This is a genomic window from Streptomyces sp. NPDC004610 (assembly GCF_040609715.1).
Classification (GTDB): Bacteria; Actinomycetota; Actinomycetes; order Streptomycetales; family Streptomycetaceae; genus Streptomyces.
In genome coordinates this window covers 170513-228183 of record NZ_JBEXLA010000005.1, presented here as the reverse complement: position 1 = coordinate 228183, position 57671 = coordinate 170513, and the positions used below count along the sequence as shown (strand labels likewise).

General features: G+C 74.0%; 39 protein-coding genes and 1 pseudogene (2 of these 40 running past the window's edge). 20 read left to right on the top strand and 20 right to left on the bottom strand.

From position 1 onward, the window contains the following. The 17 genes and pseudogenes from ABZX40_RS07790 to ABZX40_RS07710 all read left to right on the top strand — a co-directional run. A protein-coding gene (locus ABZX40_RS07790) for a low temperature requirement protein A (protein WP_355731087.1) crosses the window boundary here: on the top strand, positions 1–209 show its 3' portion. The gene continues 1024 nt to the left of window position 1, outside the view; 209 of the gene's 1233 nt are visible here — the last part of the coding sequence; its start codon lies beyond the left edge, outside the window; its stop codon occupies positions 207–209. A 181-nt stretch (positions 210–390) separates the two neighbouring features. After that, positions 391–2286 carry an amidohydrolase gene (locus ABZX40_RS07785; RefSeq protein WP_355731495.1) on the top strand — a complete coding sequence of 632 codons (1896 nt, stop codon included), beginning with the start codon at positions 391–393 and terminating at the stop codon, positions 2284–2286. Between the two features lie 97 nt (positions 2287–2383). Beyond that, positions 2384–3046, top strand: coding sequence for a hydrolase (locus ABZX40_RS07780; protein WP_355731085.1), 663 nt, complete (start codon positions 2384–2386; stop codon positions 3044–3046). Positions 3047–3091: 45 nt separating this feature from the next. Then, positions 3092–3574: pseudogene (locus tag ABZX40_RS07775) on the top strand (DoxX family protein); the annotation flags it as partial. Positions 3575–3710: 136 nt separating this feature from the next. Then, positions 3711–4451 (top strand): YoaK family protein, encoded by a 741-nt coding sequence (locus ABZX40_RS07770; protein ID WP_355731083.1) that lies wholly within the window; start codon positions 3711–3713, stop codon positions 4449–4451. 317 nt (positions 4452–4768) lie between these two features. Beyond that, positions 4769–5425: a ThuA domain-containing protein gene (locus ABZX40_RS07765; protein WP_355731081.1), complete on the top strand. Its 657-nt coding sequence runs from the start codon at positions 4769–4771 to the stop codon at positions 5423–5425. Beyond that, positions 5410–6486 carry a Gfo/Idh/MocA family oxidoreductase gene (locus ABZX40_RS07760; RefSeq protein ID WP_355731079.1) on the top strand — a complete coding sequence of 359 codons (1077 nt, stop codon included), beginning with the start codon at positions 5410–5412 and terminating at the stop codon, positions 6484–6486. The genes ABZX40_RS07765 and ABZX40_RS07760 overlap by 16 nt, the downstream gene beginning before the upstream one ends. 62 nt (positions 6487–6548) lie before the next feature. Further along, positions 6549–9575 carry a glycoside hydrolase family 38 C-terminal domain-containing protein gene (locus ABZX40_RS07755; protein ID WP_355731077.1) on the top strand — a complete coding sequence of 1009 codons (3027 nt, stop codon included), beginning with the start codon at positions 6549–6551 and terminating at the stop codon, positions 9573–9575. An 87-nt stretch (positions 9576–9662) separates the two neighbouring features. Continuing rightward, entirely contained in the window at positions 9663–10673 is a 1011-nt protein-coding gene (locus ABZX40_RS07750) for a hydroxyacid dehydrogenase (protein WP_355731075.1), read from the top strand. 307 nt (positions 10674–10980) lie between these two features. Beyond that, the gene (locus ABZX40_RS07745; protein ID WP_355731074.1) at positions 10981–11967 is read left to right on the top strand and encodes an ABC transporter permease subunit; all 987 of its coding nucleotides are present in this window, start codon (positions 10981–10983) and stop codon (positions 11965–11967) included. Then, complete coding sequence (locus ABZX40_RS07740; protein ID WP_355731072.1) at positions 11964–12929, top strand: carbohydrate ABC transporter permease; 966 nt, start codon at positions 11964–11966, stop codon at positions 12927–12929. The genes ABZX40_RS07745 and ABZX40_RS07740 overlap by 4 nt, the downstream gene beginning before the upstream one ends. A 20-nt stretch (positions 12930–12949) precedes the next feature. Further along, positions 12950–14656: an ABC transporter substrate-binding protein gene (locus tag ABZX40_RS07735; RefSeq protein WP_355731070.1), complete on the top strand. Its 1707-nt coding sequence runs from the start codon at positions 12950–12952 to the stop codon at positions 14654–14656. Positions 14657–14788: 132 nt separating this feature from the next. Then, positions 14789–17113 carry a DUF2264 domain-containing protein gene (locus ABZX40_RS07730; RefSeq protein WP_355731068.1) on the top strand — a complete coding sequence of 775 codons (2325 nt, stop codon included), beginning with the start codon at positions 14789–14791 and terminating at the stop codon, positions 17111–17113. Next, positions 17106–20219, top strand: coding sequence for a glycoside hydrolase family 38 C-terminal domain-containing protein (locus ABZX40_RS07725; protein WP_355731066.1), 3114 nt, complete (start codon positions 17106–17108; stop codon positions 20217–20219). The genes ABZX40_RS07730 and ABZX40_RS07725 overlap by 8 nt, the downstream gene beginning before the upstream one ends. Before the next feature lie 244 nt (positions 20220–20463). Then, positions 20464–21612 carry an ROK family transcriptional regulator gene (locus ABZX40_RS07720; protein ID WP_355731493.1) on the top strand — a complete coding sequence of 383 codons (1149 nt, stop codon included), beginning with the start codon at positions 20464–20466 and terminating at the stop codon, positions 21610–21612. 193 nt (positions 21613–21805) lie between these two features. Next, a complete protein-coding gene (locus ABZX40_RS07715) occupies positions 21806–23647 on the top strand; it encodes a glycosyl hydrolase family 28-related protein (protein ID WP_355731064.1) in 1842 nt (613 codons plus the stop codon). A gap of 231 nt (positions 23648–23878) precedes the next feature. Further along, positions 23879–25453: a PP2C family protein-serine/threonine phosphatase gene (locus ABZX40_RS07710; RefSeq protein WP_355731062.1), complete on the top strand. Its 1575-nt coding sequence runs from the start codon at positions 23879–23881 to the stop codon at positions 25451–25453. Positions 25454–25537: 84 nt separating this feature from the next. Here the strand turns inward: ABZX40_RS07710 and ABZX40_RS07705 are convergent, their stop codons facing one another. Together ABZX40_RS07705 and ABZX40_RS07700 are read right to left on the bottom strand one after the other, a co-directional pair. Next, entirely contained in the window at positions 25538–26950 is a 1413-nt protein-coding gene (locus ABZX40_RS07705; protein WP_355731060.1) for a M48 family metalloprotease, read from the bottom strand. Between the two features lie 3 nt (positions 26951–26953). Continuing rightward, positions 26954–27412, bottom strand: a complete 459-nt coding sequence (locus tag ABZX40_RS07700) for a hypothetical protein (protein ID WP_355731059.1) — start codon at positions 27410–27412, stop codon at positions 26954–26956. A 196-nt stretch (positions 27413–27608) separates the two neighbouring features. Here ABZX40_RS07700 and ABZX40_RS07695 point away from each other — a divergent pair, with 196 nt between their 5' ends. Further along, positions 27609–28793 (top strand): acyl-CoA dehydrogenase family protein, encoded by a 1185-nt coding sequence (locus tag ABZX40_RS07695; protein ID WP_355731057.1) that lies wholly within the window; start codon positions 27609–27611, stop codon positions 28791–28793. Between the two features lie 108 nt (positions 28794–28901). On the opposite strand, the gene ABZX40_RS07690 is transcribed toward ABZX40_RS07695, so the two are convergent. Together ABZX40_RS07690 and ABZX40_RS07685 are read right to left on the bottom strand one after the other, a co-directional pair. Next, on the bottom strand, positions 28902–29984 hold the full coding sequence (locus ABZX40_RS07690) for an AI-2E family transporter (protein WP_355731056.1): 1083 nt from the start codon (positions 29982–29984) through the stop codon (positions 28902–28904). Positions 29985–30229: 245 nt separating this feature from the next. After that, positions 30230–31075, bottom strand: coding sequence for an alpha/beta hydrolase (locus ABZX40_RS07685; RefSeq protein ID WP_355731054.1), 846 nt, complete (start codon positions 31073–31075; stop codon positions 30230–30232). Positions 31076–31398: 323 nt separating this feature from the next. On the opposite strand from ABZX40_RS07685, the gene ABZX40_RS07680 reads away from it, so the two are divergent. Beyond that, positions 31399–31806 (top strand): hypothetical protein, encoded by a 408-nt coding sequence (locus tag ABZX40_RS07680; RefSeq protein ID WP_355731053.1) that lies wholly within the window; start codon positions 31399–31401, stop codon positions 31804–31806. A gap of 6 nt (positions 31807–31812) precedes the next feature. On the opposite strand, the gene ABZX40_RS07675 is transcribed toward ABZX40_RS07680, so the two are convergent. From ABZX40_RS07675 to ABZX40_RS07600, 16 genes are all read right to left on the bottom strand, one after another. Continuing rightward, entirely contained in the window at positions 31813–33363 is a 1551-nt protein-coding gene (locus ABZX40_RS07675) for a hypothetical protein (protein WP_355731051.1), read from the bottom strand. A 6-nt stretch (positions 33364–33369) separates the two neighbouring features. Beyond that, on the bottom strand, positions 33370–36129 hold the full coding sequence (locus tag ABZX40_RS07670) for a GTPase-associated protein 1-related protein (RefSeq protein ID WP_355731049.1): 2760 nt from the start codon (positions 36127–36129) through the stop codon (positions 33370–33372). Then, on the bottom strand, positions 36126–37319 hold the full coding sequence (locus ABZX40_RS07665) for a hypothetical protein (RefSeq protein ID WP_355731048.1): 1194 nt from the start codon (positions 37317–37319) through the stop codon (positions 36126–36128). The genes ABZX40_RS07670 and ABZX40_RS07665 overlap by 4 nt, the downstream gene beginning before the upstream one ends. Further along, complete coding sequence (locus ABZX40_RS07660) at positions 37319–39274, bottom strand: Hsp70 family protein (RefSeq protein ID WP_355731046.1); 1956 nt, start codon at positions 39272–39274, stop codon at positions 37319–37321. The genes ABZX40_RS07665 and ABZX40_RS07660 overlap by 1 nt, the downstream gene beginning before the upstream one ends. Continuing rightward, positions 39271–41526 carry an AAA family ATPase gene (locus tag ABZX40_RS07655; RefSeq protein ID WP_355731045.1) on the bottom strand — a complete coding sequence of 752 codons (2256 nt, stop codon included), beginning with the start codon at positions 41524–41526 and terminating at the stop codon, positions 39271–39273. The genes ABZX40_RS07660 and ABZX40_RS07655 overlap by 4 nt, the downstream gene beginning before the upstream one ends. Then, complete coding sequence (locus ABZX40_RS07650) at positions 41526–43067, bottom strand: hypothetical protein (protein WP_355731043.1); 1542 nt, start codon at positions 43065–43067, stop codon at positions 41526–41528. Before ABZX40_RS07650 ends, ABZX40_RS07655 begins: the two co-directional genes overlap by 1 nt. Further along, on the bottom strand, positions 43064–43690 hold the full coding sequence (locus tag ABZX40_RS07645) for a 4Fe-4S single cluster domain-containing protein (protein WP_355731041.1): 627 nt from the start codon (positions 43688–43690) through the stop codon (positions 43064–43066). Before ABZX40_RS07645 ends, ABZX40_RS07650 begins: the two co-directional genes overlap by 4 nt. 341 nt (positions 43691–44031) lie before the next feature. Then, positions 44032–45204, bottom strand: coding sequence for a hypothetical protein (locus ABZX40_RS07640; protein WP_355731491.1), 1173 nt, complete (start codon positions 45202–45204; stop codon positions 44032–44034). A 2-nt stretch (positions 45205–45206) separates the two neighbouring features. Next, a complete protein-coding gene (locus ABZX40_RS07635; protein WP_355731039.1) occupies positions 45207–46019 on the bottom strand; it encodes a protein phosphatase 2C domain-containing protein in 813 nt (270 codons plus the stop codon). Beyond that, on the bottom strand, positions 46016–46786 hold the full coding sequence (locus ABZX40_RS07630; RefSeq protein WP_355731037.1) for a hypothetical protein: 771 nt from the start codon (positions 46784–46786) through the stop codon (positions 46016–46018). The genes ABZX40_RS07635 and ABZX40_RS07630 overlap by 4 nt, the downstream gene beginning before the upstream one ends. Beyond that, complete coding sequence (locus ABZX40_RS07625; protein WP_355731035.1) at positions 46779–47099, bottom strand: hypothetical protein; 321 nt, start codon at positions 47097–47099, stop codon at positions 46779–46781. The genes ABZX40_RS07630 and ABZX40_RS07625 overlap by 8 nt, the downstream gene beginning before the upstream one ends. Before the next feature lie 192 nt (positions 47100–47291). After that, a complete protein-coding gene (locus tag ABZX40_RS07620) occupies positions 47292–48431 on the bottom strand; it encodes a hypothetical protein (RefSeq protein ID WP_355731033.1) in 1140 nt (379 codons plus the stop codon). A gap of 159 nt (positions 48432–48590) precedes the next feature. Next, positions 48591–49277, bottom strand: coding sequence for an RES family NAD+ phosphorylase (locus tag ABZX40_RS07615; protein ID WP_355731031.1), 687 nt, complete (start codon positions 49275–49277; stop codon positions 48591–48593). Further along, entirely contained in the window at positions 49277–49978 is a 702-nt protein-coding gene (locus tag ABZX40_RS07610) for a hypothetical protein (protein ID WP_355731029.1), read from the bottom strand. Before ABZX40_RS07610 ends, ABZX40_RS07615 begins: the two co-directional genes overlap by 1 nt. Then, positions 49975–53505, bottom strand: coding sequence for a CHAT domain-containing protein (locus tag ABZX40_RS07605; RefSeq protein ID WP_355731027.1), 3531 nt, complete (start codon positions 53503–53505; stop codon positions 49975–49977). The genes ABZX40_RS07610 and ABZX40_RS07605 overlap by 4 nt, the downstream gene beginning before the upstream one ends. A gap of 110 nt (positions 53506–53615) precedes the next feature. Next, a complete protein-coding gene (locus ABZX40_RS07600; RefSeq protein ID WP_355731025.1) occupies positions 53616–54158 on the bottom strand; it encodes a hypothetical protein in 543 nt (180 codons plus the stop codon). A 329-nt stretch (positions 54159–54487) separates the two neighbouring features. On the opposite strand from ABZX40_RS07600, the gene ABZX40_RS07595 reads away from it, so the two are divergent. Beyond that, positions 54488–57671 carry the 5' portion of a CHAT domain-containing protein gene (locus tag ABZX40_RS07595; RefSeq protein WP_355731023.1) on the top strand. It continues 152 nt past the right edge of the window, so only the first 3184 of its 3336 coding nucleotides appear in the window; it begins with the start codon at positions 54488–54490; its stop codon lies off the right edge, out of view.

Sequence of the window (57671 nt, the reverse complement as noted above, 5' to 3'; positions counted from 1 at the left end):
GTTCGCGGGTGGAGTGGGGGTATCCGGTGGTGGCCGCGCTGCTGCCGGTCGCCGCGCTGCTGCCCGCGCCCGCGCTGACGGCCGGGGTGCTGTCGACGGCGCTGGTCGTCGCGGTCGTGGTGTCGGACCGGAGGGCAGGAGCGGGAGCGGGGATGAGGGAGGAGAAGGGGGCCGGGTGGCTCTTCGCGGGGCGCTCGCCGCGGGGCTGAGCCGGGCCGCGCCCGCCGGTGTCTCCGTGCACGGTCAGGACAGAGGCAGTGCACATGCGGCGAAAGCGGCGGCGCTGTTCCGGCCTAACGTCGGGGCAGCCCGGCAGCGCGCCCCCGCTGGCAGCGGCCCACCGCGTCCGGCACTCCCCCGTACTGAAGGAGGTTGACCCAGGTGTCACCCATGCCCGTCGGCGGGCTCGTGCCCCGAGCCGCCGACACCGACGCCGCCGATCTCGTCGTCCGCAACGCGACCGTCCACACCGGCGATCCGCGCCGCCCGCACGCCGAGGCGCTCGCCGTGCGGGACGGGGTGATCACCGTCGTCGGCGACGACAGCGACATGGCCCGGCACATCGGTGCGCGCACCACGGTGGTCGACGCCCTCGGCCGCCGGATGGTCCCCGGTCTCAACGACGCCCATCTGCATGTGATCCGGGGCGGCCTCAACTATGTGCTGGAGCTGCGCTGGGACGGGGTGCGGTCGCTGCGGCAGGGTCTCGCCATGCTCCGCGAGCAGGCCGGGCGGACACCGAAGGGACAGTGGGTGCGCGTGGTCGGCGGCTGGTCGGCCGAGCAGTTCGCCGAGCGGCGGCTGCCGACGGTCGCCGAGCTGAACGAGGCCGCCCCGGACACCCCCGTGTTCGTCCTGCACCTCTACCAGGCGGCCGTCCTCAACCGGGCCGCGCTCAAGGCGGCCGGTATCGGCAGGGGCACCCCGGAACCCAAGGGCGGCCAGATCGTGCGCGGCCGGGACGGGGCGCCCACCGGCATGCTGCTGGCCGCGCCCAGCGCGCTCATCCTGTACTCGACGCTGGCCAAGGCGCCGGTGCTGGAGGGCGCGGACCGCACCACGTCGACCCGGCACTTTCTGCGCGAACTCAACCGGTTCGGGCTGACCTCGGCGATCGACGCGGCGGGCGGCTTCCAGAACTTCCCCGAGAACTACTCCACGGTCGTCGAACTGGCCGCCGCCGGACAGCTCTCCCTGCGGATCGCCTACCACCTCTTCCCACAGACCGCGGGCCAGGAACTGGACGATCTGCGGCGCTGGACCGAGACCGCCCGCCCCGAGGACGGCGACGCCTGGCTGCGCCTCAACGGCGCCGGGGAGAACCTCACCTGGGCCGCCGCCGACTTCGAGAACTTCGCCCAGCCCCGGCCCGAACTCGCCCCCTATGAGAGCGAGTTCGAGAAGGCGGTCCGGCTGCTGATGGAGCACGGCTGGGGCTTCCGGCTGCACGCCACCTACGACGAGACCATCCGCCGCGACCTCGCCGTGTTCGAGAAGCTGGCCGCCGAGGGACTGTTCCCCGCCGGGAACCGCTGGCTGTTCGACCACGCGGAGACGGTGTCGGCGGACAGCCTGGACCGGGTCGTCGCGCTGGGCGGCGCGATGTCCGTGCAGAACCGGCTGTCCTTCCAGGGCGAGGCGTTCCTGCGCCGCTACGGCCCCGGCGCCGCCGCGGACGCCCCGCCGCTGCGCGAGATGCTCCAGCGCGGACTGACCGTCGCCGGGGGCACCGACGCCACCCGGGTCTCCACCTACAACCCATGGGTGGCCCTGCACTGGCTGATCAGTGGCCGCACCCTGGGCGGAGCGGCCCTGCGCCCGCCGTCCAACCGGGTCGACCGGCGCACCGCGCTGGACATGTTCACCCGCGCGGGCGCCGTCCTGACCGGCGAGGAGCAGGTCAAGGGCGTACTACGGCCCGGCTGTTACGCCGATCTCGCGGTGCTGTCGGAGGACTACTTCGCCGTCCCCGAGCCGGAGATCGCGCACATCGAGTCCCTGCTGACGGTCACCGGCGGCCGGATCGTCTACGCCGCCGCCGAGTACGAGGGCCTGGACGAGGCCCTGCCCGCCATCGCCCCGGACTGGAGCCCGGTCGCCCACTACGGCGGCTACCAGTCCGGCCGGGCGAACCCGGTCCCGGGCGTTCAGCAGGCGCAACGGATCGGCGAGGCCGCCGCCGAGTCCGAGCGGCACCGGCTGTGGCGTGCGGACCGCGGTCTCGCCGCGCGGCACACGGCGGACGAACTGGCGGGGGCGTTCTTCGACCCCTGCTTCTCCCTCTGATCCCCCAGATGACTCCCGTCCCCCCGCGGGACGGGCCCACCGAGGCGCGGACACCGGTCCGTGCCCTGCTGTGAAACCGAAGGAAAGGCACCCCCTCATGGTCGACATCGCCCAGGTCACCGCCACTCCCGGTCCCGACCTGCTGACCCCGGACAACTGCGCGGTGCTGCTGGTGGACCACCAGCCCCAGATGTTCTTCGCCACCGGCAGCGGTGACCGCACCTCGATCATCAACGCGACCGTGGGTCTCGCCAAGGCCGCCAAGGTCTTCGGTGTGCCGACGGTGCTGAGCACGGTGGCCGCCGAGTCGTTCTCCGGCCCGCTCCTGCCGCAGATCGCGGCCGTGGACCCCGACAACGACGTCATCGACCGGACGACGATGAACGCCTGGGAGGACGAGGCGTTCGTGGCGGCGGTCAAGGCGACCGGCCGGCCCAAGCTGGTGATAGCGGGCCTGTGGACCGAGGTGTGCGTGGTGGGCCCGGTGCTCTCGGCGATCTCCCAGGGCTACGAGGTCTATGTGGTCGCCGACGCCTCGGGCGGGGTCAGCCCGGAGGCCCATGAGCACGCGCTCCAGCGGATGGTGGCCGCCGGTGCCGTCCCGGTCACCTGGGTGCAGGTGCTGCTGGAGCTCCAGCGGGACTGGGCGCGCACCGAGACCTACAGGGCCGTGACGGAACTGGTGAAGGAGCACGGCGGCGCCTACGGCATCGGGGTCGTCTACGCCCAGGCCGTCATCGGCGCGCACGCGGCCGGCTGAGCCACCGGTCGGGCACAGGCGAGTCAGGAACAGACGGGAAGAACCATGGACGCTGGACTGCTGCTGCTGCGGCTGGTGGTGGGAGTGCTCATCGCCGGTCACGGGGTGCAGAAGGTGAGTCATCTGCTGGGCGGCGACGGGCTGGAGGGCGGGACGGAGGAGTTCCGCCGGGACGGGTTCCGGGGCGGGCGGCTGACCGCGGTCGCCGCGGGCGGCAGCCAGATCGGGGCCGGGCTGTTCCTGGCCACGGGACTGCTCACCCCGCTGGCGGCGATGGCCGCGATGGGGGTGATGACGGTCGCGGGCACGGTCAAGTGGCACAAGGGCCTGTGGGTCCAGCACGACGGGTACGAGTATCCGCTCGTCCTGGTCGCCGTGTCGGCCTCGCTGGCGCTGACCGGTCCGGGCCGCTGGTCCCTGGACCAGGTGCTGGGCGTGACGCCCTGGCCGGTGTGGATCGCGGTCGCGGCGATCGTGCTGGGGCCGCTGAGCGGCCTGTTCACCCGGGCCGCGCTGCACCGCCGCCCGGCTACGGCCGGAACGGACGCCGGAACGGGCTCCGGGACGGACTCCGGAACGGACTCCGGAACGGACTCCGGAACCGGCTCCGGGGCGAACTCCGGGACGGGCTCCGGGGCGAACTCCGGGACGGAAGGGGTTCGTCGTGCGCGCACTGCTGACTGACCTCTACCGGACCGTGGTCCCGCCCCGGGCCGACCCGCACGGCCCGCTGCCGCCGCTGATGCTGACCCTGACCCTGATCACCGGGCTGGTGGACGCGGTGAGCTACCTGGGCCTGGGCAAGGTGTTCGTGGCCAACATGACCGGCAACGTGGTCTTCCTCGGCTTCGCGCTGACCGGCGCGGACGGGCTGTCCGCCCTGGCCTCGGTCGTGTCCCTGGCGGCGTTCCTCACCGGGGCGCTGGCCGGGGGCCGCCTGGCGTCCCGGTTCGCCGCGAACCGGGGCCGGATGCTGGCGGCGATGACGGCGGTCCAGGCGGTGCTGGTCGCGGTCACCGTGGTCGCCGCCGCGACCACGGGCGGGGAGGTCACCACGACCGTCCGGTACGTCCTGATCGTGTTCCTCGGGGTGGCGATGGGCGCGCAGAACGCGGTCGCCCGGCGCCTCGGCGTCCCGGACCTCACCACGACCGTCCTGACGCTGACCCTGACCGGCCTGGCCGCCGACTCCCCCACGGCAGGCGGCAAGGCGCCCCGCCCCGGGCGGCGGATCCTCTCGGTGCTGGTCATGTTCCTCGGCGCACTGGCGGGGGCGGTTCTCATCGAGTCCGGCCGGTTCACGCTGCTGCTGGGGATCGTCCTGGCGCTGATCGTCGCCACCTCGGTGGCCGCGTACCGGCTGTCGGCGTCCGGCGCGGACTGGACGCGTCCGCCGGCGTCCTGAGCGACCTCGTCCACCACTGGGCGGCCGGACCCTGGGTCCGGCCGCCCTCGGCTGTTCCCGGGCCCAAGCCCGGCCCCGGCCCCGGCCTCAACCCCTGCCCCCTGCCACAACTCCCGCCACAACCCTCACCATCAGACTTAGTCCAACGTATTGACAAACAACTGCCGTGATTCATACCGTCCGAAGGAACCAACCACCCGGCACCGCCCGAACAGGAGCCGCTTCCGCTTCGGGTCCTTCGCCGGGTGTCTTCCGCCCCACTCACCACTTCGACCGCCGCACGGCCGCACGCGGCGCCGAGGGGAGCGTGCTTCCACTTGACCACCCACACCCGGCGGGCGCTGATCGTCCGCGGCGGTTGGGACGGGCATCAGCCCGTGACCATCAGCGACCTGTTCGTCCCGTTCCTCAAGGAGCGGGGCTTCGCCGTCGAGACCAGCGAGGACCTCGCGGTGTACGCGGACGCGGAGCGCCTCGCGGCGAATGACATCGTTGTCCAATGCTGGACCATGGGCACCCTGACCCGGGAGCAGGGCGCCGGGCTCGCCGCCGCCGTGCGGGCGGGGACGGGCTTCGCCGGCTGGCACGGCGGCATCGTCGACAGCTTCCACGACCATGGCTACCACCTGCTGACCGGCGGCGCGTTCGTCCTGCATCCGCCCGGCTTCCACGACCACACCGTGCGGTTGGTGCCCGAGCGGGCCGACCATCCGGTGATCGCGGGCCTCACGGACTTCGAGGTGCACACCGAGCAGTACTGGGTCCTCACCGATCCGCACAACGACGTGCTCGCCACCACCACCTTCCCGCCGGACGAACTGCGCGACCGGGCCTCGGTGGTGCCCGCCGTGTGGACGCGGACCTATGGCGCGGGCCGGGTGTTCGTCTCGACCATCGGGCACAAGCCGGACGACTTCGATGTGCCGCAGGTGCGCGCGCTGACCGAGAGGGGACTGCTGTGGGCGAGCCGTTGAGGGTCGGCATCGTGGGCGCGGGCAAGATCAGCGGCGCCTATCTGGCCACCCTGGACAAGCTGACCTCCGTACGGCTGACCGCCGTCACCGATCTGGACCGGGATCGTGCGCGGTCGCTGGCCGCCCAGGCGGGCGGCGGGGTGGCGGTGGCGGCGGACGTCGGTGAGCTGGTCGCGCGGGACGACGTGGACGCCGTCCTCAATCTGACCGTCCCGGCCGCGCACGCGGAGGTGGCGCTCGCGGCGCTGGCCGCGGGGAAGCATGTGTACGGGGAGAAGCCGCTCGCGGCGGACCGCAAGGAGGCCGACGCGGTGCTCGCGGCGGCGCGGGAGGCGGGCCTGCGGGTGGGCTGCGCGCCGGACACCGTCCTCGGCACCGCGACCCAGACCGCCCGCAGGGCGGTCGACGACGGACTGATCGGCACGCCCGTGTCGGCGACGGCGTTCATGACGAGCGCCGGGCACGAGAAGTGGCATCCGGACCCGGAGTTCTACTACCGGCCGGGCGGTGGCCCGCTCCTCGACATGGGTCCCTACTATCTGTCCGCGCTGGTGCATCTGCTCGGTCCGGTGGTGAAGGTGACCGGTGCCGCCTCCCGGCCGCGCGCCGAGCGGACCATCGGCAGCGGGCCCCGCGCCGGGCACACCTTCCCGGTCGAGGTGGACACCCACATCACCGGTGTCCTGGAGCACGCGGACGGCGCACTGTCCACGCTGATCATGAGCTTCGACGTGCGGGCGGCGCGGCTGCCCCGGATCGAGGTGCACGGCACCGCCGCCTCGCTGTCGGTGCCGGACCCCAACGGCTTCGACGGCCCGGTCGAGATCCACCGGGGTGACGGCTGGCAGCCGCTGCCGGTGGCCGCCGGTTACCGCGGGGCCGGGCGCGGCACCGGACTCGCCGACCTCGCCGGGGCGCTGGAGGCCGGGCGCCCGCACCGGGCCTCCGCCGAACTCGCCGCGCATGTCCTGGATGTGATGCTGACGCTGCTGGACGCAGCCGGCGAGGGCCGCGCGCTCCCGGTGACCAGCACCTGTGAGCGCCCCGACCTGGTGCCCTGACCCGCGTCACCCATCGTCCCCTCTCCCCCGTCCCCACCGCCGCATACAGGAGACCGCCTCTTATGCACGACGATCGGAAGCTGGTCGAAGCCCGTCTCGAACGCGTTCTGCGCGAACGCATCCGGCCGGAGGTCCACCCCCTGTCGGTGCCGCTGTCCGTCGGGATCTGGTCCACCACCGGCGAGCCCGTGCCCGTCGCCGAGGGGCTGGCGGTGCCCACCCGCCCGATCGCCCCCGGCACCGCGTGGGGAGCGCCCTGGGGCACGAGCTGGTTCGAGGTGACCGGCACGGTGCCCGAGGAGTGGGCGGGACTGACCGTGGAGGCCGTGCTCGACCTGGGCTTCACCCCGCGCACCCCCGGCTTCCAGTGCGAGGGGCTCGTCTACCGGCCGGACGGCACCCCGGTCAAGGGACTGCACCCGCGCAACAACCATGTCCGGGTCGGTGCGCCGGTGGCGGGCGGGGAGCGGGTGCGCTGGCGGATCGAGGCGGCCTCCAACCCGGACATCGACGGCGTCGGCCGCCCGCCGTTCCAGCCGACGCCGCTCGGCGACAAGGAGACGGCGGGCGATCAGCCGCAGTACGTGCTGGGCGAGATGCGGCTCGCGGTGTTCGACGAGACGGTGTGGAACCTCGCGCTGGATCTGGAGGTGCTCGGCGAGCTGATGGCCGAGCTGCCGCTCGACGGGGCCCGCCGCTGGGAGATCCTGCGGGCGGTCGGCCGCGCGCTGGACGCCGTGGACCTCCAGGACGTCGGCGGGAGCGCGCAGGCGGCACGGGACGAACTCGCCGGGGTGCTCGCCACTCCGGCGGGCGCGACCGCGCACCGGATCAGCGCGGTGGGCCACGCCCATATCGACTCGGCCTGGCTGTGGCCGCTGCGCGAGACGGTCCGCAAGGTGGCCCGTACGGCGTCCAATATGACGGCGCTGCTGGAGGAGGAGCCGGACTTCGTCTTCGCGATGTCGCAGGCGCAGCAGTTCGCCTGGCTCAAGGAGCACCGGCCGGAGGTGTACGCCAAGGTCAAGAAGGCGGTCGCCGACGGGCGGTTCGTGCCGACGGGCGGGATGTGGGTGGAGTCGGACACCAATATGCCGGGGTCGGAGGCGATGGCCCGGCAGTTCGTGCACGGCAAGCGGTTCTTCCTGGAGGAGTTCGGGATCGAGGGCGACGAGGTGTGGCTGCCCGACACCTTCGGGTTCGCCGCCGGTCTGCCGCAGATCATCGCGGCGGCGGGTTCGACCCGGCTGCTCACCCAGAAGATCTCCTGGAGCCGCACCAACTCCTTCCCGCACCACACCTTCCGCTGGGAGGGCATCGACGGCACCCGGATCTTCACCCACTTCCCGCCGGTCGACTCCTACAACTGCGAGATGACCGGCGCCCAACTCGCCCACGCCGTCCGCAACTTCAAGGAGAAGGGGGTGGCGACCCGGTCGCTGGCCCCGACCGGGTACGGCGACGGCGGGGGCGGCACCACCCGGGAGATGGTCGCCAGGGCGGCCCGGATGCGCGCGCTGGACGGCGCCCCGGTGGTGGTGTGGGAGAGCCCGCGGGAGTTCTTCGCCCAGGCCGAGGCCGAGTACCCGGAGCCGCCGGTGTGGGTGGGCGAGCTGTATCTGGAGCTGCACCGGGCCACCCTCACCAGCCAGGCGGGGACCAAGCGCGGCAACCGCCGGAGCGAGTCCCTGCTGACCGAGGCCGAACTGTGGGCGGCCACCGCCGCCGTCCGGGCCGGGGCGCCGTATCCGTACGAGGAGCTGGACCGGATCTGGAAGACGGTGCTGCTGCATCAGTTCCACGACATCCTGCCCGGGTCGTCCATCGCCTGGGTGCACCGGGAGGCGCGCGAGACCTACGCGCGGGTGGCGCGGGAGCTGGAGGGGATCATCGGGGCGGCGCAGCGGGCGCTGGCCGGGGACGGGGAGGTGGAGCTGTGCTTCAACTCCGCCCCGCATGCCCGTGGCGGGGTCCCGGCGCTGGGCGCGGGGGTGCGCGCGGCGGGTGGCTCGGTGGTGCCGGTGCCGCGCGCCGGGGGCGGTTTCGTGCTGGAGAACGCGTGGCTGCGGGTCGAGATCGACGGGCGGGGCCTGGTGGTCTCGGCGTACGACCGGGAGGCCGGGCGGGAGGCGGTGGCGCCGGGGCGGGCGGCGAATCTGCTCCAGCTGCACCCCGACTTCCCCAACCAGTGGGACGCCTGGGACGTGGACGCGTTCTACCGCAATGTCGGCCGGGATCTGACCGGGGTGAGCGCGCTGGTGGCCGGGGACGGCGGGGTGCGGATCGAGCGGGCCTTCGGCGACTCGACGGTCACCCAGGTGCTCCGGGTGCCGGTGGACGCGGGGCGGCTCGACATCGACACCGAGGTGGACTGGCACGAGCGGGAGAAGTTCCTGAAGCTGGCGTTCCCGCTGGATGTGAAGGCCGACCGGTACGCCGCCGAGACCCAGTTCGGGCACACCTACCGGCCCACCCATCAGAACACCAGCTGGGAGTGGGCCAAGTTCGAGGCGTGCAACCACCGTTTCGTCCATGTCGACGAGCCGGGCTTCGGGGTCGCCGTCGTCAACGACGCCACCTACGGCCATGATGTGACCCGCTCGGTGCGCACCGGGGGCGACGGGGGCACGACGACGACCGTGCGGGCCTCGCTGCTGCGGGCGCCGCGCTATCCCGACCCGGAGACCGATCAGGGGGTGCACCGGTTCCGGCACGCGCTGGTGCCGGGTGCCTCGATCGGTGACGCGGTGCGCGAGGGCCACCGGGCCCAGCTGCCCGAGCGGCGGGTGACGGGCGCGGTGGAGCGGGTCGCCCCGCTGGTCGCCGTGGACACGGACGCGGTGGTGGTCAGCGCGGTGAAGCTCGCCGACGACCGCAGCGGGGACCTGGTGGTCCGGCTGTACGAGTCCCGGGGCGGCCGGGCCCGCGCCACGGTCCGGATCGACGGGGCCTGCGCGGGCGGGGCCGTCCGCACCGATCTGCTGGAACGGCCGCTCCCGGACGCCGGGCCACCGGCCCACCGGGACGGGGCGCTGGTGCTGGATCTGCGTCCGTTCCAGCTGGTGACCCTGCGCGTGCCCCGCGCCTGACCCGCCCCGCCCGGCACCCGCCCCTACAGTCCGAAGGTCTGTCACTCCCGCTCGCACCAGCTGTTCCGCACCGGCAAAGGACCGCTCATGACCGCACCACCCGCACTCCCCGAACGCCCCAGGGCGGTCTGTGTCATGGACCCGGCCGTCGTCGATCTCGTGCTGCCTGCGGAGGTGTTCGCGCGGCTGGCCTCGCTCACCGATGCCGTCCTGGTCGAGCCCTGGTCGGGGGCCGGGTACCCGAAGGAGCTGGCGGAGGCGGAGATCCTGCTCACCGGCTGGGGCTGTCCGCCGCTGGACGCCGGGGTCCTGGCGCGGGCGCCCCGGCTGCGGGCGGTGCTGCATGCCGCGGGCACGGTGAAGGCGCTGGTCGGGGACGCGGTGTGGGAGCGCGGGATCACCGTCTCGTCGGCTGCGGACGCCAACGCGGGCCCTGTCGTGTCGTTCACCCTGGCGCTCATCGCCCTCGCCGCCCGCCGCACCCTGTCGTCCGCCGCCGGGCACGGCACCGTCTGGCCCACCGTCACCGACCGGCCCGGCGCCGACGGGCTGCCGGTGGGCATCATCGGCGCGTCCCGGATCGGCCGGGGTGTCATCGAGGGGCTGCGCCGGGCCGACGCCGACTACCGGGTGCTGGTCAGCGACCCCCATGTCACCGACGAGGAGGCGCGGCGGCTCGGTGCCGAGCGGGTCGGACTCGCCGAGCTGTGCCGCCGCTCGGCGGTGGTCAGCGTGCACGCCCCGCTGCTGCCCGAGACGACGGGGCTGCTCGACGCCGGGCTGCTGGCGTCGATCCCGGACGGCGGGGCGCTGATCAACACCGCGCGCGGCGCCCTGGTGGACACCGAGGCGCTGACCGCGGAGTGTGCCGCGGGCCGGCTGGAGGCGTACCTCGATGTGACCGACCCCGAGCCGCTGCCACCCGGCCATCCCCTGTACTCCCTGCCCCATGTGCTGGTCACCCCGCACATCGCCGGTGCGCAGGGCAGCGAGGTCCGCCGCCTGGGCGCCTACGCGGTCGAGGAGGCCGCGCGCTGGCTGGCGGGCGAGCCCCTGCTCGGCGAGGTCACCCGCGACGGGCTGCGGCACCTGGCCTGACGGCCGCCGAGCGGGCCCGGACTTCCCGTCCCAGGGCCCTCGCCGCCTCCGACTTCCCGTCCCAGGGCCCTCGCCGCCTCCGACTTCCCGACCCAGGGCCCTCGCCGCCTCCGACTTCCCGACCCAGGGCCCTCGCCGCCTCCGGCTGCCCGGTCCCCACCCCCCGCGCCACCCTCAGACTTCCCTCCGCACAATCCGCCCCCGTACGCCCATGACGGAAGTTCATCGAACGATTCGACTAACGGCGATTCGATAAACCACCCGCCCAGGGATCGGCCGACGGTGCCCGTCTCTCGAAAGGCACTCCATGACAACGCTCCCACCACCGGCCACGGAAGTGGCCGAGAAGGGCCGACGGCCGGACAGGGGCCGTCTCCGCCGACCGGGCCGACTGCGACCGCACGGCCGCCGGGACCTCGCCCTGTTCTGGTTCGTCCTGCCGGGCCTGGCCGTCCTGCTGCTGTTCCACTATGTGCCGCTGCTCGGCCATGTGATCGCGTTCCAGGACTACCAGCCCTACATCGGCATCCTGCACAGCCCCTGGAGCGGCTTGGAGAACTTCTCCGTCCTCTTGGGCGGTGACGAGCAGTTCCTGCGGGCGCTCAACAACACGCTCCAGCTGACCCTGATCCAGGTCGTGTTCGTGTTCCCCGCGCCGATCCTGCTGGCACTGGCGCTGAACAGCCTGGTCAGCGAGCGGATCAAGAAGTGGATCCAGAATGTCCTGTATCTGCCGCACTTCCTCTCCTGGGTGGTCATCGTCGCCCTGTTCCAGCAGATGCTGGGCAACGCCGGGATGCTCAATCTCTTCCTCCAGGCCCAGGACATGGGCACCTGGAACATCATCGGCAACCCCGAGCTGTTCAAGACCCTGCTGACCTCCCAGGTGATCTGGAAGGACACCGGGTGGGGCACGATCCTGTTCCTCGCCGCCCTGTCCCGGGTGGACCAGAACCTCTACGAGGCGGCTGCGGCGGACGGGGCCAGCCGGTGGCGGCAGACCTGGCATGTCACCCTGCCCGCGCTGCGCGGTCTGGTCGTCCTGCTGCTGATCCTGCGGCTGGGGGACGCGCTGTCGGTGGGCTTCGAGCAGATCGTGCTCCAGCAGCAGGGCGTGGGCCTGGAGAACAGCGAGGTCCTGGACACCTATGTCTACAACAACGGTGTCGTCGGCGGGCAGTGGGGCGTCAGCGCCGCGGTCGGCCTGGTCAAGGGGGCCGTGGGGGTCGTCCTCGTGCTGGGCGCCAACAAGATCGCCCACTTCTTCGGCGAGGAAGGTGTGTACCGGAAGTGACCACATTGAATCCCGCGCGCCCGGTCCGCCGGAACGCGAAGGCGCCGGACCCGAAGCCCCCGAAGCGCACCTACAGCGCGATACCCGGCGAGACCCCGGGCGCGCTCCCCTGGCGGGCCACTAAGTCCGTGATCCTGCTGATCTGCGTGATCCTGGTCCTCCTGCCGTTCCTCGCCATCATCTCGACCTCGGTGGCCGGCAGCACGCAGGTGACCGAGGCCGGCGGCTATGTCCTGTGGCCCCGGGACATCACCTTCGGCGCCTACTCGGCGCTGCTCTCCGGCGGGCTGGTCTCGCAGGCCATGCTCGTCAGTGTCGGGGTCACCGTCGTCGGCACCGCGCTCAGCCTCGTCTGCTCGATCTTCCTCGCCTACGGGCTGAGCCGGCCGGGGTCCTTCGGACACCAGCCGGTGCTGATGCTGCTGCTGATGTCGATGCTGTTCGTGCCGGGGGTCATCCCCAGCTATCTGATGGTCAAGCAGCTCGGGCTGATCAACAGCTACGGGGCGCTGATCCTGCCCGGACTGATCAACGCGTTCAATGTGATCGTGCTGCGGTCGTTCTTCATGGGGCTGCCGCAGGAGCTGATCGACGCGGCCCGGATCGACGGGGCGTCCGAGATGAAGATCCTGCTGAGGATCGTGCTGCCGCTGTCGAAGGCGTCGGTCGCCGTCATCGGCCTGTTCTACGCGGTGACGTACTGGAACGCCTTCTTCAACGCGATGCTCTACATCAACGACACCGCCAAATGGCCCATGCAGATGGTGCTGCGCACCTATGTCGTCAACAACGCCCAGCTCAGCGGCGGTCAGGTGGATGTGGCGGCCGGGGCGCCGATCCCGCCGGTGCAGTCCCTCCAGGCGGCGATCCTGGTGCTGTCGATCCTGCCCATCGTGGTGATCTACCCGTTCCTCCAGCGGCATATGAACAAGGGCGTGATGGTCGGGGCGGTGAAGGGATGAACGACGAAGGAAGGAACCCAGTGAACAAGGGACGCACCCGCCGCGGGCCGGTGACCGCGGTGACGGACGGCATCACCCGCCGCGGGCCGGTGACCGCAGTACCGAACGGCATCACCCGCCGCGGTCTGCTCGCCTCCGCCGCCGGTGTCGCGGCCGGACTGACGCTCTCCGCCTGCGGCGACCATGTCCCGGTGTCGACCGCCGCGGCCAACGCCCAGGTGCCGCTGCCCACGTACCTCCCGTACCGGGGCGTCGAGACCGCCATGCCCGCGACCGCCGACGGAGTGGCCCCCGGCCATCTGCACTACCCCGAGGACCCCGTCCGGGCCTTCCCCGACGGGCCGCCCGCGAAGGGCGATCCGATCGACATCATGACGCTGATCTTCAACCCGGTGCCGCCGCCGGTGGACCGCAACACCATGTGGCAGGCCCTCAACCGGTACGTGGGCTGCGATCTCAACTTCCGGATCACGCCGGTCGGCGACTACCCGAGCAAGTTCGCCGTGACCATCGCGGGCGGCGATCTGCCCGACGCGATGCTGATGCTGCCGCCGAACTCCAACGCGGCGGCCTCCCCGGACATGATGAACACCCTGTTCGAGGACCTCACCCCGCATCTGTCCGGCGACGCCGTCCGCGACTACCCGTATCTCGCGAACATTCCCAGCGCCTCCTGGGCGATGACGGTGTTCAACGGCGGGATCTACTCGGTGCCGATGCCCCGGCCGCTGTCCGGCGGCCCCAACTTCGTGCGGCTCGATCTGCTCAAGGAGCGCGGCCTCGACCCGAACCCGAAGAACTGGGCCGAGTTCGTCAAGCTGTGCCAGGACGCCACCGACCCCAAGGCGGGCCGGTACGCGCTCGGGGAGAGCGTCACCGCCTGGGACTTCGCGATGCAGTCGCTGGGCGCGCCCAACAAGTGGCGCGAGGAGGGCGGCCGGTTCACCTGGTACCACGAGACCGAGGAGGCCAAGCAGGCCCTGGACGCCGTCCGGTCGCTCACCAAGGCCGGGCTCATGCACCCGGACACCTACACCGTCCTCGGCAAGGCCAAGGAGTGGTTCGGCACCGGGCACACCGTCATGAACCCCGACGGCCCGGTCGCCTGGAACGACTACTACACGGTCTACGGCCCGAACGCGAAGGGCATGGACATCGGCCACATGATCGCGCCGGGCTGGGACGGCGGCGCGGGCGTGCAGTGGCAGGGCCAGTCCAGCTACGCCACGCTGCTGCTGAAGAAGGCGCCCAAGGCACGGATCCAGCAGATCCTGCGCGCCCTGAACGCGCTCGCCTCCCCCTTCGGCACGGACGGCTATCTGCTGCGCAAGTACGGCGTCCAGGGCCCCGATCACACCCTGCGCGGCACCGATCCGGTGCTCACCCCGCAGGGCACCGCCGAGGTCACCCTGCCGACAATCTTCGCCACGGACGCCCCCTTCACCCTCTACTATCCCAATAAAACGGACATCGTGGCCGATCAGTACGCCTTCCAGAAGCAGGCGATCCAGCAACGGCTGCCCAACCCGGCCGAATCCCTGTACTCGCCGACCAACGCCAGGAAGTCGGGCCTGCTCCAGACCGGTCTGGACGACACCCGCAAGGGCATCATGCAGGGTCGTCTCCCGCTCAGCGAGTGGGACGACGCGATGAGGACCTGGCGCAGGGAAGCGGGCGACCAGATCCGCGCCGAGTACGAACAGGCGTGGGAGGCCCGGACCGCGTGACCAGGGACCCAGCGGAGACCGGGAAGACGCGGGAGGAACGCACCCGCATGACCCAGGACCCAGGACCCGGCGGAGATCGAGGGAGACCCGCATGACCCGTACCCCCGCCCAGGACGAGGGAGAGCCGCGCCCATGACCCGTACCCCCGCCGAGGACCGTGCCCACGGGGAGCGGGCCCCCGCCCAGGACCGTGCCCATTGGGAGCGGACCCCCGCCCACGACCGTGCCCACTGGGAGCGGACCGCCGACCGGATGCTGCTCGCCGTCCGGCCCTACGCGAGCGACTCGCACTCCCTCATCCGGCTCCCCGGAACCCCCAGTTCCAGCGGCCCTCTCAGCGACGGTCTGGAGGGCTTCGCCCGGACGTTCCTGCTGGCCGCGTTCCGGCTGGCGGGGGCGGGCGGCGCCGATCCGCACGGCCTCGCCGAGCGGTACGCGGCCGGGCTCGACGCCGGTACCGACCCGGCGCACCCCGACCGCTGGCCGTCGTTCGCCGAGTGCAACCAGGCCAAGGTGGAGGCCGCGTCCCTCGCGCTCGCCCTGCACGAGACCCGCCGCTGGATCTGGGACCGCCTCGACGACCGGGTCAGGGAACGGTTCCTGGACTGGCTGGCACCGATGGTCGGCGACCCCATGCCCGGCAACAACTGGATCTGGTTCCAGGGCGTCACCGAGGCGTTCGCCCGCACGGTCGGCGGCCGGTGGCGCCAGCAGGACCTGGACCGCACGATCGGCCTGACCGACGGCTGGTACGCGGGCGACGGCTGGTACTCCGACGGGCTGACCGGCGGGGAGCGCCGCAACTTCGACCACTACAACGGCTGGGCCATGCATCTGTACCCGCTGTGGTTCTGCCGCGTCCTCGGGGACCGGGCACCCGCCGGACTGCTCGACCGCTACCGCGCCCGCCTCACCCGCTTCCTCGCCGACCAGCGGCTGCTGATCGGCGCGAACGGCTCCCCCCTCGTCCAGGGCCGCTCGCTCACCTACCGGCACGCGGCCCTCGCCTCCCTGTGGACCGGCGCCCTGTTCGACGCCACCCCGCTCGCCCCCGGCGAGACCCGGGCCCTCGCGAGCCGCATGCTGGACCACTTCACCCGGCACGGGGCCACCGACGAGCACGGGCTGCTCACCCTCGGCTGGCACCGGCCCTTCCGGGGCGTCCTCCAGGTCTACTCGGGACCGGCCTCGCCCTACTGGGCCAGCAAGGGCTTCATCGGGCTCGCCCTGCCGCCGGACCACCCGGTGTGGACCGAGCCCGCGCTCCCCCTGCCCGTCGAGCGCGCCGACTTCACCAGGAGCCTGGCGGCGCCCGGCTGGCTGGTCTCCGGCACCCGCGCCGACGGGATCGTCCGGGTCGTCCAGCACGGCGGCGACCACGCCGACCCGGCCCGGCCGCACAGCGACGACCCCTGCTACGCCCGGTTCGCGTACTCGACGCACACCGCGCCCGAGACCCCGGGCGACCCCACCGCGGGCAAGGCGTCCTGCGCGGACACCGACCCGCTGGACAACGCGGTGGTGCTGCTCGACGCCGCCGGCCGTGCCTCGCACCGGCGCCCGGCGACCCGGGTCTCGTGCGGCGACACCACCGCCGTCTCCCGCAGCCGCGCCCACTGGCCGGCCGACGCGACCTGGGACCCCTTCGGCGGCCCCGACACCGGCTCCACCCTGGGCCCCTGGATCACCGTCGGCTCCGCCCTGCGCGGCACGATCGAGGTACGGGCGGTACGGGTGGACCCGGCGCCGGGCGCCCCGGAGGGCGACGGACGGGTGCTGCGGATCGGGGGGTGGGCGGTGGCGACCGGGGCCACCACGGGGACCGCCACGGGGACCGGGGATACCACCAGTACCGGGGCCACCATCGGCGTCGGGGCCACGACAGGTACTGGGGCCACCACCAGTACTGCGGCCACCTCCGGCACCGGGGCCACGACAGGCACCGAGGCCACCACCAGTACCGGGGCCACCACCGGCACCGAGGCCACGACAGGCACCGAGGCCACCACCGGCACCGAGGCCACGACAGGCACCGAGGCCACCACCGGCACCGGGGCCACCACCAGCACCGGGGACACGACAGGCACCAGGGCCACCTCCGCAGCCCCCTCCCCCACCGCCCGGGTAGAGGGCACCGCCGGGCTGGTGTCCTCCGTCGTCGGGGCGCACCGGCTGCCGCTCGCGGCCGTCGTCCCCGGTACCGACAGCAACGCGATGGGCGCCGAGTCGGCGACGCCGGTCGTCCTGACCGAGGGGCCCGTCGCCCACGGCACCCTGTACCTCGCCCTGATCCATCTCGGTGCCGCCGATCCCGCCGCCCTGCCCGAGGTGGCCGCCCGCGCCGAGGGCACCGCGCTGTGCGCGGACGTGACCTGGCCGGACGGAGCGCGGGACATCGTCCGGCTGCCCGCGCCCGACCCGTCGTACGACCCCTGGAAGGACGTCTCCCGTGCATGACGACCGCCGGATCATCGAGGCCCGGATCCGCAAGCTGCTGGACCGGGTGATCCGTCCCGCCCTCTACAGCGACCCGCGGCCCTTCGCCCTGAGCGCCTGGTTCGTGGACGGGGAGCCGGTGCCGGTGGCCGACGCGCTCGGCGCCGACTACGCCCCCTTCGCCCTGGGTTCGACCTGGGGCCGCCCCTGGGCGACCACCTGGCTGCGGGCCCGCGCGGACCTGCCCGGGGCGTGGGCGGGCCGCCGGGTGGAGGCCCTCTTCGACCTCGGTTTCGACCTCACCAAGGGACCCGGCGGCCAGGCCGAGGGCCTGGTCCACGACGCCGACGGCTCCCCCCTCCAGGGCCTGCACCCCTACAGCCGTACGGTGCTGCTGACCGAGGGCGCGGCCGGGGGTGAGCGGGTCGACCTGCTGATCGAGCTGGCCGCCAACCCGCCCATCGTCGGAAGCGCGGGCCTGCATCTGCACCACGGCTCCCCGGACACCTCCGGCGAGGCCCATATCTACCGTCTCGAACAGGCCGAGATCGCGGTGCGCGAGGACGATGTCTGGCATCTCGTCCATGACATCGAGGTGCTCGACGAGCTGATGCACGAGCTGCCGCTCGGCTCCTCCCGCCGCCACGAGATCCTCTACGCCCTGCGCCGCGCCGCCGACGCCGTCGACCCCACCGATGTCCCCGGCACCGCCGCGGCGGCCCGCGCCCGGCTCGCCGAGGTGCTGTCCCGGCCCGCCCACGCCTCCGCGCACACCCTCGCCGCGGTCGGCCACGCGCACATCGACTCCGCCTGGCTGTGGCCCGTACGGGAGACGATCCGCAAGTGCGCGCGCACCTTCACCAATATGACCACCCTCGCCCAGGAGTACCCCGAGCTGGTCTTCGCCTGTTCGTCGGCGCAGCAGTACGCCTGGATCAAGGAGCGGCGGCCGGAGATCTTCGCGCGGATGAAGAAGGCCGCCGCCGACGGCACCTGGGCGCCGGTGGGCGGGATGTGGGTGGAGGCGGACGGCAATCTGCCCGGCGGTGAGGCGCTGGCCCGGCAACTGGTGTACGGGCGGCGGTTCTTCGCCGAGGAGTTCGGGGTGGAGCAGCGGGGGGTGTGGCTGCCGGACTCGTTCGGTTACACGGCCGCCTATCCGCAGCTGGCCCGGCTGGCGGGCGCCGAGTGGTTCCTCACCCAGAAGCTGTCCTGGAACGAGACCAACCGGCTGCCGCACCACACCTTCGACTGGGAGGGCATCGACGGCACCCGCATCTTCACCCACTTCCCGCCCGTCGACAGCTACAACGCCTCCCTCACCGCCGCCGAACTCGCCCACGCGGAACGGAACTTCAGCGACAAGGGCGTGGCGACCCGCTCCCTGGTGCCGTTCGGCCACGGCGACGGCGGGGGCGGCCCGACCCGGTCCATGCTGGAGAAGGCCCGGCGGCTGCGGGACCTCGAAGGCTCCCCCAGGGTGACCGTGGAGTCGCCGGACGCGTTCTTCGCGGCGGCCCGCGCCGAGCGCGACCGGCTGCCGGTGTGGCGCGGCGAGCTGTATCTGGAGAACCACCGCGGCACCTACACCAGTCAGGCCCGCACCAAGCGGGGCAACCGGCGCAGCGAGGCCCTGCTGCGCGAGGCCGAGCTGTGGGCGGCCACCGCCGCCGTCCGGGCGGGCGCCCCCTACCCGTACGAGCAGTTGGAGTCGCTGTGGCGGCGGGTGCTGCTGAACCAGTTCCACGACATCCTGCCGGGCTCCTCGATCGCCTGGGTGCATCGGCAGGCCGAGCGGGAGTACGCGGAGATCGCCGCCGAGCTGGAGACGCTGATCGCGGACGCGGCCGGGCGGCTGCCGGGTGGGCCCGCGCTGCTCAACGCCGGTCCCTACGCCCGCCGTGAGGTGGCGGTCGTCGCCGGTCGGGCGGCCGGGGGACAGGCGCTGTCCGACGGGCGGACGGCGGTGCTCGCCGAGGTGGGCGCGCTGGCCTCGGGCGGCACGGTGGACGCGCCGAGGCGGCCGGTCACCGCCGTCGCCGAGGACGGCGGCTTCGTCCTCGCCAACGGTGTCGTCACCGTCCGGGTGGACGGGCGCGGGCTGATCACCTCCGTGTACGACCACACCGCCGGACGCGAGGCCATCGCCCCGGGCGCGGCCGGCAATCTGCTGCAACTCCACCCCGACGACCCGACCCTGTGGTCGGCGTGGAACATCGACACCTACTACCGGGACGTGGTCCACGACCTCGACGGGGCCGACGCGGTGACCCTGGCCGACGAGGGTCCGCTGCTCGCCTCGGTCCGGGTCGAGCGGACGCACGGGGCGTCACGGTTCGTCCAGCATGTGGAGCTGGCCGCCGAGAGCCGGCGGGTCACCGTCCGCAACGACATCGACTGGCAGGAGCGCGACACCGTGCTCAAGGCGGCCTGGCCGCTGGATGTGCACGCCGAGCGGGAGAGCGCGGAGATCCAGTTCGGCCATGTCCAGCGGCCCACCCATGAGAACACCAGCTGGGACGCGGCCCGCTTCGAGCTGTGGGCGCACCGCTGGGTCCATGTCGGCGAACGGCACTGGGGCGCGGCGCTCCTCAACGACTCGACGTACGGCCACGACATCCGCCGTGACACCCGCCCCTCCGACGGCGGCACCACCACGACCGTACGGCTCTCCCTGCTGCGCGCCCCGCACAGCCCGGACCCGGACGCGGACCGCGGTCGGCACACCTTCACCTACGCGCTGCTGGCGGGCGCCGGGATCGAGGAGGCCGTGGCCGGGGGGTACGCCCTGAATCTGCCGCTGCGTCCGGCGCCCGCGCGCGCGGAGGCGCTGATCGCCCTGGACACCACCGATGTGGTGGTCGAGTCGGTGAAACTCGCCGACGACCGGGGCGGCGATGTGGTGGTGCGGCTGTACGAGGCGTGCGGGGGCGCGGTGTCGGCGCGGCTGACGGCGGGTTTCGCGCTCGCGGGCGTGAGCGACTGCGACCTCCTGGAGCGGCCGGAGCGGGAGCTGCCGCGCGCCGGGGACACCGCCGACGCCGTCGGTGCCGTCGACCTGCGGCTGCGGCCGTTCCAGATCCGCACGCTGCGGCTGCGGCCGGCGGGGGGAGGGGCTGGAGCCTGACCGCCGCGCGGGCGGGCTGTGCCTCACGGCCACGGCCCCGCCCCTGTCCGTTCCCTGCGCGTTCCCTGCACGTTCTCTGCGTGTTCCCTGTGTATACGATTCCCCTGACCGGCAGCCGGAGGCCCTGTTGACGAGCAAGACGGAGAGAACCGGAACGACCCGGAGCGCGGGTACGGCCCGGGGCGCCGGGGCGCCGGAGAGCGGCCCGCGGTTCGCCGTCCGGCGCGGCACCAATCTGCCGCGCATGGGCGACTTCAACGAGTCGGTCGTACTCGACGCCATACGCCGGCACGCCACGGGTCTGAGCCGGGTGGAGCTGGCCGGGGCGACCGGCCTGTCCGCGCAGACCGTCTCCAACATCACCCGGCGCCTGCTCGACCAGGGCGTGGCCCGCGAGTCCGGCAAGCACAGCACCGGCACCGGGAAGCCGCGCACCCTGCTGGAGATCGTCCCGGCGGCCCGGTACGCGGTGGGCATCCATCTGGACCCGGCCGTCATCACCTGTGTCCTGGTCGATCTGCTCGGCAGGGTCGTCGCCCGGCGCAGCCGGCGCACCCCGGGCGGCGGCGACACCGACGGCACGGTCGCCGACATGGCCGCGTCGGTGGCCGCGCTGGTGGCGGAGGCGGGGGTGGACGAGGAGCGGGTCCTCGGGCTGGGGATCGCCGCGCCCGGCCCGATCGACGCCGAGGGCGGCTGGGTGGTGGACCCGCCCGAGCTGCACGGATGGGGGCGCTATCCGCTGCGCGACCGGCTCAGCGAGGCGACCGGTTTCCCGGCGCTGCTCGACAAGGACGTCATCGCGGCCGTGGTCGCCGAACGCTGGTCGGGGGCGGCCCGCGACAGCCGCAATCTGGTCTTCTTCTACCTCGGTACCGGCTCCGGCATGGGGATCGTGGTGGAGGACACCGTGCTGCGCGGGGTGTCCGGCAACGCCGGTGAGGTCGGCGGTCTGGGCGCGGCCTGCTCGATCCGCACGCTGGTGGACGAGGCCATCGCGCTGGGTGTCCTGGGCGGTGACTTCGTCGTGCTGGACCCGGCGGACGCCCATCGGGGACTGCGGCGGCTGGCGGAGCTGGCGGACGCCGGGGACGAGCAGGCGGGCGGCATCATCGAGCGGCTGGCGCTGCGGGTCGGCCGGGGGGTGAGTGCGGCGGCGGCCCTGCTCGACGTCGACACCATCGTCTTCGGCGGACCGGCGTGGCAGGTGCTCGGCGGGCGGCTGTTCCCGTCGATCGCGTCGCTGGTGGCCCGCTCCCCGTTCGTCAAGGCGACCCATCCGACGGTGGTCGCCTCCACCACGCTCGGCGAGAACGTCGCGGCGATCGGCGCGGCGTCACTCGTCCTCGACCATGTCCTGTCCGTCCAGCCGAGGTCACTCCTGCTGGGCTGAGCCCGCCCCGCCGTCCGTCCTCCCGTCGGCGGTGCGCCGATCCCGCACGCCCGCACACTCCGCACGTCCCCTCAGCCTCAACCCGGCCGTGGTCACCGGCGGCCGGGTTGTGACTCGGCGCGAGCCGCGCCGAGCAGCACGTCCTGCTCCACTCACTCCCTTCTCATCATCCCCACACCTTGAGAGGCTCGATATGCATCGCACGACGCGACGCCTGTCCGTCTGGTTCGCCGGCGCGGCAGTGCTGGGCGGCGGAGTTCTGGTCGCCCCGCCCGCCAACGCCAACGCCAACGGCGCCGAGGCCACCACCCTCCCCGCCGGGGCCGAAGCCCGGCCCGTGGCCGCCACCGCCGGTGCCACCACCCCCTTCACCACCGTCGAGGCGGAGAGCGGCACCCTCGCCGGAGGCGCGCTGGTCCGGTCCCTGACGCCGGGCGACCCGGCGCCCACCCGGGCCACCTTCGAGAGCGAGGCGTCCGGTTACGCGCTGACCGAGCTGCGGGCCACCGGGGCCGCGATATCGGTCCGGAACACCAGCGGCAGGAGCGCCAACTCCCTGGTGGTCCGGGCCGCGATCCCGGACGCGCCGAACGGCGGCGGCATCGACGCGACCCTCAACCTGTATGTCAACGGCACCTTCCGGCAGGCCATCACCCTCAGCTCGAAGCAGGCGTGGAACTACCGCAACGCCACCACCGACCCGGACGACCCGAACGCGGGCGGCGAGGCGTACCACTTCTACAACGAGTTCCCGGTCCGGGTCACCGGGGCGGCGATCCCCGCGAACGCCACGCTCACCCTGAAGAAGGACGCCGCGAACACCGCGGCCTACTACGCCGTCGACTCGATCGACCTGGAGCAGGTCGGCGGGGCCGTCGCCCGGCCCGCGAACTCCCTGTCGGTGCTGGACCACGGCGCCGATCCCGGCTTCGTCACCGACTCCACGGTGGCCATCCAGAACACCGTCGACGCCGCCCGCGCCCAGGGCAGGACGGTGTGGATCCCGCCGGGCAAGTACCTCACCAACAGCCTCGCCGGGAGCAGGACGCTGGACTTCACGGGCGTGACCGTGCGCGGGGCGGGCATGTGGCACACCACCCTGTACCGCAAGGTGCCGCTGCCCGCGACGCAGCGCTCACAGGTGCTGGTGGGTTCCGGCACCGAGCTGAGCGATCTCCAGATCGACACCAACGCGGTATGGCGCGGGGTCGGCGGCAACGGCGGCGCCGACTACGGCATCAACGCCTCGGGGGCGGGCGGCTGGCTGGTGGAGCGGCTGTGGACCCGGCACACCGACGCCAACTGGCTGTCGGGCAGCAACGGGGTCATCCGGAACAGCCGCACCGCCGACACCTACGGCGACGGCTACAACATCAACAACAGCAACACCCCCAACCCCGACAAGCTGGGCCACAACATCACCGTGCAGAACAACTTCGCCCGGGGTACCGGCGACGACTCCTACGCGGTGTACTCGGACCGGGGCGCGTCCGGCACCAACGGGCAGCTCACCGACGCCAGGATCATCGGCAACACGGCGGTCGCCCCCTGGTGGGCGAACGGACTGCGGATCGCCGGTGGCCGCAACGTCCAGCTGACCGGCAACCTGGTCAACAGCGTCTCCTCCAACAGCGCCCTGGACATCGGGGTCTTCGGCGACAGCGGCCACCCGCTGGAGTCGGCCACGGTCAGCGGCAACGTCCTGAACGGCGGAGGCGGCTGGAACGGCACCCGCCACGGGGTCCGCGTCAGCTCCCCCGCCACCACCTCCCAGATCCCGGACGCCTACACCAACGTCACCCTCACGGACAACGTCATGCGCGGCGCCCTGCGATCCGGCCTCTACCTCGACCGCAAGAACGTCCGGGTCACCCTGACCGACAACACCATCGACAACCCGGCCCAGCACGGCATCTGGATCACGACGGGGGTGACCGGCACGGGCACATTCACCGGCACCACCCTCACCAACCTCCGCCCCGGCCAGAGCGCAACCAAGAACGACTCCCCGACGACGTTCACGATCAGCCAGTAACCCGTAGCCGGTGGGCCGTAGCCAGTGGGCCGTAGGCCGTAGCCTGTCCGGCCACTGAAGCCGGACCACCGGCGTCCGATGCCCGTGCCCCGCGCTGTACCCGCCGGGGTGCGGGCATCACGTCCGCCCGGCAGCCCCCCTTCCCCCGTCGGGCTACCGCTCGGCGCCCCGCGCCCCCCGGGCGGCGTGGTGCCCCGGGTAGGGGATCGGGCTGTCGGTAGCGTCGCCGGTGTGCTGACGCTGCGCCGGCTGACCGGGTCCCGCTTGCTGATCGTCGCCGTGGTCGGCGTGGCGGCGCTGCTGGCCGTCGCGGTCGCGGTGGTGGGGCTGGTGCTCAACGCGCGGCACGAGCAGGCCGCGCGGCGGATCGACACCCGCTGGCGTCCGGCCATCATGGAACTCGGCGCCGCCCGTACGGCGGCGGGCGATCTGCGCGCCGCCGCACTCGCCGGAGCCGGGGCCGAGGCACTGCGCCGGGACGCCCGCGGCGCCCTCGGCCGGCGCCTGGACGCGCTGGAGGACCTGGCCTCCGGCGCGGACACCGCCGTACGCGCGAAGGCCGGGGAACTCGGCCGGGCGGTGGCCCACTGGCTGGAGCACGACCGCGCGGGCACGGCGACGGACGGCGTACGGGTCTACGCGCTGCCCGCGTCGGCCGCCGGGGCGGATCCCGCCGACGGCACCTACGCGGCGGTCGACGCCCGGGTCTCCGCGCTGTCGGAACTGCTGGAGCAGCGCAGGGCGACGGAGGTGCGGCACACGGCCTGGCAGATGCACGGGGTGGCGTACTACATTCTCGGGCTGTCCGCCACGCTGCTGCTCGCGGCGGTCGGCGCCACCGCGCTGCTCCAGCGGCGCTATCTCGGCCCGGCGGGAGCCCTCGCCCGGGATCTGCGGCGCGCGGCCGGTGGTGACACCTCCGCCGGGGCACCGGCCGGGCGGGGCCGGGGGTGGATCGGGCGGCTGGCCCGGGAGGCGGAAGCGGTGCGCGAGCGGCTGGCCCAGTTCCAGCGCCAGTCCCGCCGCGATCAGGAGGCCCTCGTCCAGATCGGTCCGGCGGTCAGCGGACTGCGGGAGATCCTGGCGGCACTGGAGGAGCCGGGCCCCGGTGTCGTGGTGGCGGGTGATGTGCGCGCGGCGGAGGGGCTGATCGCCGGTGACTATGTCGGGACCGTGCCGCTGGCCGACGGGTCCACCGCCGTCTTCCTGGGCGATGTCTGCGGTCACGGGGTCGCCGCGGGGCTGCTGGCCGTACGGCTGAAGAGCGTCGTGACGGTCAGTCTGCGGCTGAGTGCCGATCTGGACACCGCGCTGCGGGCCGCGAACCACGCCCTGGCCGGCGAGGACGAGCGTTTCACCACCCTGGCCATCGCCGTCCTGGACCCCGAACGCGCCACCCTCGGCTGGGTGAACGCCGGTCACGAGAAGCCGTTCCTGCGGAGGGCCGACGGCACGGTCGAACGCCTCGGGACCACCGGCCCCATCATCCACCCGTATCTGGCGGCCCCGCCCGGCACCTGGCCCACCCGCACCACCCGGCTCGGGCCCGGCGATCTGCTGGTGCTGTCCACCGACGGTCTCACCGAGGGCCGCGGCACCGACGGCGAGGACTTCGGCGGCGACCGCGCCTCCGACACGCTGGCCGCCCTGGACGCACCCACCCCGCCGAAGGCCGTCGCCGCCCTCTACCAGGCCGCCGAGGAGTTCGGCATCGACTGGGCGAGGGACGATGTCAGCCTGCTGGCGGCGGCCATCGACCGGGGGACGGGGACGAGGGTGGGGACGGGGACGGGGGCGGGGAGTTGACTGAGTCAACTGTCGGGGTAGGGGAGGCAGGGCTGGGCATTCGACCGCCCACCCCGAGGGGCCTCCCACGGCCCTGACCACCCGTCAGACGTCGCTCAGGAGCCTGCCGAGCGGGTCCAGCAGGAACAGCAGCAGCCCACACACCCCTAGCACCGCCGCCCGGCGCGTGCCGCCCCTCGCGCCGGTGCCGAAGGTGCGGGGGCGGGGGCGGAACGGGGCGTTGGGGTGGGTCGTCAGATCACGGCCGAGCGATCCGCACAGCACCACCCCGGCGGCGAACAGCAGGCCGGGCAGCGGCCCGAGCCGGGAGGCCGGGGCGAGCAGGGTGAGCAGCACGGTCAGCAGGACGACGATGACGCCGGTCAGCAGCAGGGCCTGGAGGACCGTGCCGGGCGACCCGGTCAGCCGGGACGGTCGTTTCAGGGCCCGGTGGCGCCGCCACCAGCCGGGGTGGGTGTGCCAGGGGCGGGTGGCCGCCCGCAGCGGACGGGCCGTGCGGAGCCAGCCGGGCAGCTCGCGGAAGCTCCTCGGCCCGGCGTCCCAGGCGGCCCGGTCCCAGCCGGGGCCCATCGCGCTGACGGCGAGAACGCCCCAGGCTTCCGGATCGGCTCCCCAGTCGACCGCGTCCAGATCGGCGCACAGTTCGCGGCTGCGCAGGAACTCGGTGTAGGCGGCGTACGTCAGGGCCGTCAGCCCGGCCAGCGCGAGGGCCGTCGGCCAGGGTGACATCCGGGGTACGGCCGCTGCGCCGGTGACGTCCCGGAGACACAGCCAGGTCAGGAAGCCGGTCCCGGGGAGGACGACGACCAGGCAGAACGCCTGCCACAAGGCCCGCAGGGCGAGGCCGAGTTCGACATCGCGGTTGCGGATGTGCGCCAGCTCGTGCAGCACCACCGCGTCGAAGACCCGGGCCCCGTCGCCGCCCCCGGCGCGCAGCGCGCACAGGCCGTTGTCGAGGACGACGGCGTACCGGCCTGCGCCGCCGAGGGTCACCGCGCCCGTGGTGAGGCGGCGCGGGTCGCGCAGGAAGACCGGCGAGGGCACGACCCCCGACCGCCGCACCAGCAGCCGCAGGGCCTCGTGGAGCAGCAGCGCCTCGGGGCCCTGTCCGGCGCCGGCTCCGGCTCCGGCTCCGGCTCCGATCTCGTCGAGTCGGCCGCCGCGCAGCCGCCATCGGGGGCCGCAGAGGAACAGTGCCGTCGCGAGCGCCAGCGTCAGCCCGCACCCCCACAGCGCGAAGGGGACGGCGGCGTCCAGGTCGGCGGGATCGTACGCGCGGGCCGCCGTGCCCGGGTCCGCGGTGTCCAGGGGGTGCCCGATCATCGACTCGGTCGGTGGCCCGTACCGGGGCTGCGGACGGGGCGGGGCCGCACCCAGCCCCTGCGCCAGGTGGAGTGGGAGTCCCAGGGCGAGGGTCACCACCAGGACCAGGAACAGCGCGCACCGGCGGGTGGTGCCCTGGCCCAGGGCGCGCTGGTCCTCCCGTTCGATCCGCATTCCTCAGGACTCATCCGGTGCGATCGCCAGCCCCGACACCACCGCGTCGGCCAGGCTCTCGGCCCGGTCCGGCTCCAGGTCCGCCGCCAGGGCCCGCGCGAGGACCTTGCCGCGCACCGCGGCGAGTTGCTCGGGCGACAGGGCGGGGACCTCCAGCGGCGGCGACGGCTCGCCCCGGAGCCTGCGCAGCAGGGCGAGGCCCTTGCGCCCGGCTCCGTCCACGGCGGCAGCCGCGCCGCGCTGGGCGACCTCGCTGACGACCAGCCACACCACCGGGGTGATCAGCGCGGCCACTTCGGTGACCCCGAAGCCGAGGGGATCACGCCGTTCCCGGGAGCGGCGCAGGACCCGGGTGATCTCGCGGTCGTCCAGTGCGGCCATCCCGTCCAGCAGCGCCAGTTCCTGCGGAGCCTGGCCTGCGACGATCTTCCGTACGGTCTGCCGCACGCTCGGTCCGGTCACGGGTGTTCCCTCCCCTTGGGTGGCGTTCGAGGCCATCGGAGCCAACGATCCGGTGGGCGGGTAGGCAACGCCGCCCGGAAGAGGGGTGGGTTGCCGCGGCCGGATCACCTCCATTGCCCGGATGGGGCATTGACAGTCCTCGACGGCCAGAGCGACGGTGAGGGTCCATCCCAGGCCCCAGACCGGAGGTCACCCCTTGGCCGGTTCGTCAGCTCCTCGTCCGGACGCCGACCTCGTCGCACGGGTACGGCGGCTCCGGCCGCTCATCCGCTCGCACGCCGTGCGGACGGAGCGGGAGGGAAGGGTCGCCGAGGAGGTCGTCGAGGCGCTCTCGGCCGCCGGGATCCACCGGATGGCCGTCTCCCGTCACTACGGCGGTTACCAGTCCTCGATCCGGACGCAGGTCGACGTGTTGAGCGAGGTCTCCGCGGCCTGCGGGTCGGCCGGGTTCAAGTCGATCATCCAGTCGGGGTGCTCGTACATCGCGGGCCTGTTCCCCGACGAGGCGCAGGACGAGATCTTCACCAGCCCCGATGTGCGGGTCGGGGGCACACTGATCCCCGGTTCGAAGGCCGCTGCGGTGGACGGCGGGTATGTGGTGAACGGGAACTCGCCCTTCGCGACGGGCTGCCAGGACGCCCACTGGCATCTGCTGACCGCGATGGCCGACACCGGGGACGGCCCGCCGGAGATGCTGTGGCTGGCGATTCCGACGAGCGATCTCAAGGTGCTGGACGACTGGGACGTCACCGGTCTGGCCGGAACCGGCAGCAACACCGTCGTCGCCCAGGACGTCCGGGTACCGGCCCATCGGGTGCTGCCGGTGGGGCCGTTGCTGGCGGGTGGGTTCCCGTCGCTCCGCAATGGCGCCGACCCCTACTTCGGGACGCCGGTGCTGCTGGTGTTCTGCGCCTGGGCGGCGGCGAGCGCCCTGGGTCTGGGGCGGGCGGCGCTGGCGGAGTTCGGTGAGACCATCCACGGGCGGGGCATCACCTACTCCCGCTACGAGCATCAGCACGAGGCCCCGCTGACGCATCTCCAGTTCGCCGAGGCCGCGCTGAAGGTGTCCTGCGCGGAGCTGCTCACCACCGAGTTCGTGGAGCTGATGGACGCCAGGGCCGCCGCCGGGGAGCCGTTCACGGAGCTGGAACGGGCGCGGGTCAGGGGGCAGAGCGGATATGTGACGCGGCTGTGCAAGGAGGCCGGTGATCTGATCGGGTCGGCGTCGGGCGCCTCGTCCCTGAACCGGGAGGTGCCGATCCAGCGGATCGTGCGGGACCTGAACGCGCTGAACCTGCACTCGTTCATCAACCCCACCACCAATCTGGAGCTGTACGGCAGGGTGCTGTCGGGTCTCGAAGCGGGGACGCCGTTCATCTAGGCCGGTCGGAGCCGCGAACCCACCCGGTCGGGGCCGTTCATTGAGGCCGGTTGCAGCCGGGTTCCTACAGGTCGGCTGGAGCCGTTCATACAAACCGGCCGGAGCCGTTCATACCGGGTCGGCCGGAGCCGTCCCCCTGAGCGCCTGCCGTATCGACCAGAGCACGGCGACCAGGGGGACGGCCACCACCGCGCCGAGCACCCCGGCGGTGAGGGCGCCTCCGACCACCGTGAGGGCCACCACGACCGGGTGGAGCCGGACCGCCCAGCTCATCACGAGCGGGTGCAGCAGATGGCCCTCGATCTGCCCGATGACCACGATGAGGACCACCACGATCCCCGCCACCAGCGGCCCCTTGGACGCGAGCGCGATCACCACCGCGACGGCCAGGGCGATCGGCGAGCCGATCAGGGGGACGAACGCGGCGAAGAACTCCAGCAGGGCCAGCGGCAGCGCGAGCGGCACCCCGAGCAGGGAGAGCGCGACACCGACGAGGACCGCGTTGACGGTGGCGACGAGCAGGACGCCATGGGTGTAGCCGGTGAAGGTCCGCCACGCGGCCCTCCCGGCGACCCCCGCACGCCTCCGGAACCGGGACGGCAGTTGGTCGCGGAACCAGGCCCAGTACCGGTCCCCGGAGTGGATGAAGAAGACCGAGCAGAACGCGGCGAGGGCAAACACGGTGACCACCTCCACCGCCCGTCCGGCGCCGCTCAGGGCGGTACTGACGACGGCGGAGCGGTGGTCCGAGAGGAGGTGCCCGAACTGGGACTGGAGGTCGGCCAGGGCGTGCGGGGAGAGCCGGAACGGCGGCCCCTCCAGCCAGCGCTCGATCCGGTCGAAGCCGGTGCGGAAGTCCCGGGCCAGGGTGCTCTCCTGACCGGCGACGACCTCCGCGATCAGGGCGAGGACAGCGCCGACGAGGAGGACACTGCCGATCACCGTCACCCCGACCGCGACCGAGCGGGGCAGCATCCGGGCCAGCAGCCCGGCGGTGGGCCGCAGCACGGCCGTCGCCACCAGCGCCAGGAACACGGCCACGGCGATCTGGTGGAAGCGGCCGAGCACGGAGAAGACCCCGAGGACCACGACGGCCACCACCACGATCCGCCAGGCGTAGGCGGCGGCGACCCGCAGTCCGGCGGGGACGGCCGGGGGCCGGGAGGAGGGGGGCTCGCCGTGGCTGGACATCCCTCTTCCTGTACCGCCGCCGCACCGGGGCGGCCACCTGGGGGGTACGCGGTTCACCCGGAGGGCACCGCGCGGATCGGCCGACCGGTCGGACCCGGCGGCGCAGGGGGCGGCGCCACGTTGGTACGGGCCCCGGTCCTGAGTGCGGGCCGGGCTCGGGCAGAGGCTGCTCCGACCGGATCGTCCTGTCGTGCCCGGTCCGGCGGGTGCCCCGCGCCGCGGCCCGGCCCAGGAGTCCGGTCCGCTCAGCCCTCGCCCAGAACCTCGCGCAGCCGGGCGGCGAAGGACTCGGGGGCCTCCACGAACCCGGTGTGGTCGCCGGGGAACAGCACGGGTTCGTCACCCAGTGCCAGGGCGAGTGCGCGCGAGGTCCGGTCGCAGAGCTGTCCCGCGGAGGCGTCACCGATCCCCACGACGATCCGGGTGGCGGCGCCGCGCAGAGCCGCCGGATCGGGCTGCCAGAACGTCGAGCCCCGCATCTCATGGGCGAACCAGCGGCGCTCGTCCGCCACCTGCCGCGGATCACGCTCCCCACCGAACATCTGCTCGATCGCGGGCTCGGGGATCGCGATCCCGGCCTGGGCGAAGAACTTCCGCCAGGCCCCGGTGACGTCCCCGGCGAGATAGGTGGCGACGAGTTCCTCCGTCCCGGCGCGCAGCCGGTCCCGGTCCTCCAGCAGCTCGATCAGCGGCGGCTCGTGCGCGACAACGGTGTGCGCCAGGTCGGGACGCGTCCGGGCGAGGGCAAGCGCGGTCACGGCACCGCCGCTGGAGCCCAGGACGGCGGCCGGGCCCGCGTCGGCGTGGACGATGAGCCGGGCCAGATCGTCGGCCCGCAGTTCCGGCGTCGAGTCCTGGCCCGGGTCGTCGACCGTGCTGCGGTTGATGCCGCGCGGGTCGGTGGTGAGCACCGTGTGATCGGTGGCGAGCAGCTCGGCCAGCGGGGCGAAGGCCCCGGCGTCCATCGGGGCGCCGACCAGCACCACCAGCGGGCCCGCGCCGCGCAGCTCGTGGTGCAGCCGGGCACCGGGCACCTCCAGCGAGCGGGCGGCGGGGGTGGCGGTCATGTCCGTCCTCACATCTGTACTCATGGGTTCACACTCTCCGGTCGGGCCGTACGGGGTGCCGGGGTCCGTCGGGACCGTCGGACACGCCCACTTCCCCCTCACTGACTCTGGCGGGATCGAGAACTCATCGGTCGGGGACTTTCCCGCGGAGCCGGGGGCTCGGCTCAGGCACTTTCCCGCGGAGCCGGGGCGCCCAGCTCAGGGACTTCCTCATGGAGCGGGGCCGCGCGGTCGACGCGGCCGGTTCACGAGCCGGTGGCGAGAGTTTCGGTCCGTACTGCCGAGGGAGGGCGCCGCACTCTGCTTGAATGCGCGCGCACCCTGCCGTCCGTCACCGGGAGACCCGAATGCGCCGAACACTCGCTGTGCTGACCGCTGTTGCCGCCGGGCTGGTGCTCGCGGGATGTGCGGAGGAGGCGGATCCGATCGCCGGTGAGTGGGTTGCGCAGGGGGCGCAGCCGCCGGGGTACGCCGACTTCGCGGACGGGTCGAGCATCAGCGTCGACAAGGACGGCAGGGCCGTCCTCGGGACCTCGCCGACCCGGCTGTGCGGGGACGCGGAGGTGACGGCCCAGGGCGAGGAGGAGGAAGAAGGCGGGGGCGGCGGGCTTGAGTACCGCATCGCGTTCGAGTCCGCCTGTGTCTCGGTGAATGTTCCGATGAGCCTGGATGTCGTGGTCGATGGGGACTCGCTGGTGGCGACTCCCAGCGGGCAGGAGGGCGGGGAGCCCTTCCGGTTCCGGCGTGCCGAGTAGGGCCGCTCACTCCCCCAGGCACCAGTCCGCGAAGCGGGTGATGCTGGGGTCCACCTCGGCGTTCTCGTCGGCCACGGCGGCGGTGCAGAAGTAGCGGACCTCCTGGAAGTCCAGTTCCATCGCCTGGATCAGGCTGCGCAGGCCCAGTTCGTCGCGGAGCCAGGCGCGGGCGTGGTCGCTGTCGTCGAGGCGGTCCGGGGCCAGGCCGTGGGCGGCGAGCAGATCGGTCTTGCTGATGGCGACGGCCAGGCGGGAGCGTTTGAGGGGGGCGTCCATCGCGGCCACCGCCTGGATCGAGCGGCCGAAGATCTCCTCCGGGTCCACCGTCGAGGCCAGGGTGCGGTCCAGTTGCAGATCGGGCGCGGTGGCCAGGGACGTCCAGAACGCCTTCACCGACATCGGGTCGAGGACGAAGACGAAGGTGCGGGCGGCGCGCGCGTAGCGCAGGGCGTCCGTCTCGTCCCGGTCGACGAACCGCTCCCCCGCCGTGTCGAAGAGGTGCACCAGCCGTTCGGAGCGGCCGGCGCCCAGGACGAAGGAGCGGGCCCGGGGCAGGGCCTTCTGGGTGGCGAGGGTGTGGCCCTGCGTCTGGAGCACCACGCGCAGTACGTCGTAGGCGCCCCGGGACTCGTCGTCGGCGAGGGTGAGGGCGGGGCCGCCGCGCGCGGCGGCGTTCTCCAAGGCCAGCAGCATCGCCGCCATCAGCTGGGTCTTGCCCGCGGCCCGCCCGCCGATCAGCGGTATCACCACCTCGGGCATGTGCCCGGCGTCCGCGTTCATCGGCTTCCCGCAGTGCGGGTGGACGCAGTACGCCTGGAGCCGGGCGTCCCGGCTCATCAGCATCAGCAGCGTCGGCATCCGCTCCCCGCACTCGCAGCGGCGCCGGAGGATGCCGTAGGTGCCGGGCCGGATGTCGGTGTGCCGGCGTCGGCAGGTGGCCCGGGGGCAGTCGTAGGAGGGGTAGGGGACGCGTTCGAAGCAGTGCGGGCAGAGCATGCCGGTGCGCAGCCGCTTCGCCCACAGCACGGCCCGGTCCAGGGCCCGCAGGACGCCGGCCACCAGGCGGGCTCCGCCGGTCAGCAGAAGGAGGACGAGCCCGTGCAGCGCGAGCAGCACGGCCAGCGGCGGCAGCGCCAGGACGGCGCCCAGGCACAGGCCCAGATACAGCGTCAGCCCGTACGGCACCGACCAGGCGCGGCGCCGGACCGGGGTGACGAACTGGCCCGAGGTCACGACACGGAACGCGTCGCCGATCGTCCGCAGATACCAGCGGCGGTCCAGGATGAGGACCTGGCGCAGATCACGGAAGCCGGGCCCGAAGAAGTAGTTCCGGTGGGCCTTCACCTCCTCGTCCTGCGGGCGGTACGGCGTCAGGGTCCGGAACTCGGGGGTGCGCCGGTACAGGACCCCGACCAGCAGACGGCCGTGGCCCCAGACGAGTTCCATCGCCAGCGCGAGGCCGCGCAGCAGCACGATCGCGGGGACGACCAGGAGGTAGAAGAAGAGCCCGGCGAGATAGAACACCGGCACCAGGACCCAGCGGACGATCTCGGACATGAGGTGTCACCGACCCTTCTTCTTGTCCGGGGAGCCGGGGCCGGAGGAGGGGGAGGAGGGAGAGGAGGGGGAGGGGGAGGAGGAGTCGGGGGCCGGGGGGCCGGAGCCCGGGGAGCCGGAGCCCGTCCGGCCCGAACCCGTCGTCGCACCGGAACCCGAGGGCCCGGAGCCGCCAGAGCCCCCGGACCCGCCGGAGCCCCCGGTCCCTCCGGACCCCCCGGAGCCGCCTGAGCCCCTGAAGCCGCCTGAGCCCCCGGACCCGCCGGACCCGCCGGACCCGCCAGAACCCCCGACGGCCTCGTCCCTGCCGCGGCGGCGCGGCAGCCGTATCTTGCGGGCCAGTCTGCGCGTGCCGCTGAGCCGGTTCTCGGCGCACTGGCGGTAGTAGTCGGCGAGCCGTGGATAGTGCGGGGCGACCGCGGCCCGCAGTCGTTCCAGGTCGGCGGGGCGCCAGTGGTCGCCGGTGTGGGCGCGCAGATCGTAGACGCAGTCCTGCTGCGCCTCCGGGAGCCGTCCGCTGACGGGCAGGGCGGCGACGGCTGCGACATGGGTCAGCGCGATGTCGTCGGCCCGCTCGGCGCCCCGGGCCGTCCGCAGCACGGCGGTGAGGTACTGCTCGGCGAGGGAGTGGTCGAACTCGGTGATGTCCTCGGCGAGCCGGGCGATGTCCATGGGCAGCCGCAGCATGGCCGGGACCAGCCGGTAGCGCTTCATCGCCTGGGGCGCGGTCCACAGGGCGATCCCGGGGACCCGGAACGCGCGGGCGAGTTCGGTGGCCTCCTGCTTCTCGCGCAGGGCCCGCTCCAGGTCGAGGATGGTGCGGACGCGTCGCTGCGCGGCCGGGGGCAGCCAGGCGTACCGCGCGGCCGGGGCGAGCGCCTCGCACAGGGCCAGACAGGCCGTCAGATCGGAGTTGTCGTCGATGCGCTGATTGACCGCGCGGGCGAACCAGTCGCCGACGGCCTCGTCGACCCCTCCCCCGCCGGACAGGCGTTCGGCGATGAGCAGGGCCTCCCGGTGGGTCCAGGTGCGTGACGGGTGGCGCCACAGCCCGCGCAGCAGTTCGGCGTCGGGCGAGGTCCGGCCGCGGATCCGCAGGATCGCGAACATGATCTCGATCGTGCGGGCGGGTTCCCGTTCGGCCCGTGCCCGCAGGTGGTACTCCAGGAGCAGTGGCCGGTCGCGCAGGTCATGGGCGTCGAGCAGATCGGCGGGGAACTGCGCGAACAGCTGCTCCTGGCCGTCCCGCCGCTCCAGCGCCTCCTGCACGGCGTCCGCCAGCGCCTCCCGCATCCGGGGCTGACTTCGCAGCAGGTCCACCACCTCGCCGCGCAGGCCGGGGCCGGGGGTGGCGGAGCCCAGCAGGGTCCGGGCCAGGTCGAGGGTCTCCCGGGCGAACAGGTCGGGTTCCGGGGCGAGGCGGGCGCCCCGGGCCCAGAGCAGCAGCCGTACCCGCTGGCGTACGGTGCCGGCCTCGGTGCGCAGCAGGCGTTCCCACAGGGCGGTGGCGCGGCGGCGTTCCGCCGGGTCGGTGATCGGGACGGGCGCGGGGGCGTCCTCGGCGCCGGTCATATGGGCCCGCATCCGGGACTCGTGCAGCTTGCCCTCGATCTCCTGGTGGACGGCCCGGTCGCCGCCGGCCTCGGCGGCGGCGCTGAGGGCCGCGAGCTGGGTGTCGTCCAGGTCCCGGTGCTCGCGGTGCAGATCGGCGGCGACGGCGCCCCGCCGCGCCCCCAGATGGTCGGCGCCGGGCAGCCAGGCGATCACCGCGCGCACATCGTCGCCGGTGAGGGCGATGCCGCCGCTGGCCGCCGCGGCGGCGACGGGCGCGTGCCAGTCGTCCGGGGTCTCCTCGCCGCCGTGCACATAGTCCGCCGTCCAGGACCAGACGGACCGGACGGAGCCGACGCCGATCCGGGTGAGGAGCGGCACCAGCCGGGGCAGGGCGACCTCGGGGAAGCGGCCCCGGGCGAAGTCGAAGACGGTGTAGGCGGCCTCGTCGTCGGTGCCGAAGTCGAGCGGGGCCTCGGGGACGGTGCCGATGAGGTGGAGTCTGCTGCGGGCGGGGCGCAGGACATAGGTGGCGAAGGAGAGACGGCGGGCGAGCGGGGGCGGCAGCAGATAGGAGACGGCGGCGAACCAGTGCGCGATGCGGTCGGTGGACTCGTCGACCACGACCACCGAGCCGTGCGCGGTGAGCGCGGTGAGCACGGCGGACAGCAGGTGCGGCAGCCGGGCCGCGTGCGGATGGGCGCGGACGAAGTCGCCGACGGCCGCGGCGGCGAGCGGGCCGCGCGGGGGTGTGCCCCGGAGTGCCGGGATCTCGGTGCTGGGGGAGGTGGCCCGGGTCCACACCGGGGAGTCCCACAGCTCGATCCCGAGCATGCCGCCGCCGGCCGCCGGGAAGTCGTCGCTGTGCAGGGCGTGGGCGAAGTAGTTGCCGAACCGGCGGGCGGAGTCCCGGCCCACGTACCGCACGCACAGCACGCTGGCGGAGCGGCCCCGGGTGTCGTAGGGCCGGTAGGTGAGGTTGACGGGGCAGCGGTCGAGGAGTTCCGGGGTGTCGGACTCGACCAGGGAGCGCGGGGGTTCGTAGCCGGCGAGGGCCTCGACGGCCTGCCGGGTCTCGGCGCTGACGTCCGGGCTCACCGCGTTGAACTGGAACCCGGAGAACCCGCTCAGTCCATGTTCGCAGGAGGTGTAGTACAGCTGCTGGAAGCGGGCGCCCGGTCCGGTCGGCGGCCGGTCCGCGCCCAGCGGGGTCATCCGCGTCCCGCCTTCGGCACCGAGCCGAACTCGGAGAGCAGCCACAGCAGCGGGTCGGCCACCCGGTAGGGCTGGATGCCGGTGGGGGCGACCCGGGCGTCCGGGGTGGGGTTGCGGCCGAGGGCGGACACCCCGAAGTAGCGGTAGCGGGTGTAGTGGTTCTCCAGGAGCTGGTCCATCTGGACGCCGTCCCAGTCCTTGAGGAGCCGGCGCACCTCCTCGTGGACGCTGAGGCTGTCGCTCACGTCGAAGCGGGCGCTGGGCGGGGCGTGGTCGCGCAGCGGGCTGCTGCTGTCCAGCAGGTGCCAGAAGGCGTCCATCTTGGAGAAGGCCACCGCGATGGGGGTGTCGATCTTCTGTCCGGGGCGGCCGGCCCGGGGCGCGAGGAGCAGATTGGTGACCCGGGACAGCAGGTTCATGGGGGCGTCGAGTCCCTCGGTGCCCGGCATCGGTGTGCCCGGGAGGGCGCCGTCGCGGGCGTCGGGCATCTGGAGCGGGTCCAGCAGCAGGATGATGCCGTCGGCGTTGGTGAGATAGCGGGTGTTCAGCTCGACGCTCTCGCGGGAGTTGAAGTCCTCGCCCGCGGTGTCGAAGAACGACAGGACGGAGTGCTGGGGCCGTCTGCCGCGCAGCAGGGTGGAGCGGTGCAGACTGAAACGGAAGACCAGCGGGTCGACGCGGTTGAGGTTGGTGGAGGCGGTCTGGGTGCCGGGGAACATCTGGTGGTCGCGGTAGAGCCGGTCCTCGTAGTCGGTGCTGAAGCGCCGCATGGTCGCGTCGTCCAGGCCCATCAGGGCGGCGCCGAACGCCTCGCCGATCCGGTTGCGCATCTCGTGCAGCAGCACGGTCATATAGACGGTCTTGCCGGACGCCTTGGCGCCGACCATGGCGATCAGCCGGTTGTCGACCCGGCCGAACTGGACGGGCAGCTCCGAGTGGCACACCGGGCAGATCCGGTACGCGCTCTCCCCCTTGCACTCCGGGCAGGGGGCGGTCGGGCGGCGGCCGTCCGCGGCGAAGTCCGGGGCGAGGTCATGGCTGGGGCGCGGTCCCCGGCGCTCGTCGAGCACCTGGTCGCGGACCCGCCGGCACTGCTTCCCGGCCGGGCTGAGCCGCCCGTGGCAGCGGAAGCGGATCTCGCGCGCGGTGAAGTTCTCGTAGCAGTACGGGCAGGTCAGGCGTCGGGCCATCAGGTCACTCGCAGTCTGTGCAGCGCGGTCGGGCGGATGTCCACGGCGGCGTCGGCGGCGGCGTCCGCGTGCACGGGGAAGCAGACCAGCCAGGACGGACCCCGGGTGGGCGGCAGCGGGAACTCCACGGTCACCGGGGTCCCGGCGGGCAGCCGCTGCGCGGCCATCTCGTGCACGACGGTCCCCTCGGCGGCGCTGGTGGGACGGAACCGGCCGAGGCTGTGCACGATCCGCAGCGCGGGCAGCTCGCAGCCGGTCACACAGGTGAAGGCGACCGACGCGACCCGGCCCTTGAGGCGTCGGCGCACACTCGGTTCGTACTCGACCACCAGGGCCTCGGCGTCCACCAGCAGCGAGGAGGCGCCCTCGCAGTCCACCCCGTGCCCGGCCGGGACCAGGGCCTCGACGGTGAGGGTGACCGCGCCGCGGCCGACGGTCAGATCGAGTCCGCCGTCGTGCTCGTAGACCCGGCGGCGGCACACGAGATCGCCCTCGGCCGGGACGCGGTCCGGTCCGCCGTTCTCGCACCGCCAGCGGACACGGGCCCGGAGCGCGCCGTCGGGCCAGGCCCACAGGACGAGCAGATGGTCGCCCCGCCGGACGACCTGGAGCTGCTCGACGGGGATGGCGGAGTGGACGCCCGGGTCGGCGCCTGGGGTGTCGGGGGCGGGGGTGTCGGGGGCGGGGGTAGTGCTTGAGTCGGTGCCGAACGGGTCGGGGGTGAAAGGGGTGTACGGGGTCGGCTCCGGGGTGACCGGGGGCGGCGGAGGCGGTGTGCCCGCGTCCGGCTCCGGCTCCGGGGGCGGGGGCGGGGTGTCGTGGTCGGGAGGCGGCACGGGGATGTCCGGTTCCGCGGCTGAAGTCGGCGGGGTCGGCGGTGGCTGAGGCGGCTCCGGGTGGGGCTCCGCCGTGGACGGGCCCGGCTGCGATACGTCCCCGCCTGTCACCGGTTCCGGGTCGTCCGGGGTCGGTGTCGGGGGCCAGGGCCGGGGATCCGGGTCGGGCAGCGGCGCGGGCGCCCCGGAGGGGTCCGGCAGCCGGTAGCGGCCGTCCGTGCGGGCCGGGCCCGGGGCAGGGGCCGGGCCCGCCACGATCCGCAGGACCGGGAAGCGGTGCAGCGCCAACAGCCCCCGGACGACGGCGAGTTCGGGCAGATGGCAGCGGACGGTGAGGCCCTGCGCGGCCGGCAGGTCCTCGATCTCGGCCAGCCGTCCCGGGGTCGCGCACAGCCCGCCGGCCAGCAGCACCACGTCCACGAGCGGGCGGGTCGCCGTGAGTTCCTCGGTGACCGCGTCGAGGGCCTCCCGCCGCAGCGGGGCGACCGCCCGTTCGAGGTCGGCGCGGTCCAGGGTCAGTGGATGCCGGGCGCCCGTCGCGTCGGGCAGGTCGGCGGTGGCCCGGTCCGAGTCGCCGAGGGCCCGGCGGAGCGTCTCCCCGGCCCGGTGCGGGTCCGTCCCGTCCGGCAGCCGCCCGGCGAGGCCGGTGGCGAGGGCCGCGTCCCAGTCGTCGCCGCCGAGCGGCAGGCTTCGGGTGCGGACGATCCGGACCGTGAGGTCGGGCGTGACGGCGAGGACGGTCAGCTCCAGGGTCGTCGCCCCCTGGTCGCAGACCAGCACGGTACGGTCCACGCCCTCGGCGACCGCCCCGTAGTGCAGGGCCACGGCCACCGGGTCGGGCACCACCCGGAACACATCGAGCCCGGCGCTCTCGGCCGCGCGGCGCAGTTCGTCCTCGCGCCCGCCGGACGCGGGGATGCCGAGGACCGCCTGCCGGTCGGGTTCGGCCGCCGCGGCGGCCGAGCCGCTGGGGGCGGAACCGAACAGCAGGGGCAGCGCCCGCTGCGGGTCGAGGACACCGTCCGGGCCGACGAGTTCGGTCGTCGTCACGGCCGGTTCACCGTCGGGGCCGATCCGCCCGACCCGTCCGTAGCGGTGCCCCAGATCGATGGCGATCATCGCCGCTCGCCCCCTTCCCCGGCGTCGGCCGTGACGGAGACGGACGCCGTGCCGTCGGCGGCGATCCCGGCCCGGATACGGGTGCCCGGCACCGGCCGGTGCTCCAGCAGATGGCGTACGACGGCCGCGCGGACCCGTTCGAGTTCGTTGCGGATCTGGCGTCCGCCGTACGCCTGGTGCTCCGGGTCCGACATGCGCTCGGTGATCCAGGGGTGCAGGGTCTGCGTGTCAAGGACCAGTTCCACCCGGTGGCGTTCGCGCACCGACTCGCTGAGCTGGGCGAGCAGCCGGTCGGCGATGCGGACGATGTGCTCGCGGCGCAGCATGTCGAAGACGACCACGCCGGGCTTGAGGCGCCCGTAGATCTCGGGTCGGCCGATCTGGCGGAACTTGTCCTCCACGGCCCGGGTGAAGTGGGCCTCCAGGACCGGGTAGGGCAGTTCGCCGTCCGGGTGCCCGCTGATCAGCTCCTGCACGGACTCCGCGCCGGTGTTGGAGGTGAAGATGATCAGGCACTGGGAGAAGTAGGCGGTCTGGCCGCGCCCGTCGGTGAGCCGGCCGTCCTCCAGGATCTGGAGGAACTTGTCCAGCACCTTGGGGTGGGCCTTCTCGATCTCGTCGAAGAGCAGCACACTGAACGGCCGCTCCTGGACCCGGCGGGTCAGCTCGCCGCCCTGCTCGTAGCCGATGTAACCCGGGGGCGCCCCGGCGAGGCGTTCGGCGGCGTGCTCCTGCTGGTACTCGCTCATGTCGAACCGGGCGTAGGCGCCCTGGTCGCCGAACATCAACTCGGCGACGGACTTGGCGAGTTCGGTCTTGCCGACACCGGTCGGGCCGACGAAGAAGAACGCGCCCCGGGGGCGAGCGGTGCCCGAGTTGCCGAAGTCGACGCCGACGAAGGCGGACTGGAGGGCGGACGCGACGGCGTCCACGGCGGTGGACTGGCCGACGACCCGGGCCCCGAGCACGGCGGCGGCACCGGCGACGGTGTCCCGGTCGAGCTGGGTCCAGGGGTCCACGCTCACATTGAGCCGGTGCTGCTCCAGCAACTTGTCCGGCTTGCCCACGGGTACGCGGCGCAGCCAGGAGGTCCGGGCGAGTGCCTCGATGTCCCAGCCCGCCATGCCGTCGGTGGCGCCGACCAGGCCCTCGAACTCGGCGCGGGAGGCGTCCTCGGCACCGTTGAAGTGGCGGTGCAGCCAGGTCAGCCACAGGCGCCGCTCGCTGGGGTCGGGCGGTCCGATGTGCAGGGCCGCGATCCTCGGGTCCTCCAGATGGAACCAGCCGGGCAGCCGTCCGACATCGCCGACCGCGCACAGCACCGCGTTGCGGGCGTGGGGCGCGGGTCCGGCGGCGGCGTGCGGGGAGGTGGCGTCGGTCATGGCGGCACGCAGCCGCAGATAGCCGAGGTGCGAGTCGGGCTGGCCGGGCGGGAGATGGTGGTCGACGTCCTCGAACACGAACGCCGTGGCGGTGTCGGGCGAGGCGACGAGTCGGTGCACGGTGGCGACGACATCGTCGAAGGTACGGGGCCGGCCGGGCGCGCGGGGGGCGAGGAGCCGGTCCCGGCCGCGCTGCCGCTCGTCGCCCCGGCGGGAGCGGGGGGTGGTGGGGGTGGTGGGCGTGGTGGAGGTGGTATCGGTGCCCGTGCCCGTGCCGGTGCGGGGGTCGTCCAGGTCGGGCGGGGAGTCGGTGGCGGGTCGGGCCTGCCAGGGGCGGGGGGCGGCGTCGGGGGTGTCGGGGGCCGGAGTGCCGGGAGCCAGAGTGCCGGAGGCCGGAGTGCCGGGAGCCAGAGTGCCGGGAGCCAGAGTGCCGGGGGCCGGAGTGCCGGGGGCCCGGGTGGTGCCACGGGTGTCGTCGTTGGCGCTGGCCGTGCCCCCGGTCCCGGTCAGCAGGCCGACCGCCAGCCGGTCGAAGCGTTCGGCGTGGCCGGGGAGCGGGAAGGTGAGTCCGGCGACCGGGTCCCACCAGCCGACGACCTCCGCGCCCCGGGTCTCCAGCATCCCGGCGACCACCTGACGGAACGAGGCGGGCCGGTCCTCGAACCACCACCGGTCCCTGATCTGCCCGTTCAGGATGACCTGGCGCCCGCGCCGCAGCTCCCAGCCCAGGGAGACCGCCCACAGCGGCATCATCCCGTCGGCGGCGACCGGTTCGCCGCCCCGGCCGGTGTCGTGCGGCTGTCCTGCGGGGCCGGCCGGTGCCGTGCCGCCGGTGCCGTGCGCCCGCTTTCCCCAGTCGAGCGTGCTCATCACGTCCACCGCCACTGCTCGGCGGCGGTGCCCGGCAGCGGCCTGGCCTGCCGCGAGGGCGGCTTGCCCTCCCAGGTGAGTTCGCCGGGGACGAAGCTGTCCTGCTCGCCGACCAGGTCATGGACCCGTGCGAGGAGATCCTCGGTACGGTCGCAGACCGCGCCCTCGGGCGACGGCTCCAGGGTGACGTCGGGCTCCCCGTCGACGTGGTAGACGACCAGGGGTGTTCCGCCGGGGTCCGTGGCGATCGTCGTCTCGTAGCTGGCGCCGCCGGGCCGTTCGAAGCGCAGGACGACGCGTTCGCCGTGCTCCTCGCCGCCGAGGAAGGCGAAGCCCTCGCCGACCATGGCGCTCTGGAGCGCTTCCCCGAGGTCCATCCGGCGAGTGTGGGCGAGCTGGAGCTCGTCGAGCGCGGCCTCCGCCTCGGGGAGCAGTTCCTCCAGGGCGGTGACCGCCGCGAGGGCCTCGTCCGGGACGGCCGAGCGGACGGCGGTAGTGACGGTGCGCAGGGCGTCCTCGACGCGTTCCGCGAGGGCGGGGTCGCCCAGTTCACGGGCCTCGTCCGCCGCGTCCCGCGCGGGGCGCTGCACGATGTCGAGCCGGTCGGCGGCCTCGCCGAGGGCGGCGGTACGGCGTTCCTGCTCGGCCGCCGCGCGCTCGCGTGCCGCTTCCTCCGCCGCGCGCCGGGCCTCCTGCCGGGCCGACCGCTCGGCCTCGGCCGCCGCCGCCTGCTCCGCCTGTGCCGTGGCCTGTTCCTCGGCCAGGCGCGCGGCGCGCTGTTCCTCCTCGACGTGCCGGGTGGCTGTCGCGGCATGCCGGGTCAGGGCGTGTTCCACCGTGCCGAGCAGGGCCTCGAAGCGGGTCCGGTCGTCGGGGCCGGAGGCGGCGCGGAGCCGGTCGAGCAGGTCCAGGCAGCGCTGCCGTCCCTCCGGGTCGTGCCGGGCCGCGTCCGGTCCCAGGGCGGTGAGCCGGGTCTCGAAGCGGGTCAGGACGGCGGCGGGGTCGGTGTCCCGGGTCCGGTCGTCCTGGCGGGCGCCCAGCAGGACGGCCCGTCCGCGCAGTTCCTCGATCGGTCCGCCGAGTTGTTCCGGGCCGCCGATCCGGGTGCGCAGGGTCTGCGCCGCCCGCTCCAGCGCGTCCAGTTCGCCGGTGATCGCGGGGTCGGCGGCGGCCCTGATCCGGCCGATCAGCTCCCGTACCTCGTCCAGGCGGCGGGTGTCGGCACCGGCCTGCTCCTGGCCGAGGCGGGCGGCGTGGGCCTGCTGTTCGGCGAGGCGCCGGGTGGCGAGGGCGTGTTTGCGCTGCTCCTCGGCGACCCTGGCCCGCTCCTGGCGTTCGGCCGCCTCGCGGGCCCGCTGCTCGGCCTCCCGGGCCCGTTCGGCGATGTCCCTGGCCCGTTTGGCGGCGAGTGCCTCCCGTGCCTTGGCGCGCTGCTGCTCACGCCTGCGGCGGACGGCCTGCTGCTCGCGGCGCCGCTGGTCCTCGCGCCGCCGGTAGGAGGGGGCGACCGCGACGCTGCTGTATTTCGGTGATCCGCTCATGATTCCCCCGGTGCCTTGGTGTGCAGCACGAAGCCCCGTGCCGCGAGTCGTTCCTCGAAGCCCTCCCGGAAGCCGGGGGTGGGTGGCACCCCGGCCCAGGAGAGCGATCCGTCGGGCTCCAGCGACACTTCGACGCCCGCGCTGGTGTCGGGCTCGTCCGCCAGCCGGGCGTAGCGGCCGGAGAGCGCGACGATGCGCTGGTTGGCGGAGCCCCGCCAGCGCAGACCGGCGTGGCGCGCGGCCACATAGGGTCCGTCGACCAGGAGGTCGAGACGGCTCAGCAGGGCCCGCCGGTCGGGGCCGCCCGCGCGCAGCGCCTCGTACCGGAATCCGGAGTAGGCCATCGCGCTCAGATCGGGTCTGCGGGCGCGGACGGTGTCGAGCAGCGCGGCGAGGGCGGCGGCCTGGCTGAAGGGCTCTCCACCGGAGAGGGTGACGCCCTCGATGCCGGGCAGGGCGCAGAGCCAGTCGGCGAGTTCGTCCACGGGGTGGGCGGTGCCGCCCTCGAAGGGCAGGGTCTCCGCCGCGACACAGCCACGGCAGCGCAGGGGGCAGCCCTGCACCCAGAGCACGGCCCGGGTCCCCGGGCCCAGCACCGTGCAGCGGTCGAGCCTGCGGGCCACGGAGATCTGGGGTGTGCGGGGCGGGGCCGTAGCGGTGTTTCCGGTCGTTCCGGGTGACGTGGTGTTCCTGGTTGACGTGGTGTTCCCGGTCGCCCTGGTGTTCGCGCTCGCCCCGGACTGACCGGTGGCCCCGGTGGCCCCCGTGGCTCCGGTCACCCTGCCGTCCCTGGTCGCCCCGGACTCCCCAGTCGCCCTGCCGTCCCTGCTCGCCCCGGCATCCGCAGCCGCCCTGGGGCCCGCAGTGGCCCCCGTGTCCCCGGCCGCCCTACCGCCCCTGGTCACCCCGGACCCCCCAGTCGCCCCGGACCCCCCGGTGTCCCCGTTGTCCCCCGTCACCCCGGTCATCCGGCTCCCCCCTCCGTCTTCCCCGTGCCGCCCGATGCCGTCCCGTCGGATGCCGTGCCCTCCGATGCCGCCCCCTCCGATGCCGTACCGCCCGACGACGACCCGCCCGACGCCACCCCACCCCGCGCCACCCCATCCCCCGCCGACCTCCCGCCCGGCCGGTAGGCCAGATCGCACCAGGGGCACCAGGGCCGTTCCACCGTGAACACATGCCGGGTGTCCGCCGCGCAGGTCCGCAGGCGCCCCGTGGCCGACTCGGCGGCCAGGGCGTGCGCCCATACCTCCGCCGGGGGCCGGATCCCGCCGAACGCGTCGCGCAGCAGCCCGGTCAGGCGGCGCGGCAGCACATCGACCGGCGGCGCGGAGCGGGGCAGCCGCACCGAGGTGCGGTCGAGGAGGCGGCAGCGGCCGTGCAGGACGTTGTCGTCGTAGGAGAGGTAGTCGCCGCCGTCGGCGGGGTGGCCGGCGAACGGGTGGAGGCCGCCCATCAGGAGCTGGTGGACGAGGACGGCGAGCACGAAGTCGTCGGAGGTCCGGTCCGGCGGGGTACCGGCGGCGGGGCCGATCCGTTCGGGGGCGGTGTAGCCCGGCGTGCCCATGCGGCCCGGGAAGAGTTCGCCGCCGTCCGTGAACTGCCAGGAGTCGACATCGGCCATGCCGACCTCGCCCCGGCCGTCCACCCAGAGGTTGTCGGGTTTGAGGTCGCCCACCACATAGCCCTCGGCGTGCAGATCGGCGAGGAGCCGGGCCAGTGAGCGGGCGGCGGCGAGCGCGGTCGCCCAGGTCGCGCCGGGCAGCAGGACGCGGCGGGCGGCCGGGGTGAGCAGTTGGGCGAACGGGCGGTGCGCGTGGCGCATGTCGGTCATGACATAGCCGTCGATCGCGTCGGCGCCGTCGCTGCCCCGGGTCTTGGTCCGTACGCCCACCATCGGCCAGGCGACCCGCACCGGCCGCGCGGCGAGCAGCCGTACCGTGCGCGGTTCGCGGCGCTGCCTGGCCAGCCGGGCGATTCGGCGGCGGCAGGCGGCGGGGTCGGGCGGGTCGGGGACGAGCTTGGCCACCAGGGGGCGGGCGTCCTCGACGCCGTAGACGACGCCTTCGGAGCCGCTGCCGATCCGGTCGGTGAGCCGCCATTCGCGGCCGGTGCCGGACACCACGATCAGGGCCATGGTCACCTCCCCTCCACCAGGGCGCACAGCACGGTCAGATCGTCACCGGTGCGGGCCGCAGCCGGGCCGGAGAGCAGGGCGCGCAGGGGTTCGGCGTCGCCGCCGTTGGCGCGGAGGGTGGCGCTGAGTCCGCCGAAGAACCGTTCGGACGGCACCGGCCCCGCTTCCGGGGGCAGTCCGTGGACGGAGGGGTGGTCCAGGGTGAGGGCGGTGCAGCCGTCGGTGGCCAGGACGACTCCGCTGAGGCTGGGTTCCCAGACCGCGAACGTCCGGACGCGCAGGGCGGCCTGGGGCGAGGAGAGGAACACCGGTCCCGGTCCGCCGGGTTCGGGTGGCGGCAGGACGAGATGGCAGCGCTCGGCGCGGGGCGCGGGATCGCCGTCCGGGTCGGCCGCCTCCCGGGTGAGCAGGGTGGCGAAGCAGTCGCCGACCGAGACGAACGCCGCCCAGGGGGGCCGGACGACGGCGGCGGCCAGGACGGCGGCGAGCGCGCCGACATCGACGGGCGGGGTGTCGGGCAGGACGGCCGTGACGGCGCGTACGTACTCGGCGACCACCCGGGCGCCGGCCTGGGCGGTCCACCGGGTCCAGGTCCCCGGCGGGTCGTCCGCGTCCGGGATGTCCTCGCGGAGCACCCGGCAGGCCGTGTCGACGGCGAGGTGCGCGCCGAGGGCGCTGCGCTCCCGGCCGCCCGCGCCGTCCGCGACGGCGAGCACGGCGCCATCGCCCAGGTCCACCGCCTTGAAGGCGTCCTGGCATCCCTGTCCCGCCGCCAGATGCCCGGTGCCCTGCACGGCGGCCCCCGCGACGATCACTGGTATCGCTCCTCCAGCAGGCGCAGCCGTCGCTGCCGGGCGGCGAGATCGGCGACCTGGCCGTGGATCTCGTCGGCGGACTGGTCGGGGTTGACGCGGTCCGAGCTCTGGAACATCAATTCGAGGATCTGCTTGAAGTCCAGGCCCTCCAGCATCAGCGCCGCCTTGGGCGCGAGGACCCGCAGCAGCTCAAGGTCGGCGCCGCGCACCCCGACCGCCTGGAACACGCATTCGCCGCGTTCCTCGCCGAGGCGGATCCGCTCGGCGGTGGCGGTCAGCGCGGTGGGCTCCATCCGCTGTCCGTCGGCGTCGCTGGGCGCGCCGTCGGTCAGCACCCACAGGAAGGGCCGCCGCACCTGGACCCGCCGGGCCTGCAAATCCCGGTAGCGTTCCCGGGCGAGGACGAGGGCGGTCTCCACGGCGTCGGTCATCCGGGTGAGCCCGTCCGCCGCCAGCCGGGGCGGACGCATCCGGTCCACGGGGACGAAGACCCGGTCCGCCGGGGCCTCCCCGACCGGCACCAGCCGGTCCTGGGCGGGGTCGAAGACCTGGACCCGTGAGTCGAAGCCGATCAGACAGACCTCCACCCGCGCGCGCAGCCTCGGTTCCGCCCTGACCTCGGCGAACCAGCGCTCCAGCGCCTCGTTCAGCTCGTCGATCCGGGGCCGCTCGGCGGGCCGGCCCATGGAGGCCGAGGTGTCGAGGAGCAGGACGACGGGCTGCCGCTCGTCGTAGCCCTCCGCCAGCCCGATGCCGTACTCACTCATCCGTGGTGTGTCCGTCCTCGTGCATGCTGTGCCTGTCCTTGTGCGTGCTGTGTCCGTCTTCGTGCGTGCTGTGCCCGTCTTCGTTCGCGGGGTGTTCCGTCCCGTCCGCGCTCCCCGGCGGGGTGGTGCGGGCCAGGAGGGTGCGGCCGTCAGGGGCGAGGCCCACGACGACCTCCGTGCCGGGGGCCGTCCCCGGGCGGTCCGGGCGCATCCGCAGCAGCACCCCGTCGACCAGTACGTATGCGTCGGGCGCGGGCCAGGTGACGATCCGGCCCGGCGCCCCGAGAACCCAGTCCCGCATCCCGCCGTTCACGCGCATACGGTAGGGGAGACGGGGTCAACTGGCCCTGGCATAGGAGTAATTGACCGCCAACGCGTTCCCCTGCGTCCCCCTCGTGCCACCCTGTACCACCCCTGTACCACCGGTACCTCCCGTGCTCCGCCGGGCGCCCGCGCGCGGGCTCTCGTCCGCGCGTGGATCCGGGCGCCCTTCCATTGCAGCGGGTCAGCCGGTCGGTCGTTGGTCGCGGGACGGGCGGATCGTGGACTGGACGCGCTCCACGGCCGCCGCCGCCTCGGGGCCGCGCACCACGAAGTGCAGGTCCCAGTCCGCCCCGCGCGCCAGTTCCGCCTCCAGCGCGGCCCAGATCGCGGCGACGCTGATGTGGTACGGGAGTCCGCCGCGGCCCGAGCCCAGCAGCGGGAAGCACACGGAGCGCAGCGGCGGGTCGTGCCGGGCGCTCTCCCGGGCCAGCAGCGCCAGGGCCCGGGATGTGGCCCGGGTGACGTCGGCGGGCAGGACGTCGTAGTCGTTGGTGCCGGCTCTCGGGACGGCGACGGCCGCGTGGTAGATCCGCCGCACCCCCTGCTCGGCCAGGGCCCCGGTGCCGGTGGGCACCACCGTGCCGGGCAGGACGGCGCGGCCCGCGGTGCCCTGCCGGTCGGCCCAGGCGCGCAGTTCGGCGGGCAGCGGGTCGTCCAGGACCTCACCCGTGACCCCGCGCGTGGCGGCCGACCGCCGCAGCGAGGCGGCGACCGATGACTTGTAGGTCTTGGGCAGTGCGAAGTAGACGTTGGCCGGGGAGACCACCACATCGACATCGCGCAGCAGGTCCACCGGATGGACATGGAGGGTCAGTGGCACGGCGCGTCCGGCGACGCGGGCGGCCACGGTCCGGTGGGTGCCCGCCCGCACCGCGTCGCCGGTCGTGGTCGCGGGGGCGGGACCGGCCTCCGTCGCCTCGGCCATCAGCAGCGCGATGTGCTCGGCGATCTGACCCAGCACCATCACCTCGTGGTCCTTGCGGAACCGCTCCACGCTCACGCCGTAGACCGAGGCGGCCCTGGCCCGGCGGGACGCGGCCGGCCAGTCCCGGGTGCCCTGGGCCAGACCCAGGGTGTACTCGGCGGCGGTGCGCAGGGTGCCGGCGTCCAGGCCGGAGACGACCCGCCGCAGCAGCGCCTCCACGGCGGCGCCCGGCGGCCGGGCCGCCCCGGAAGCCGCCCCGGGGGTCTGCTTCGCCACCGTCCGCGCGGCGGCCTCCAGGGCGGGTAACGCCCGTCCGTGCAGCCGTACCAGACCTGCCCGCCTGACCTCTTTCAGGTCGTGGTGCAGTGCCGCCTGATCGGGAATGCTCGTTGCCATCCACTCACGATGGCAGCAGGTTTCACACCCGGACAAGCGGTACCGCCGGATCCGGAAAACGTCGGCGAAGGCCCTGCGGGGCCCGCCGCCATCGGATCCGGAAACGGCATCGGAAGCGGCACCGAAGACCGCTGTCCCGGCGCCCCGCCGCCCCGCCGGTTACGCGCCGACCGGTCGTGAGATCTCCGCCCGGAGCGGTGCGAGGAGAGCGTTCGCCCAGTCGATCCCGGCGTCCGAGCCGAGGTCCGGCATCCCGCTGCCCGGCACCGCCTCCAGCGGGGTGCCCCCGCAGCCGGCGCAGTCGCCGACCCGGTCGTGGAAGAGGACCAGCGCGCGCCGGGGCCGGTTGCGCCGGGACTGCCAGACGAGGCCCACGATGTCGGGTGTCTGGGCGCGGATCTCGCTCGCCCAGCGCCGGGACCGGGGATAGTTGCGCTCGTCCTCCAGCAGGGTGGAGTCCTGGCAGACGGCGGCCAGGTCCTGCTCCTCGACCAGGGTGACGAGACGCAGCGCGCACCGGGTGCGCAGCGCGGTCAGCGACCGCCCCCGGACCGTGATCCAGGGGATCAGCCGGGTGCCGGTGCGCGGATCGTAGGGCCGGGAGCGCAGCACGCTCTCGGCGAGGGCCGTGGTCGGGTCGGCCGCGAGGTAGAGGGAGTGGTAGGGGTCCAGTGCGGTGCCGTCGAAGCGGCTGCCCGACAGATGGTCGTGGAGGTCCGCGAGGTTCGGGTTGAACTGGTCCGCCGGGTACTTGGACTTGTGGACCCGCCACACCTCGGTACCGGCCGGGATCACCTCCCGATGGGGGCGCAGTTCCAGCGGTGTCATGGGGAAGAAGTCGTTCATCAGTCTCCCTCCGCCAGTGCCGTGGCCGCGCCGACCAGTTCCCCGTCGGGCAGCCTGCCGAGCAGCGACGCCGGGGTGCCGCCCAGCCAGCTGTTGCCGCTGAGCCACCAGGCCGCGGCGCCCCAGGGGTCGAGGTCGGCGAAGAGCACGCGGTTGACCTCCAGGACCACGGCGCGGGGACTGCCCTCACCCGCGCCGAACTGGAACTCGGGGTAGCGGTCGCCGCCCCGGCCGTCCCTGAGCCGGATGAGTTCGGGGGGCGGTGCCGCGTCGCCGCAGCGGGCGCGCGCCTCGTCGGCGGTGAGGGCGGGTGCTTGCAGCAACCGCTCCTGCGGGCTGCCGCCGTCGCCGGGGACCGGCCCGGCGGCCACCGTCGCGGCCATCGCCGCCATCAGCTCCCGTGCCCCCGCCACCGTGGACGGGCCGGGCGCCGCGGCCAGCAGCCGTACGGAATCCACCGCGGCCCGTACCGGATGGTCCAGCGGCAGCGGGAGCAGCGCGAGTTGCACGCCCTGGAGTGCCTTGCGGACCGCCCGGAGGTCGTCGGGCGCGGCGTCCGCGAGCCCGGTGAGCCGCTCGACCAGCAGCGCGTACTGGGTGTCGTCCAGCCCGTCCCGGACGGTGTCCCGGTGCTCGGCGATCAGCCGGAGCAGCCGCCCGGCGGCGTCGCCGCTCGCGCCCGTACCGTCGTCGTCGTTCACGCGTTCCCCCCTCCTTCTGTCGTGCCGTGCGTCATGGTTCCTGGCCTCGCTTCCTTCGGGGGTGGGGCGTGGGGCTGCGTCCGGGGCTCGGTGCCGCCCGGGTGGCCCTGGTGGACGAAGGCCGCCCACAGGGCGATGCGGTCGAGGCCGGGCCGGTTCATCTCCCGGAGCAGTTCGCCGGTCAGCGAACCCGGGTTCTCGCGGCGCGGGTCGAGCATCCAGAGCTGTGCCGCCCTGAGCGCGTCGACGGGGGTGAGCCCGTCGACGGTCAGCCGGTGGTGGAAGACCGCCATCAGCAGTGCCGACGCGCTGTCCACCGTCGCCCAGCGCGAGCCGACGACATCCCGGGCCCCGGCGGAGACGAAGGCGGTGGTGAGGGTGAGTGCCTCGTCGTGGTCGCGGGTGCTGAGGTCGGTCTCGCAGGCGCTGAGCACGATCAGGGGGCCGTCGTCGGAGGCCGCGGCGTCCGACGGGGCGAGGAGCCGGGCCACGGTGAGGGTGTGGGCCGGTGCGGTGGTGCCGTCGGTGCCGGGGTCGCCCAGGTGCAGCCCGGAGACCGTGGGGCGGACGCCCGCCGAGCCGTGGGCGGCGACATGGAGCAGGGAGGCTCCCTCGCCGAGCAGGGCGAGGAGGGTGTCGGGGGTGGCGGGGGTGAGCCGCTCCTCGGGCTCGTCGTAGACCTCGCCGCACAGGCGGGCGTGCGGGTAGAAGGCGTCCCGCAGGGCCGCCACCTCGATCACGGCGTGGACCAGGTCCATGGTGGGGTCGGCCACCAGCACCGGGCGGGCAGCGGGCGGGCGCGGGGCGCGGCGGACCGTGCGCAGGAACTGGGCGCCGGAGGCGGCGTAGCTGATGACGGTCGTCTCGCACAGATGGCGGCGGGTTGGGCCGTCGCCCGGGAAGCGCGCGGCGTGCCAGGGGACGATCCCGAGGCGCCCGCAGGGGACGAGGACCGCCCGCAGGGGCCGCCCGGCGGAGCCGAGCCGCTCCTCGATGCCGCCGAGGACCGGGCCGAGCACCTCGAACGCCCAGTCGCACAGCTCGGCGAGGGCGTTCTCGCGGGCGTCCCCGGCGGCCGGGACGTCACCGCCATGGGCGTCCATCGCGTCGAGGTAGCGCTCCAGCGGGCCGCTCCCGGAGTCGCACAGCAGCGGCAACGCCCCCGTTCCCGCGCCGAGGCGGGGGGCGACCGCGATCACCATGCCGGGGAGGTCGTCGTCGCCGGGGACCAGGTAGAGGAGTACGTCCGCGCCGGACTCGGCGACCGCGTCGGAGAGTTCGGCGAGGGTGGGGGTGGCGAACGGGGCGCCGGACCCGGTCCGCTGCCGGTAGCCCAGGGCTTCCAGCGCCGCGCGGCGCAGGGTGCTGGGCAACTCTCCGGGGACGCCGCCCTGCGACGGTCCGGTGGCCTCGTCGGTGCGGACCGCCGTCCGCCAGTTCTCGGCGAGGCCGTGGTGCCCGGCCGCTTCGAGCAGTTCCGGTACGGCCGACGATGTGGCGGCGGCCTGGAGCACCAGGGCCCGGCCGAGTTCCAGCGCGGCCAGCGCCTCGTGCACCCGACCGCAGACGAGCGCCCAGCGGGCGGCCTGGATCCCGCGGCTCGCCCCGGACCGGGCCGCCAGCAGCCCGTGCTCCGGCCCGGCCTGGAGCAGGACGTCGGCGGCCAGCGCGGTCAGCGCCTCCTGGGCGGCGTCCAGGAAGGCGGTGTCGTCCGCGTCCTCCCGCAGGGACCGGCGCACCTGGTACGCCTCGGCCAGGTGCCACAGCGAGTCGGCGGCGATCCGCTGGGCGCCGCCCTCGCGGACCAGGTCGCGGATCCGCTCCAGGGCTCGGATCATGAGGTCGAGATCGGCCGGATCGCGGGTCAGGGAGAACCGCATGCCCAGGGTGGAGGCATGGACGTCGAGCCGTTCGGCCGAGGCGCCCTCGCCGGGTTCGGGCGGGGGCTCGCCGGGCACGGCCTCCCGGTCCCGGCTGAGGCCCGCGCGCATCAGATCGAGGTCCGGCGTCGGCAGATCGAGCCGGGCCGCCCCGTCAGCGAAGGGCAGATCGCTCTCCCGGGCGTCGGTGATGCCCTGCTGGAGGTGGGGCAGGGACCGCAGCAGCAGTGTCTCGTCACGGGTGACGGCACCCAGCCTGCCGTAGGCGGCACCGAGGCAGAAGCGCACCGCGAAGCGCCACTGAGCGTCCTCGGGCACCGCCTCGTCCAGTGCCTCGGCCTCTTCGACCAGCTCACGCAGACGGGTCACGTCCTCCGTCTCCCCCGCTTCGAGGATCCGGCTGTAGAGGGAGAACGCGCGGCCCATGACGGTGGGGTCGCCGACCCCTGGTGGCGGCGACGCGGCGATGCTCTCCATATGGGCGACGACCGTGTCGACATGGGCGCGGCCCGCCGCCCGGTCCTGGTAGGTGCCGCCGACGGCGGGACTGATGGCGAGCAGCAGCGCGCGGATGCTCGCCATGGCGGAGGTGGGGTCGGGTCCGGGCAGCGGCATGTCCTCGACCGAGCGCAACTCGGCGAGCATGCGGTTGAGTTCGTCCCGGTCACCTCTTCTGAGCACCTCGTCGAGACGGGCGGTGGTACCGCCGACGACACCGAGCGCGTCGGCGATCCGGGCGAGGTCGGGGAGGTTCGGGAGGTCGGAAAGGTCGGGGAGTTCCGGGGATGGGGGTGGGGGTGGGGGTGGGCGATGCTGATCGTCGGGGTGGTCGGGCGCGGGGTGGTCGGGGCCGGCCTTTTCGGGCCTGGTCTGCTCGGGGCCGGTCTCTTCGCGGCCGGTCTCCTCGCGGCTGCCCGGACCGGAGGGGCCGTCCGTAGCAGAAGGGCCGCCGGTGCCGGAGCGGGGAACGCCCGTCACGCGCGGCGGTGGCGCGGAGACCCCGGCCCCAGCCTCGGTCCCAGCCCCAGCCCCAGCCCCGGTCCCAGCCCCAGCCTCGGTCCCAGTCCCGGACGTCACAGCGAACAGATCCCTCATCCGCCGCAGCCCGCCCAGGAACCCGGCCGGTAGCGGCAGCTCCAGCACCTCCCCCGTCAGGGTGCCGATCTCCGCCGCCAGGGCCGTCATCCCGTCCGGGCCCCGGCGGGCCGCCTGTGCCAGGAACCCGGGCAGGTCGGGCTCCGGCCCGGCCCCGCCGTGCCCCGGCGACCACGGCACCACGTACGGCAGCAGGAAGAACGCCGCCCATCGCCGGTCCTCGTCGCTCACCGCCGCGCCGAGCGCCGTCCCCCGGTCGCGGGCCTCCCGCAGGAGCCGTTCCGCCCGCGCGCGGTCCTGTGGCGTGCCGCCCCCCTCGGCGTGACGGAGGGTCAGCGCCCCCGCCAGCCAGACACTCACCGCCGCGCGCGGGCCGGGATCCTGGTCCAGGAGGCCGAGCAGACCGTCGAGTTCGGCGACCGTCGCGTCGCCGAACGCGGGGGGCGGGGCGGCGCCGTTCCCCTCCCACGGCGCCATCCGCCTCGCCCGCGCCACCGCGTCCGACGCCCAGAGCCGCAGGCCCAGCACTCCGCCGGACTCCTCGTCGCCCACCGACCCCTGCCTCTCCGTCTCGTCGGGACCGTACGGATCGGACCCCCGTACCGATCCGTACTATGCCGACCCCACGGCCCTTGGGTCCCCCTTCCTCGCGGATCCGGGGTTCAACGCCCGGAATCCGCCCGGGAAGCGCCCAGATCGGCGCGCATCTCGCCCCGCATCGCCCGCAGCCGGTCCCACAGCGCGTCGATGCCCTCCTTCACGGCGGTGGGCGAGTCGCCCTGTCTCGGGCCCCCCTCGTCCAGCCGCCGGACCATGCCGTACACGACCCCCAGGTCATGGCTGACTCCCCCCGCGGACTCCAGCACACCCTGCGGCAGCCGCAGCTGGGCCTCCGCGTAGACCTCCCGGTACCGGTCGCGCGCCTCGGTCAGGCGCTCCTGCACGGAACGTGGCTCCTCGGTGCGGCCCAGCGCGTGCAACTGGTCGGTGAGCGCGGCCAGATACTGCCGGCCCGCCCGGTTGAGCGCCACGTAGCACAACCGCAGTTCCTGGGTCTCGCTGCGCTGGTCCTGGAGCACCTCCGCGCGCTCCAGTTCACCCAGTCTGCCGCGGTCCGCCGCGCGCTGGGTCAGCAGCGCGGACAGCAGCGTCCCGGCCACACCGACGACCGTGGCCGCCAGCGCGCTCGCATCACCGAGGTCCACCGTTCTCCTCCTCTCACTGTCGTTCGTTCCGTAGCGCGTCCGGTCTTCCCCTCGTCACCAGGGAAGCAGCGCGCCCGGCGGCATGGAACACCCGGCCCGGACAACGACCGGCGTTCGACCCGGCCCCGACCACTCGCCCACCACGGGAGGGCGTGTCCTGGCCGAATTCCGGTTGTCTCAAGGGAGTTGACCGGTTCATCGCGCCCCGGTACCGGCCGCGGAGCCATCATGTGCGTGCGACGGGAGTGGGTGGGCCGGGCCGGGCCGGTGGACGCGGTTGCCCCGGCCCGGCGCCCGGCGGCCCGCGCGCGGCGAACAGGGAGAGGCACATGAGCACGGTGAACGACGACGAGCCGGGCGGCGGCGTCCGGGGACTGCGGCTCTGGGCCGCCGACGCGACCGAGCGGGCGGCCCGGCTGATCGGCCGGACCCGCGACGAGAAGCCGTCCGCGGACGATTTCGAGGAGCTGGTGACCGAACTCTCGCATCTGCGGGACCTCCTGGACGGCGATCCGGAGCTGCTCGGCGCGGTCACCGTGCGCCTCGGCGCGCTGCTCGCCCTGCGGTTCGCCACGGGGAACGGCAGTACGGCGGACCGCGCGCGGGCGCAGCGTCTGCTGAACGAGGCACGGGACCCCTCGACCCCGTCCGGCGCGGCGGTGTCGGAGCAGGACCGGCAGTGGGCGGCGATGCATCTGCTGGTCGTCACGGACATCTCGGCGCCGGTCGGCCCGCCGGGCACGGAGCCGGACTTCTGGCCCGTCTTCGACCGGGTGATGGGGCAGTCGGCGGGCGCGTCGGACGACGAGGCGGCCCGGCTGTCCGCGCTGGCCGCGGAGGCGGCCCGGCTGCCGGTGCCGCCGGAGTTGCGGGAGAAGCTCGACAAGACCCAGGAACTCCTCTCCCACATCGCCGAGTTCGGGATCTCCGACCCGCAGACCCTGCTGGGCATGCTGCCGCCGGACCTCCCCTTCACCGATCAGCTGCGTCTGCTGCTGAACCTGGCGAAGGGTCTGCCCGACCCGCCGGAGGAAGCGGGCACGGCGAGCGGCGGCGCGGGGGAGGCGCCCCCGGCGACGCCGGGATCGGCCCCCGGTACGCCGAATCCCCTTGTGTCCGACCCCGACTCCACCGTCACCGCCTCCTGGCTGGCCACCATGCTCGGCGCCACCGACGCACTGCGTACCGGTGACCCGGAGGAGCTGAGCCGACTGCTCCAGCGGCTGGGCACGGGGCTGGACGGGTTGCCGGAGGGCCATGCCCGGTCGCCCGAGATCGAGACCCTGATCCGGCTGACGCTCCAGGCCGGCCAGCCGCTCGGCGGCAGCCGTCAGGACCTGGATGCCGCCGACCGCCACGCGGAGGCGGTGACCCGGTACTTCACCGACCAGGCGGCCACCGATCCCCAGGCCGCCGGGATCGTCATCGGCGACCGGACGATGAATCTGCTGGCCCGGGTGCGCGCCGCGGACGAGGCCGCGGATGTGCGGGAACTGACCTCGCTGGTGGCCGAGTTGGAGGCGCTGGAGCGGTCCGTCGGGGACGGTCACCCGTTCCGGCCGATCGTGCGGCTCGCCCTGGGCACCGCGCTGACCGGCCTCGGCACCCACACCCGGGACCCCGGGGTGGTCCAGCGCGGCATCGATCACCAACTGGAGCCCCTCGCCGCGATGTCCGACGGTTCGCTCGGCATCCCCGGCGGGCTGCTCACCGGCTTCCGGGACGCGCTGCTCACCGCCGGAGCCGTCATGGGCGAGGCGCCGGAACGACTGCCCGAGTACGTGCCGCCGCCCTCCGACGCCGATACCAGCACCCGCTATCTCTCCGCTCTCTCGTCCACACTGCGCCACCAGGCCACCCGGGACCCGGCCGACCTGGACAACGCCATCCGCGAGCTGGAGCAGGTCCGCGACCGGGTCCGGCAGGGGCTGTTCCCGCAGATCGCCGCACCGGCGCTCTGGCAGCTCGCGGAGAACCACCGGCTGCGGCTGAGCCGTACCCGGGACCCGGCGGACGGGACCGCCGCGACGGACGCGGCCCTGGAGTCGCTCCAGGCGCTGGCCGGTGATGTCGTCCTCCAGTCCGGGCCCGACCACGGTCTGATGACCGCGCGGACCGGCGCCGACCGGGGCATCCGCGCCGCGGTCTGGGCGGCGTCCCAGGGCCGCGCCGAGGATGCCGTGGCCGCGCTGGAGCTCGGCCGGGCGCTGGTGCTCCAGGCGGCGGCCACCTCGCGGGCGGTGCCCGAACTGCTGGAGTCCCGGGGCCATCACGAGCTCGCCGGGGAGTGGCGGACCTCGGGTGCCGGTGACACCGGGGAGCCCGGCGGACTGCCCCGGGAGCTGCCCAGTTCCCTGCGGCGCCGGGTGCTGATGGCCCTGGGGCACCGCGATCCGGGCGGCGCGCTGTTCCGTACGCCGACGGTGGAGGAGCTGAAGGCCGGGGTGGCGCGGGGCGACGCGGACGCCCTGGTCTATCTGCTGGCCGGGGAGGGCTCCGCACCGGGCATGGCGATCGTGGTGGGCCCGGACATCGGCACCGGCGTACGGGCGCTGCCGCTGCTGTCCGGGGAGCACAGCGGCCCGCTGGAGCGCTATCTCGACGCCGCCGCCGACTACCAGTCCCGCCCCGGCGACACCGGGGCCGAGCGGGCGTGGGAGGGGGCCCTGGACGCGCTGTGCGACTGGGCGACCGGGGCGATGATCGGGCCCGTGATGAGCGGTGTCGCGGAGCGGCTCGCCGCCAACGAGAACCGGCGCAGGAACCGTCCGGGCCCGCCCAGGATCGTGCTGGTGCCGTGCGGGCGCCTCGGGATCGTGCCGTGGCACGCGGCCCGGCTGCCCGCCGGGGCACCGCACCGGTACGTGTGCGAGGTGATCGTGTTCAGCTACGCGGCGTCCGGACGGCAGTACCTCGACACGGTCCGCCGCGACCGGCGGGCCCCGGCCGCCGATCCCGTCCTGGTCGCCGATCCCAGCCTGAGCCTGCCGCACGCGGAGCTGGAGGTCGCCGCGCTGCACCGGAACCTGTATCCGGGGGCGCGGCTGTACGGGGACCTCTTCGACCTCCCGGTGGAGCCGGAGGCCGCCGGGACGCCCGACGATCTGCTCGCCGTCCTCGGCGGCACCCCGTCGCTGGTCCATGTGGCCTGCCATGGCTCGGCGGGCATGAGTCCCACCGCGTCCGCGCTGCAACTGGCCGACCCCGAGCCGCCGGGGGACGGGGAGGCGGAGTCGTCCCCGGGGCGGCTGACCGTGTCCCGGCTGCTCGGCAGCCGTGCGGGGGAACAGGCCCCGCCCGATGGGCCGTTGGTGGTGCTGAGTGCCTGCGAGACCGATCTGAGCACCCGCGACCACGACGAGGCGCTCACCCTGACGACGGCCTTCGTGGCGGTCGGCGCGCGCGATGTGGTGGGGTCGCGGTGGGCCACCCGGGACTCCGCCTCGGCGCTGATGATGGCCGTGTTCCACCACCATGTGTCCGTAGCGGGGCTCAGTCCCGTGGACGCGCTCC

What these genes read in the sequence shown, in the direction of transcription:
- ABZX40_RS07785 (WP_355731495.1), top strand. Translation starts at nt 391, where the DNA reads ATGCCCGTCGGCGGGCTCGTGCCCCGAGCCGCCGACACCGACGCCGCC.
- ABZX40_RS07780 (WP_355731085.1), top strand. Translation starts at nt 2,384, where the DNA reads ATGGTCGACATCGCCCAGGTCACCGCCACTCCCGGTCCCGACCTGCTG.
- ABZX40_RS07755 (WP_355731077.1), top strand. Translation starts at nt 6,549, where the DNA reads ATGCACGACGATCGGAAGCTGGTCGAAGCCCGTCTCGAACGCGTTCTG.
- ABZX40_RS07750 (WP_355731075.1), top strand. Translation starts at nt 9,663, where the DNA reads ATGACCGCACCACCCGCACTCCCCGAACGCCCCAGGGCGGTCTGTGTC.
- ABZX40_RS07745 (WP_355731074.1), top strand. Translation starts at nt 10,981, where the DNA reads ATGACAACGCTCCCACCACCGGCCACGGAAGTGGCCGAGAAGGGCCGA.
- ABZX40_RS07730 (WP_355731068.1), top strand. Translation starts at nt 14,789, where the DNA reads ATGACCCGTACCCCCGCCGAGGACCGTGCCCACGGGGAGCGGGCCCCC.
- ABZX40_RS07720 (WP_355731493.1), top strand. Translation starts at nt 20,464, where the DNA reads ATGGGCGACTTCAACGAGTCGGTCGTACTCGACGCCATACGCCGGCAC.
- ABZX40_RS07715 (WP_355731064.1), top strand. Translation starts at nt 21,806, where the DNA reads ATGCATCGCACGACGCGACGCCTGTCCGTCTGGTTCGCCGGCGCGGCA.
- ABZX40_RS07705 (WP_355731060.1), bottom strand. Translation starts at nt 26,950, where the DNA reads ATGCGGATCGAACGGGAGGACCAGCGCGCCCTGGGCCAGGGCACCACC.
- ABZX40_RS07690 (WP_355731056.1), bottom strand. Translation starts at nt 29,984, where the DNA reads ATGTCCAGCCACGGCGAGCCCCCCTCCTCCCGGCCCCCGGCCGTCCCC.
- ABZX40_RS07685 (WP_355731054.1), bottom strand. Translation starts at nt 31,075, where the DNA reads ATGAGTACAGATGTGAGGACGGACATGACCGCCACCCCCGCCGCCCGC.
- ABZX40_RS07680 (WP_355731053.1), top strand. Translation starts at nt 31,399, where the DNA reads ATGCGCCGAACACTCGCTGTGCTGACCGCTGTTGCCGCCGGGCTGGTG.
- ABZX40_RS07675 (WP_355731051.1), bottom strand. Translation starts at nt 33,363, where the DNA reads ATGTCCGAGATCGTCCGCTGGGTCCTGGTGCCGGTGTTCTATCTCGCC.
- ABZX40_RS07670 (WP_355731049.1), bottom strand. Translation starts at nt 36,129, where the DNA reads ATGACCCCGCTGGGCGCGGACCGGCCGCCGACCGGACCGGGCGCCCGC.
- ABZX40_RS07665 (WP_355731048.1), bottom strand. Translation starts at nt 37,319, where the DNA reads ATGGCCCGACGCCTGACCTGCCCGTACTGCTACGAGAACTTCACCGCG.
- ABZX40_RS07660 (WP_355731046.1), bottom strand. Translation starts at nt 39,274, where the DNA reads ATGATCGCCATCGATCTGGGGCACCGCTACGGACGGGTCGGGCGGATC.
- ABZX40_RS07655 (WP_355731045.1), bottom strand. Translation starts at nt 41,526, where the DNA reads ATGAGCACGCTCGACTGGGGAAAGCGGGCGCACGGCACCGGCGGCACG.
- ABZX40_RS07650 (WP_355731043.1), bottom strand. Translation starts at nt 43,067, where the DNA reads ATGAGCGGATCACCGAAATACAGCAGCGTCGCGGTCGCCCCCTCCTAC.
- ABZX40_RS07640 (WP_355731491.1), bottom strand. Translation starts at nt 45,204, where the DNA reads ATGGCCCTGATCGTGGTGTCCGGCACCGGCCGCGAATGGCGGCTCACC.
- ABZX40_RS07630 (WP_355731037.1), bottom strand. Translation starts at nt 46,786, where the DNA reads ATGAGTGAGTACGGCATCGGGCTGGCGGAGGGCTACGACGAGCGGCAG.
- ABZX40_RS07620 (WP_355731033.1), bottom strand. Translation starts at nt 48,431, where the DNA reads ATGGCAACGAGCATTCCCGATCAGGCGGCACTGCACCACGACCTGAAA.
- ABZX40_RS07615 (WP_355731031.1), bottom strand. Translation starts at nt 49,277, where the DNA reads ATGAACGACTTCTTCCCCATGACACCGCTGGAACTGCGCCCCCATCGG.